Annotated in this window: 47 protein-coding genes and 1 rRNA gene; 31 read left to right on the forward strand and 17 right to left on the reverse strand. The window is 58.6% G+C overall.

The window, feature by feature from the left end; all coding sequences use genetic code 11:
- Window positions 1-134: 134 nt before the first annotated feature.
- The 4 genes from rrf (at window position 135) to QNM96_RS20995 (ending at window position 2,690) form a co-directional block, all read left to right on the forward strand.
- Window positions 135-256 (forward strand): 5S ribosomal RNA (gene rrf, locus QNM96_RS20980).
- A gap of 282 nt (window positions 257-538) precedes the next feature.
- Window positions 539-985, forward strand: a complete 447-nt coding sequence (locus QNM96_RS20985) for a PH domain-containing protein (RefSeq protein ID WP_283838761.1) — start codon at window positions 539-541, stop codon at window positions 983-985.
- A 143-nt stretch (window positions 986-1,128) separates the two neighbouring features.
- Window positions 1,129-1,689 carry a PH domain-containing protein gene (locus tag QNM96_RS20990; protein WP_283838762.1) on the forward strand — a complete coding sequence of 187 codons (561 nt, stop codon included), beginning with the start codon at window positions 1,129-1,131 and terminating at the stop codon, window positions 1,687-1,689.
- Between the two features lie 623 nt (window positions 1,690-2,312).
- On the forward strand, window positions 2,313-2,690 hold the full coding sequence (locus QNM96_RS20995) for a hypothetical protein (RefSeq protein ID WP_283838763.1): 378 nt from the start codon (window positions 2,313-2,315) through the stop codon (window positions 2,688-2,690).
- A gap of 162 nt (window positions 2,691-2,852) precedes the next feature.
- Here QNM96_RS20995 and QNM96_RS21000 read toward each other — a convergent pair whose 3' ends face one another.
- Window positions 2,853-4,820 carry a DEAD/DEAH box helicase gene (locus tag QNM96_RS21000; RefSeq protein WP_283838764.1) on the reverse strand — a complete coding sequence of 656 codons (1,968 nt, stop codon included), beginning with the start codon at window positions 4,818-4,820 and terminating at the stop codon, window positions 2,853-2,855.
- A gap of 248 nt (window positions 4,821-5,068) precedes the next feature.
- Here QNM96_RS21000 and QNM96_RS21005 point away from each other — a divergent pair, with 248 nt between their 5' ends.
- Window positions 5,069-5,245 (forward strand): hypothetical protein, encoded by a 177-nt coding sequence (locus QNM96_RS21005; protein WP_283838765.1) that lies wholly within the window; start codon window positions 5,069-5,071, stop codon window positions 5,243-5,245.
- Here QNM96_RS21005 and QNM96_RS21010 read toward each other — a convergent pair.
- Entirely contained in the window at window positions 5,238-6,203 is a 966-nt protein-coding gene (locus tag QNM96_RS21010) for a transcription initiation factor IIB (protein ID WP_283838766.1), read from the reverse strand. The genes QNM96_RS21005 and QNM96_RS21010 overlap by 8 nt on opposite strands.
- A gap of 759 nt (window positions 6,204-6,962) precedes the next feature.
- On the opposite strand from QNM96_RS21010, the gene QNM96_RS21015 reads away from it, so the two are divergent.
- The 4 genes from QNM96_RS21015 to QNM96_RS21030 all read left to right on the forward strand — a co-directional run bounded on the left by QNM96_RS21015 (window position 6,963) and on the right by QNM96_RS21030 (window position 13,143).
- Window positions 6,963-7,559 (forward strand): ArsR family transcriptional regulator, encoded by a 597-nt coding sequence (locus tag QNM96_RS21015; RefSeq protein WP_283838767.1) that lies wholly within the window; start codon window positions 6,963-6,965, stop codon window positions 7,557-7,559.
- Window positions 7,560-7,917: 358 nt separating this feature from the next.
- Window positions 7,918-9,030 (forward strand): Gfo/Idh/MocA family oxidoreductase, encoded by a 1,113-nt coding sequence (locus tag QNM96_RS21020; RefSeq protein WP_283838768.1) that lies wholly within the window; start codon window positions 7,918-7,920, stop codon window positions 9,028-9,030.
- A gap of 126 nt (window positions 9,031-9,156) precedes the next feature.
- Window positions 9,157-10,617, forward strand: coding sequence for a flippase (locus tag QNM96_RS21025; RefSeq protein WP_283838769.1), 1,461 nt, complete (start codon window positions 9,157-9,159; stop codon window positions 10,615-10,617).
- 483 nt (window positions 10,618-11,100) lie between these two features.
- Window positions 11,101-13,143, forward strand: coding sequence for a right-handed parallel beta-helix repeat-containing protein (locus tag QNM96_RS21030; protein ID WP_283838770.1), 2,043 nt, complete (start codon window positions 11,101-11,103; stop codon window positions 13,141-13,143).
- A 623-nt stretch (window positions 13,144-13,766) separates the two neighbouring features.
- Here the strand turns inward: QNM96_RS21030 and QNM96_RS21035 are convergent.
- From QNM96_RS21035 to QNM96_RS21050, 4 genes are all read right to left on the reverse strand, one after another.
- On the reverse strand, window positions 13,767-14,714 hold the full coding sequence (locus QNM96_RS21035; protein ID WP_283838771.1) for a hypothetical protein: 948 nt from the start codon (window positions 14,712-14,714) through the stop codon (window positions 13,767-13,769).
- 464 nt (window positions 14,715-15,178) lie between these two features.
- A complete protein-coding gene (locus QNM96_RS21040; protein ID WP_283838772.1) occupies window positions 15,179-16,471 on the reverse strand; it encodes a GNAT family N-acetyltransferase in 1,293 nt (430 codons plus the stop codon).
- A 6-nt stretch (window positions 16,472-16,477) separates the two neighbouring features.
- Window positions 16,478-17,698 carry a succinyl-CoA:mesaconate CoA-transferase gene (gene mct / locus QNM96_RS21045; protein WP_283838773.1) on the reverse strand — a complete coding sequence of 407 codons (1,221 nt, stop codon included), beginning with the start codon at window positions 17,696-17,698 and terminating at the stop codon, window positions 16,478-16,480.
- A 74-nt stretch (window positions 17,699-17,772) separates the two neighbouring features.
- On the reverse strand, window positions 17,773-19,563 hold the full coding sequence (locus QNM96_RS21050; protein ID WP_283838774.1) for a hypothetical protein: 1,791 nt from the start codon (window positions 19,561-19,563) through the stop codon (window positions 17,773-17,775).
- 593 nt (window positions 19,564-20,156) lie between these two features.
- Between QNM96_RS21050 and QNM96_RS21055 the strand changes: the two genes are divergently transcribed.
- A complete protein-coding gene (locus tag QNM96_RS21055; RefSeq protein ID WP_283838775.1) occupies window positions 20,157-21,470 on the forward strand; it encodes a hypothetical protein in 1,314 nt (437 codons plus the stop codon).
- Window positions 21,471-21,748: 278 nt separating this feature from the next.
- Here QNM96_RS21055 and QNM96_RS21060 read toward each other — a convergent pair whose 3' ends face one another.
- Window positions 21,749-22,195 (reverse strand): helix-turn-helix domain-containing protein, encoded by a 447-nt coding sequence (locus tag QNM96_RS21060; protein ID WP_283838776.1) that lies wholly within the window; start codon window positions 22,193-22,195, stop codon window positions 21,749-21,751.
- Between the two features lie 128 nt (window positions 22,196-22,323).
- Here QNM96_RS21060 and QNM96_RS21065 point away from each other — a divergent pair, with 128 nt between their 5' ends.
- A complete protein-coding gene (locus QNM96_RS21065) occupies window positions 22,324-22,926 on the forward strand; it encodes a hypothetical protein (RefSeq protein ID WP_283838777.1) in 603 nt (200 codons plus the stop codon).
- Window positions 22,927-23,028: 102 nt separating this feature from the next.
- Here QNM96_RS21065 and QNM96_RS21070 read toward each other — a convergent pair whose 3' ends face one another.
- Window positions 23,029-24,618: an alkaline phosphatase family protein gene (locus QNM96_RS21070; protein WP_283838778.1), complete on the reverse strand. Its 1,590-nt coding sequence runs from the start codon at window positions 24,616-24,618 to the stop codon at window positions 23,029-23,031.
- A 283-nt stretch (window positions 24,619-24,901) separates the two neighbouring features.
- Between QNM96_RS21070 and QNM96_RS21075 the strand changes: the two genes are divergently transcribed.
- The 9 genes from QNM96_RS21075 (at window position 24,902) to QNM96_RS21115 (ending at window position 34,296) form a co-directional block, all read left to right on the forward strand.
- Entirely contained in the window at window positions 24,902-25,837 is a 936-nt protein-coding gene (locus QNM96_RS21075) for a polysaccharide deacetylase family protein (protein WP_283838779.1), read from the forward strand.
- Window positions 25,838-26,127: 290 nt separating this feature from the next.
- Window positions 26,128-27,228 (forward strand): Gfo/Idh/MocA family oxidoreductase, encoded by a 1,101-nt coding sequence (locus QNM96_RS21080; RefSeq protein WP_283838780.1) that lies wholly within the window; start codon window positions 26,128-26,130, stop codon window positions 27,226-27,228.
- Window positions 27,225-28,247 (forward strand): DUF362 domain-containing protein, encoded by a 1,023-nt coding sequence (locus tag QNM96_RS21085; protein WP_283838781.1) that lies wholly within the window; start codon window positions 27,225-27,227, stop codon window positions 28,245-28,247. The genes QNM96_RS21080 and QNM96_RS21085 overlap by 4 nt, the downstream gene beginning before the upstream one ends.
- Entirely contained in the window at window positions 28,244-29,212 is a 969-nt protein-coding gene (locus QNM96_RS21090; protein WP_283838782.1) for an NAD-dependent epimerase/dehydratase family protein, read from the forward strand. Before QNM96_RS21085 ends, QNM96_RS21090 begins: the two co-directional genes overlap by 4 nt.
- 221 nt (window positions 29,213-29,433) lie before the next feature.
- The gene (locus tag QNM96_RS21095; protein WP_283838783.1) at window positions 29,434-30,759 is read left to right on the forward strand and encodes a citrate:proton symporter; all 1,326 of its coding nucleotides are present in this window, start codon (window positions 29,434-29,436) and stop codon (window positions 30,757-30,759) included.
- Between the two features lie 341 nt (window positions 30,760-31,100).
- Window positions 31,101-32,003 (forward strand): carboxyltransferase domain-containing protein, encoded by a 903-nt coding sequence (locus tag QNM96_RS21100; RefSeq protein WP_283838784.1) that lies wholly within the window; start codon window positions 31,101-31,103, stop codon window positions 32,001-32,003.
- On the forward strand, window positions 32,000-33,004 hold the full coding sequence (locus tag QNM96_RS21105) for a biotin-dependent carboxyltransferase family protein (protein WP_283838785.1): 1,005 nt from the start codon (window positions 32,000-32,002) through the stop codon (window positions 33,002-33,004). Before QNM96_RS21100 ends, QNM96_RS21105 begins: the two co-directional genes overlap by 4 nt.
- Window positions 33,005-33,085: 81 nt before the next feature.
- Window positions 33,086-33,328 (forward strand): acetyl-CoA carboxylase, encoded by a 243-nt coding sequence (locus QNM96_RS21110; protein ID WP_283838786.1) that lies wholly within the window; start codon window positions 33,086-33,088, stop codon window positions 33,326-33,328.
- Window positions 33,329-33,534: 206 nt separating this feature from the next.
- Window positions 33,535-34,296, forward strand: a complete 762-nt coding sequence (locus QNM96_RS21115; protein ID WP_283838787.1) for a 5-oxoprolinase subunit PxpA — start codon at window positions 33,535-33,537, stop codon at window positions 34,294-34,296.
- Between the two features lie 68 nt (window positions 34,297-34,364).
- Here the strand turns inward: QNM96_RS21115 and QNM96_RS21120 are convergent, their stop codons facing one another.
- From QNM96_RS21120 to QNM96_RS21135, 4 genes are all read right to left on the reverse strand, one after another.
- On the reverse strand, window positions 34,365-35,708 hold the full coding sequence (locus tag QNM96_RS21120) for an acetyl-CoA carboxylase biotin carboxylase subunit (protein ID WP_283838788.1): 1,344 nt from the start codon (window positions 35,706-35,708) through the stop codon (window positions 34,365-34,367).
- Between the two features lie 240 nt (window positions 35,709-35,948).
- Window positions 35,949-37,214: a sulfite oxidase gene (locus QNM96_RS21125; RefSeq protein WP_283838789.1), complete on the reverse strand. Its 1,266-nt coding sequence runs from the start codon at window positions 37,212-37,214 to the stop codon at window positions 35,949-35,951.
- Between the two features lie 166 nt (window positions 37,215-37,380).
- The gene (locus QNM96_RS21130) at window positions 37,381-38,772 is read right to left on the reverse strand and encodes an FAD-binding oxidoreductase (RefSeq protein ID WP_283838790.1); all 1,392 of its coding nucleotides are present in this window, start codon (window positions 38,770-38,772) and stop codon (window positions 37,381-37,383) included.
- Window positions 38,773-39,056: 284 nt separating this feature from the next.
- The gene (locus tag QNM96_RS21135) at window positions 39,057-40,373 is read right to left on the reverse strand and encodes an aspartate aminotransferase family protein (protein WP_283838791.1); all 1,317 of its coding nucleotides are present in this window, start codon (window positions 40,371-40,373) and stop codon (window positions 39,057-39,059) included.
- A 193-nt stretch (window positions 40,374-40,566) separates the two neighbouring features.
- Between QNM96_RS21135 and QNM96_RS21140 the strand changes: the two genes are divergently transcribed.
- A complete protein-coding gene (locus QNM96_RS21140) occupies window positions 40,567-41,058 on the forward strand; it encodes an Lrp/AsnC family transcriptional regulator (protein WP_283838792.1) in 492 nt (163 codons plus the stop codon).
- Between the two features lie 4 nt (window positions 41,059-41,062).
- Here QNM96_RS21140 and QNM96_RS21145 read toward each other — a convergent pair whose 3' ends face one another.
- Complete coding sequence (locus QNM96_RS21145) at window positions 41,063-41,479, reverse strand: universal stress protein (protein ID WP_283838793.1); 417 nt, start codon at window positions 41,477-41,479, stop codon at window positions 41,063-41,065.
- A 145-nt stretch (window positions 41,480-41,624) separates the two neighbouring features.
- Here QNM96_RS21145 and QNM96_RS21150 point away from each other — a divergent pair, with 145 nt between their 5' ends.
- From QNM96_RS21150 to QNM96_RS21175, 6 genes are all read left to right on the forward strand, one after another.
- Window positions 41,625-41,870: a hypothetical protein gene (locus tag QNM96_RS21150; protein ID WP_283838794.1), complete on the forward strand. Its 246-nt coding sequence runs from the start codon at window positions 41,625-41,627 to the stop codon at window positions 41,868-41,870.
- Window positions 41,871-42,243: 373 nt separating this feature from the next.
- On the forward strand, window positions 42,244-42,666 hold the full coding sequence (locus QNM96_RS21155; protein ID WP_283838795.1) for a high-potential iron-sulfur protein: 423 nt from the start codon (window positions 42,244-42,246) through the stop codon (window positions 42,664-42,666).
- A gap of 125 nt (window positions 42,667-42,791) precedes the next feature.
- Window positions 42,792-43,121 (forward strand): hypothetical protein, encoded by a 330-nt coding sequence (locus QNM96_RS21160; protein WP_283838796.1) that lies wholly within the window; start codon window positions 42,792-42,794, stop codon window positions 43,119-43,121.
- The gene (locus tag QNM96_RS21165) at window positions 43,118-44,524 is read left to right on the forward strand and encodes a 4Fe-4S ferredoxin N-terminal domain-containing protein (protein WP_283838797.1); all 1,407 of its coding nucleotides are present in this window, start codon (window positions 43,118-43,120) and stop codon (window positions 44,522-44,524) included. Before QNM96_RS21160 ends, QNM96_RS21165 begins: the two co-directional genes overlap by 4 nt.
- Window positions 44,521-45,882: an NrfD/PsrC family molybdoenzyme membrane anchor subunit gene (gene nrfD, locus QNM96_RS21170; RefSeq protein ID WP_283838798.1), complete on the forward strand. Its 1,362-nt coding sequence runs from the start codon at window positions 44,521-44,523 to the stop codon at window positions 45,880-45,882. Before QNM96_RS21165 ends, nrfD begins: the two co-directional genes overlap by 4 nt.
- Entirely contained in the window at window positions 45,882-46,166 is a 285-nt protein-coding gene (locus QNM96_RS21175) for a hypothetical protein (RefSeq protein ID WP_283838799.1), read from the forward strand. The genes nrfD and QNM96_RS21175 overlap by 1 nt, the downstream gene beginning before the upstream one ends.
- Window positions 46,167-46,220: 54 nt before the next feature.
- On the opposite strand, the gene QNM96_RS21180 is transcribed toward QNM96_RS21175, so the two are convergent.
- Window positions 46,221-47,138 carry a glycosyltransferase gene (locus tag QNM96_RS21180; RefSeq protein WP_283838800.1) on the reverse strand — a complete coding sequence of 306 codons (918 nt, stop codon included), beginning with the start codon at window positions 47,136-47,138 and terminating at the stop codon, window positions 46,221-46,223.
- 723 nt (window positions 47,139-47,861) lie between these two features.
- On the opposite strand from QNM96_RS21180, the gene QNM96_RS21185 reads away from it, so the two are divergent.
- From QNM96_RS21185 to QNM96_RS21200, 4 genes are all read left to right on the forward strand, one after another.
- A complete protein-coding gene (locus QNM96_RS21185; RefSeq protein WP_283838801.1) occupies window positions 47,862-49,181 on the forward strand; it encodes a hypothetical protein in 1,320 nt (439 codons plus the stop codon).
- Window positions 49,182-49,274: 93 nt separating this feature from the next.
- Complete coding sequence (locus QNM96_RS21190; RefSeq protein ID WP_283838802.1) at window positions 49,275-50,561, forward strand: antibiotic ABC transporter permease; 1,287 nt, start codon at window positions 49,275-49,277, stop codon at window positions 50,559-50,561.
- On the forward strand, window positions 50,558-51,754 hold the full coding sequence (locus QNM96_RS21195; protein WP_283838803.1) for a glycosyltransferase family 4 protein: 1,197 nt from the start codon (window positions 50,558-50,560) through the stop codon (window positions 51,752-51,754). The genes QNM96_RS21190 and QNM96_RS21195 overlap by 4 nt, the downstream gene beginning before the upstream one ends.
- A 316-nt stretch (window positions 51,755-52,070) precedes the next feature.
- Entirely contained in the window at window positions 52,071-53,090 is a 1,020-nt protein-coding gene (locus tag QNM96_RS21200) for a GNAT family N-acetyltransferase (RefSeq protein WP_283838804.1), read from the forward strand.
- A gap of 98 nt (window positions 53,091-53,188) precedes the next feature.
- On the opposite strand, the gene QNM96_RS21205 is transcribed toward QNM96_RS21200, so the two are convergent.
- The 3 genes from QNM96_RS21205 to QNM96_RS21215 form a co-directional block, all read right to left on the reverse strand.
- Window positions 53,189-54,550, reverse strand: coding sequence for a hypothetical protein (locus tag QNM96_RS21205; protein ID WP_283838805.1), 1,362 nt, complete (start codon window positions 54,548-54,550; stop codon window positions 53,189-53,191).
- A gap of 371 nt (window positions 54,551-54,921) precedes the next feature.
- A complete protein-coding gene (locus tag QNM96_RS21210) occupies window positions 54,922-56,385 on the reverse strand; it encodes a flippase (protein ID WP_283838806.1) in 1,464 nt (487 codons plus the stop codon).
- A 125-nt stretch (window positions 56,386-56,510) separates the two neighbouring features.
- Window positions 56,511-57,602: a Gfo/Idh/MocA family oxidoreductase gene (locus QNM96_RS21215; protein ID WP_283838807.1), complete on the reverse strand. Its 1,092-nt coding sequence runs from the start codon at window positions 57,600-57,602 to the stop codon at window positions 56,511-56,513.
- Window positions 57,603-57,671: the final 69 nt, after the last annotated feature.

Raw genomic sequence — 57,671 nt, forward strand, 5'->3', positions numbered from 1 at the left:
CGCCTGCGTTTCGGTCAGTACTGGAGTGGGAGACCCTCTGGGAAATCTGATTCGCCGCCTCCACTCATACACAATCATCGAAATCGAAGCGATCGACATTGGCATTGCGGCGGTTCGATTCCGCCGGTCGACATTACAGCGGCCACAGCGGCGGGGTTCCTCCCGTACCCATCCCGAACACGGAAGATAAGCCCGCCTGCGTTTCGGTCAGTACTGGAGTGGGAGACCCTCTGGGAAATCTGATTCGCCGCTTCCATTCATACTTTATCATCCGTAGCAACTGCTGTCTGGGTTTACTCCCACGTTTCAACGAAACCAGCTTGTACTAGTATGGGTTTTCTTCAGGCATTTCACCATTCCAAGATAATCAAAGAAATATCATTTATAACTAATAGGATGTCCGCGTGCCCGACTATCGCTCGAGAACGGGAGCGATGCGGAAGAACGAGAACGACACCGGAGGACAAACGGTGTGGTCGTTGGTTTCGTAACGGAGTCAATGCCAACAATAATTTATCATGGAAGCTGACATCCAGTCATGTCTGAATCGTTTTCGTGGTTGTCACTCGATTCGGACGAGGAGGTCGTCTGGTCCGGCCGCCCTCGTCTGCACGTGTTACTCTGGGTCGTCGCCTCCGGACTCGCCGTCCCAGCTTTGTTGTTGATAGTCTGGCCGACGCCGCTGAGTGCGGCCCTCGGCGTGCTCGTTCTGGTCGCTATCACTGCGATAGGATATTTTTATGTGACGAACATCGACTACGTCGTTTCGACGAAGTACGTCTACTCGAAGTGGGGAGTACTCGGACGTTCGGTTACGCAAATCGCTCTCCAGAACATTCAGGATACAACGCTCAGCCAGGGGATATTCGGGACACAGTCTGACTATGGGACTGTCTCCTTCAGCACGGCCGGTGGAGAAGGATCAACGCTCGCGTTCTATCTGGTCGATGAACCGTCGACGGTGAAATCGGCGGTGGATCGGTAGGTTGCATCAGCACGTAGGGAGAAGAAAACCGAAAAAGACCCATCGAAGTCCAGCGGTATCGACGAGTTGCTTTCGGAGGTTCGTGCGTCACGAAAAGCCGCCCAGCGCATCGATCAGGGTCTCGAGCAGGGAGGGAACCAATCGTGAGCGCAACTGAGTACGACTGGCTGTCGCTCGAGCCGGACGAAGAGGTGGTCTGGTCTGGGCAACCGGAACTCCTCGGGTATGTCTGGGTGTTTGTTACCGGAATCGTCCTGATCCCGCTATTCGGTGTGGGATTGGTGATCATCGCGTCGACGTACTTCCACGCACAAAACACCGCATACGTGATCACGACCGACAGCGTGTTCAAGAAGACCGGTATATTCTCGCGAAAAATAACCGATATCGGTCACGAGAACATTCAGGACACCGGGTATAATCAGGGTATCGTCGGCCGCCGATACGGATTCGGGACCGTTCAGATCAGCACCGCTGGCGGCAGCGGTGTCGAGATGTCTCTCTCGTACGTGCAAGATCCGTTGGCAGTCCAGTCACGGCTTGACAGAGCGGTAACTAAGCGTCCGCAGACGGACGATAGCGCCGAGAGCGACGGTCTGGGATCAGTCCGGATTGACGCCGCTGTGCTCGAGGAACTTACCGAGGAGATGCGTGCGACGCGAAAGGCGCTCGAGTCGATCGAAGAGCGATTGGACGAGCAGTAGTCCTCGATCGGACAGCGCCATTCCGACGGATCGTCTCAGATGCTCGAGGGTGGCCTTCAGTGGCCAAGTCCGACTTCGTGCGTCGCAGGTCGAAAGTGGGAACAGGCCTACAATGCTGGTTGCTAACACACCTGGGAAATAATTATGTATGTGTACCAACACTGATTGAGTAGCTGATCACGGTTCGGTTTCGACGTCCAGTCGAAGTCGCCGGAATCGTGTTCACCGAATCCATGATCTCGCACACGACCAATCCGTCGCCACTCGTCGTCCATCTTCGTCCGACGAGTGGAGGCTATGGACCGGGGCCGGCGATCGGCCTCGAGTCGAACGGTCGTGGGTGGGTTGGGATGCCGTCGCTGTCGATTGGACTCGGCAGCACCTCCATCCGCGCCGCGTAGGTTCGATTTCTGGCCGGATGGATGGTGTCACTCGAAGGACCTCTCGGTATTTTACGTCACACAATTCCGGGGTTCCGTCGGTCCCGTGGCTCGTTCGTCCGGTCAGTCTGACCTCCGCGGGGCGTTCCCCCGTTGTGTGCCCCAGTGAGCATCCGACTCTCTGGCACTGGTCAACGCGCGGACGTCCACTCGAGCGCCGAGTTCGATCCTCGGCGGGGGAGTATGGAACGCACTAGCCACTCGTTCGCAGTGGGATTGGTCGTTCGAGTTCCGATCAACGCAACCGGCAGTCTCGTCGACGGCGCGAGAAGAGTCCTCGAGCGCGTCGAAGTCGTCGAAGTCGTCGATGACCCACAGGTTCGTGGGCTCGAACCGGGCCTGAACGATATCACCGTCGAACTGGACGTTCGACTCGAGCTCTCGATCGATGAGCGCGGCGAAGACACTGCGCTGGCCAGACGGCGACTCGAGAGCGGCGTCGGCGTCCTGACCGTCGAACGTGTCGACGCGCTCGCGAGTACCCCTGATAACGCCGTCACGGTTTGTGGAAACCCGCCGACGAGCCCCGATGAACTTGAGCCGGAATCGATCGAGCGGTAAAGGCCACCGCGAACCCTAGTGGCGAACCAAGCCTGAACTGATGGGTGAATCTGATAGCGGTCGACTGGCTTTACACATCAGTCGACGCCTGGGGCGGTACTAGTTGGTGAACGGTCTGTTGAGGGTGCTTCGTGTTGACCTGTTAGACAAGTCGACCCAGGATTACTCTCCGATGTCGACGTTCTGCTCGCGAACCGTCATCCCCTTGCGCCCGAGATGCTGGAGCTGCTTTCGGGCGAAGTCTTCCTCTCGAGTTCCTCTCGTCGCCAACACGTAGACGAGCGCGCCACCCGCGGGACGCATCGTTCGACCCGCGCGTTGAGTTCCCTGACGTCGGGAACCGCCGAGCCCGGAGGCGATGATTGCGAGGTCGGCAGTCGGCAGGTCGATCCCTTCGTCGCCGACTCGAGAGACGACGAGCAGCTCGCGTTCGTTCCGTCGGAACTCCGCTAAGAGCCGTCGGCGTTCGTGGTGAGGTGTTTCGCCGCTCAGGAACGGCACGCCGACCGCGTCGGCGATTGCCCTCCCCTGCTCTAGGTAGTCCACGAAGACGAGCGCCTTCGAGTCGGGGTGGGCCGAGAGCAAGTACCGAACGTCGTTGATCTTTCCCCGATTTCTCGCGGCGATACGGTACTTCTCTTGGCCGTCGGCCGAGCCGTAGGCGTTTTGTTGCTCGTCGTCGCCCCACGGAACGTACCGGATCTCGAGTTCCGGTTCGGCGACGAAGCCGTCCTCGAACAGCGCCTCCCAGTCGGTCCCGATCGGCGGGCCGACGAGGGTAAAGATCTCGGTTTGGCGGTCGTCTTCCCGGATCGGGCTCGCGGAGAGGCCGAGGCGGTGGCGAGACTGGAGGTGGGTGCTCCGCCGGTAGACGTCGCTGGGAACGTGCTGGCACTCGTCGAAGACGACGAGCCCCCACTCTCGGTCGTCGAACAGCGAGCGGTGTCTGTCCATCCCAGCGATCTGGTAGGTCGCAATCGTCACCGGACGGATGTCCTTCTGGCCGCCGTGGTACTGGCCGACCTGGTTGGGCTCGAGGGAGGTCTGTACGAGAAGTTCCTCGTTCCACTGTCTCGCCAGGTCGCGACTGGGGACGAGCACGAGCGTTTCGCCGCCGACGTGGGCCATCGCTCCCATCGCCGCGACCGTCTTTCCGCTCCCCGGCGGGCCGACGAAGACCCCTTCGCCCGCCTCCGCGAACCGATCGACCCAGGTCCGCTGGTAGTCTCGGAGCTGGACCTGCAACTCGATCGGAAGCTTTTCGCCGCTCGCGAGTTCTCGCTGATCCTGCACCGGATACCCCGCCTCGTAGAGCACTCGCTTAATCGCGGCCTCCGCACCCTCCCTGACCCAGTCCTCCGTTTCGGAGATGGGCGCGTGGACGTGTTCCTCGTCGAGTTTCTGTCGGGCGACGTTGCCCATGATTTCCGCGCTTTGGGCCTCGAGCACGGTGTAGCCGTCGTCGTGGGTCACGAGTCGGAACTGTCGGGCGCGGTCCCACTGGCTTTCGACCCAGTCCTCGAGATCGTCAGAGCGTTGGCTGAGCGCCTGTCGCATTGTTCGCGCGAGTCCCTCGAAGGAATCGTGGGGGGCCTGCCAGACGTCCTCTGGACGGACCTCGTATCGGTAGCCGTTCTCGCCGTTCGTGTCGGCGAGGTGGGCGAACTGCGAGAGTTGGGCGCGCGTAAACTGGTCGGGCCGGTCGACGATTATCTCCCGACGTTTCGGAAAAACAACGACTCGTTCCCTGTCGGTCAGATCCTCGAGTTCGCTGGGATACCAGACGACAGGATCCGTCGAGACGGACAGCGATTCGATCTCGCCAGCGTCCTCGAGTTTCTCGAGCTGTTCGGAGACGGCCTCGTGTGGTTCCTCGAGCGCGCGTGCGACCCCGCCGGCTGTGAGCACAGGTCGCCCTTCGTGCTGGCAGGCGTCGTGGAACGCTGCGAGCGTGAGCGTGTGCTCGTCGTCTTCAACGGCGTCGGTGGATTCGTTCTCGGATCCCCCACTGCTATCGCGTTCTGCATCTCCCGCCCGGTCCAACCCGACGCCGTCGTCGGTCGTCCGATTCGATTCGTCGGAACTCGCTCGATCTTCAGAACGGCGGTTGGAAGAACGGTCGTCGGTCACTGGGAGGTGCTAGTGCCGGTACGACTAAACAGATTTCGTTCGCCGTTGTGGTTTCATTGAACGTGTTCTCACACTTCCTGTTCTTCAGCTTCGGATTTCCCGTTGTCGCTCCCCGTTTTAGTCCGCTCTTGCTCGCTATATCGTCTCCCAGTGATCCCTCGGTTTTCCCATTCGACAGACTGGTAGCACATTCATCGTATATGATGTTTCCCGTACAGTATTTCTCCGTGGACATCGTACAACCGAGCATGTACAGAGCAATACTCCCCGAAGGCCAGATCGTCTGTGAACGCTACGACGAGATGGAAAAGGGACTCGAGTTGTACGACGAGGACGACGAGTTCATCGCGTTCGTTCCCTATACAACCCTTCACGCGCTGATAAACGAAGAGGTCTACGGCGAGGACGAGCGCTCGATCATGTAGCTACTTCGGGCTCTTGATCGATCGCTTCGAGTTGCTCGCGATATCGGTTTCTGACGGTGACTACGGTTGTCTGGGCAGTCTCGGCGACGGCCCGCTGCGGGATCGTTTCGTCACAGAGGAGCCCGGCGGCGTAGATCGCCGCAGCGGCGAACCCCGTCGGTGACTTTCCGGAGTGAAGTCCCTGTGCGGTCGTTTCCTCGATGATTTCGATCGCTTTCGATTCGACGGTCGTTCCGACGTCGAGCTCCGAGCAAAATCGCGGAACGAACTGGCTCGGGTTCGTCGGCTCCAGATTGATGTCGAGTTCGTCGGCGATGTACCGATAGGTGCGACCGATCTCGCGCTGATCGACGCGTGCGACGGCGGTGACCTCCTCGAGACTCCGGGGAATATCTTCCTTTCGGCAGGCCGTATAGAGCGCGCTCGTCGCGACGCCTTCGATCGATCGGCCACGAATGAGGTCTCGCTCGAGTGCCTGCCTGTAGATGACGGAAGCCGTTTCTTTGACTGGCTTTGGAACGCCGAGCGCGCTCGCCATGCGATCGATTTCGGAAAGTGCGTACTTGAGGTTTCGTTCGCCGGCGTTTTTCGTTCGGATTCGCTCCTGCCAGACGCGCAGTCGATGGAGCTGACCGTGCTTGTCTGCCGACATCGAACGGCCCTTCGCGTCCCGGTTACGCCAATCGATAGTTGTTGTTAATCCTCTGTCGTGCATCGATTGCGTGAGGGGTGCGCCGACTCGTGACAGCTGATCGTGTTCCTGGGCGTTAAACGCTCGCCACTCTGGTCCGTAGTCGATCGGATCTTCACTCAGGACGAGACCGCAGTCCTGACAGACTCGTTCACCTCGATCCGGGTCCTGGATGATCGTTGCGGTCTCACAGTCAGGACACAGGTCCGCTTCGGTTTCTGTCTCCTGTGTCTCGTCTCTAATGCGGTGGATGGTAGACCGGCTCATCAGTAATTGAAAAACCGATGGCAAGACTGTAAGGGGGTCACATGGTTTCGACGGAAATACAGACTTACCGGGAGCCGCTAATCGCCCCGTACTTTTCGTCGTTCTGACCTCGCCTCTCCATCGTTGTTTCGCCGGCGTGTATCGGAGACGGCTACCCTTTTGGAAATCGACTCCCGGCACCTGATTCAGTCCTTCTTCACACGCTATCCGAACTGCTGTCCGGTGACTTGGCAAAGCTCTCCCGAGGTTCTCGTGTCGTTTTGTACCCGGGTTAGAAATGGGGGATTCACCTCGTAAAGAGAGATTTTAGTACCGAACTGTCGAGTTAGTTTATGTCGATGGCATCGAACGTCTCGTCCCAGTGACTCCATTACGATGCTCCTCTCGTTACCGATCTGTTCCTCGAAATTTGGTATCGAACCCGAATTCTTCGCCTACAGTGTGGATAGCGGTTTCCAACCGGGACGAGATGCTTGGCGATACGCTCGACGAATTGTTTCGTGTGGTTGTCTGGGTTTCAGCAGTGGCGGGCCGATACGACAGTCGGGGAAGTGACTCCGTACCAGCTTTGCAATGGATGCGAAACGTGGCCGTGTTTAAGAGTATCACCGTTGGTCTACAAATTGGTGTGTTAATCGTGATTGCGACCTGCCGTTCATCGGTACAGTGGGTGGTGACGAAGGGCCCGTCTAGTGGTTATTTCGAGGACTGGATGAGTCGATTTGAAACGGGTCGAACCGCTCGTGGAGGCGTACGGTAATGTCCTCAGTAGATACGTCATTACCCGAAGAAATCACGGCGGTAACTGACCCGGAGCAGAACGCTCGCCTTTCGAAGGACGTCATTTTCGAACTGTTGAAAAACCGCCGTCGTCGAGAAGTACTCTCGTATTTGCTCGAGACTGAGGGAACCGTAACCCTCGGTGAACTCGCCGAACAAATCGCGGCCTGGGAGAACGACACGGATATCAATGCATTAAGTTCGGACCAACGAAAACGGGTGTACGTCGCGTTGTATCAGACTCATCTCCCGAAGATGGACGATGCTGGCATCGTCGAGTACGATCAGGATCGGGGCCTAATCGACCTCTCCGATAACGCCGACTTGCTAATGATGTACCTCGATACGGACACCCATCAACAGGATCGCTGGGATCGGTTTTACGCTGTGTTGAGCGTCGTTGGTGTTGCCGTACTAACGGGTGCATTTCTCGGCGTTCCGCCCCTGACTGCAGTTCCGACCATGGCCCTCGCTGGCGCAGTCGTCGTTGCCTTCTGTCTCCTCTCGATCGTTCACGTGGTTGCCAATCGACGAGAACAACAGACAGTCGACGGCAAACTCTCGCGGATTGAGTAACCAGTTGAGTGAACACTGCAAGGGTTTTTGTCGCAGAATCTCTTACGATGAGGTGGCTCCCGATTCGTCTTTCACTGCCGGAACAGTTCGCGTGCCAGCAATGTGTTCCTGGTGGGGGAGCCACTTTTTCATCGAGTCGGTACACTGCGACCGAAACATTCGTCACGAGTGTTTACAACGGACTTACTACAGTTCGAAACGACCGACTAGCGAATCGACGCGGCGCTAACTAAGTGCTACTGACGACAGTATTGCTCGACAGTATGTCCGCTATACCACGTTTCAGTTTCTCGTTTTCGACAGTGTTCAAAACGGTAACCGGTCCAAAACTAATACTGTTTGTCGACACCCGTTCGATATGGCAGTTCGAACTGCAGTCGTTGGCGGCGGAACGATTTCACGCGTGCACTTGCGCGGCGCTCGAGAGAACCCCCAAACTGAACTCGTCGGTATCTGTGATCTCGACGAATCGGTCGCGAGAGAACGCGCCCGCGAGTTCGGAACGATGGCGTTTACGGATTTCTCGGAACTATTGGCGGCGGGAATCGACTGTTTGCATATCTGTACGCCGGTTCAGAGCCACTTCGAAATCGCGAGTCAGGCGATCGAAGCGGGCGTCGGCGTCATCATCGAAAAGCCGGCCACGGTCACCGTCGAAGAAATCGAGAAACTCGAGGAGCTCTCCGAAGAATACGACGTTCCCGCGACCGTTATTCACAATCACCTGTTTTACCCGGTCGTTCGACAGGCTTGCGAGATGATCGAGTCCGGCGAGCTCGGCAAGCTCCAGAGCGTCGACGTGATCTATACTGGTCTCACACCACCCGACCAGGTTAACCGCGGGTCCTGGGTGTTCGACCTTCCGGGCGGCGAATTCGAAGAGGGGATCCCACACCCCATCTACACCGTTCTGGGCGTCGGCGGGTTCCCCGAGAGCATCGACGGTATCTCCGCACAGACGGCGCTCCTCGAGGAGTACGAGGACGGATTTAGCTACGACCAGGCGCAGGTCAACTACGTCTCGGAGTCGGGCGTGCTCTGTAGTGTGAAGATGCTCTCGGGCGGGCAGCCACAGCGCATGCACGTGATCAACGGCTCCGAGAAGTCGCTCATTCTCGACGAAATCAATCAATCGCTGTACACCGTCGATGAAGATTACACGAACTCGGCTGTCTCCCGGACGAAAAAAGCGGTCGACGTCTCAATGGCACAGCTATCGAGCACCGCTCAGAACGTCAAACTCGTCGCGTCGAACCGATTCGACGATAGCTGGGAGAACGAGGCCGAATCCAACTCGCACTTCGCCATCTTCGACGAATTCGTCGAGTGCCTTGAGGGTCACGGAGACGTTCCCGCGTCGCTCGAGCAGTCAAAGTGGACGATTCGAACCATGGAAGCGATTCGAGCCGCCGCAGAGCCGTCGACCGAGAAATCTCAACCGGCCGAGGAAACGGTCTCGATCACGCAGTAACGCAGATCGCCTCGACCAGGCGGTAACGCGAGTCGTTTCGATCACGCACAACGTGAGTCGACTCGATCGCATTGGGACGCGAATCGTCGATTATCACCGCGGTAGGCTTCCCTCACTTCGATAGCAATGTCTCTCTCACAACGTATCGCTCGCGGAGTCAAAGCGACCTTCGGGGCGGAACTCGTTCATCTTGGTGCACAGGCCGGAATTATTTTGTTGCTTACCCGGATGCTCGGGCCCGACGGATACGGGACAGTGTATCTCGCCATCTCTATCTTTTCGGTCGCGTCGTTGTTCGGCACGGTCGGCATTCCGAAATCGACGGCGAAATTCGTCACCGAGTACGCGCAGAAAGATCGCACGCAGGTTCGTCACGTCGTTCGCCGGTCGACGGTGGCACTCGTTTTCACGACGGGAATCGTCTGTCTCGTCTATTTTGCTCTCATCGAACCGATCGTTGTCGTCTACGACGAGCCGGCATTGGGTCCACTGCTCGTGGTTGGTACGGCATACATCGCGATCAACGTCGCGTACGGATACGTGACGATCCTGTTTCAGGGGTTCGGAAAGGTCCCCCTGACCGGTGTGACGAGGGCGGTCGCCAACGCGAGTCAGTTCGGGACGATCGTGCTCTTTCTCGTCCTGGGATTCGGAACGGTCGGAGTGATCGGGGGATTCGTCATCGGCTACGCGATTGCGGTCCTTCTCGCCAGTCTCTACATCGCAAAAATCGTTCGAACGTACCCGCGGACGGAATCGGCCGAACCGGGTCTCACTCGACGTGTGCTCGAGTACAGCGTTCCGTTGACCGCCTCGCAGGGCGGCAACGTGTTGTACAAACGAGTCGACACACTCATGGTCGGGTTTTTCTTGACACCCGTCGCTGTCGGATTCTACGAACTCGCAAAGCAAGTGTCGACGTTCGTTATCGCCCCTGCGGGTTCGCTCGGGTTTACCGTGGCTCCGACGTTCGGTGAACACAAATCCTCGGCACAACTCGAGCGAGCAGCGCGAGTGTACGAGCAATCGCTCGAGTACATTCTCTTGCTCTACCTTCCCGCGGTCGTGGGAATCGTTTTGCTCGCCGAACCGGGTATTCGGTTCGTTTTCGGTTCAGAGTACCTCGGCGCTGTCCCCGTATTACAGCTATTTAGCGTCTTCATCCTCTTTCAGGCAATCGATAAGATCACGAACGACAGTCTCGACTATCTCGGGCGAGCCACCGAGCGGGCGATCGGGAAGGGAGTCACCGGAACTGCGAACTTCGGCCTGAACATCGCGTTGATTCCGCTCATTGGCGTCGAGGGAGCCGCGCTCTCGACGGGAGTGTGTTTTGCGCTGATGGTCTTCTATAACCTGTATTTGATCGACAGCGAACTCGACCTTCGCTGGGAGACGATCGCCAGATCGTTCGGTGTGACGGGCGGTATTACCGTCGCGATGACTGTAGCCGTCTACGCGCTGGCACCGTTTATCAGCGGGCTGTTTACGCTCTTGGGCGTCGTCGCCTCCGGTATCCTCGTCTGGGCGCTGTGTTCGGTTGCGAGTGGTGTCGTCGACGTTGGCGAGGTCAAAGCGCATCTCTGAGCGGACGTGCCGTTTTCGGGGACACCGTTCTCGCCGGCGACAGTCCGTCCGTTCGGGATAACGGTTGTCAGCGCGCGGTTTCGGACAACTGGTTTTCACCGCTGTACCGGAGACGATCGAAGAACACACACGCGTTAGTAAAATTTGACCGGACTGATAGTGATCGAACAGTGAACCGGGTCGATAGCACTCGTTCGAGTTTCCGTCTCTATGACGTATTGCCATTGGACAAACTTTCCATTTCTAGTGAATCCTGTGGATAAGCCGATTGCCTGGCGAGTAATACTCAATTATTGCAACTTGATCCGGGAGGTTCCTCGGTAATATAGTATTGGAAACTCAATGTTTTAACCGATATATAATAATTCGTGAGTAAAAATCCATGAATAACTGAACGAACATTCTCAATACAAGGATAATCTATTAATTTTATAAAAAATACAAGGGAAGGTTTATACCGGTATGATGGAATTACCCGAATGCATGGCACGCGAACCTCCGGTATTGGACGAAGACGTAGTCCATACTGACGCTGAGACGGACGAATTGAGCGGTAATAACGGATTACTCCATAGACGATCGTATCTCAAACTCGCTGGGACCTCCGCGGCGACTGCTGCGGTTGCGAGTGCGAACCCGGTTTCGGCTGACGAAGACGAGTACGACGTCATCGGTGGTGCTGGTCAAATCAGGCTCGGCGACGGCGAAACGCTCGAGAACGTGATCATCGATTTCGATCAGGGATGGACGATGCTTCACTGCACCGGTGATAACGTAACGATTCGAAACGTCGGTTTCCGAGGCACTCACACCGCAGATCAGCACGCAATCGTCGTTAGCGGGGGCGACACGGTAATCGACAACGTGTACATGGGCGACGGATGCGTTCGACCCGCACAGTACTCCAGTCACGGTCAGTGCGGTATCTTCGCTCACCGAGACTTTTATGGACACCTCGAGATCCGAAACTGTAACATTCAGGATTGGCCGAACAACGGCATTTACGCCTCCGCTCCGGAGTACGACGGCGGCGGAACGATCGAAATCGATAGCTGTTATGCGGCCAACAATTACGTTTCCTGTTACCGGCTCGCAACGGACGGCTCCTCGGTGTCGAACTCCGTCGCGTACAACGATGGCAACGGGCGATACACCGGCCGAGCGTTTTGGGGATGGTCGCCGGGAACGCTAACGATCGAGAACTGCGACTTCCAGGAAGGATCGTACAATCAAGCGATCCACCTTCGGGACAGCGGCTCGATCCAGATACGCGATACGAATCACACCGGCATTCACGGTGCTGGGTCGTGGGACATCTCCGAGTCCAACGTGGGCTCGAACCCCGACCTTTCGATGCCCGACGGCGTTCCGACGTCGGCCGAAGAGGCGGCCACCGGCAGTTCCGACGGCGACTCGGGCGAAGCGCCGCCCGAAGACGACGAGGACGACGACGAGGTCCCCTCGCTCACGAACACCATCGTCTTCGACGGCAACGGAACTCCGGATACGACGAGCTACGAGTTCGTCGTCAGCGAGGTGGTCGAACCGAGCGAACACGAGGATGCCTCTATCGACGACGCGGCATCGGTCGATGAAACCGAGGCGAGCGGCGACGTTGCTGACTACCTCGATGCGTGGGAGTTCGACGGGGAAATCGAACGCCTTTCGGTCGACGGCGACGCCACGGTCCGCGTCAACGGTGATGAGATCGACCCGGACGATTACGACGACGTCTTCGAGAACGTTATTCTACTCGACGGTTCCGAAGAAGACGTCACCCGCTACGAGTTCGTCGTCGACGGCGACGTTATCCCGTCGAATTACGAGGGAGCCTCGATTGACGACGAAGACGAAATCGACGACGGAACGGTTCACGGCGTCGTCGCCGACTGGAAGGACGCCTTCCGCTTCAACGGGGATCTCGAGCAGTTCACGGCGGACGGTCCGGCGTCAGTTTATCTGAACGACGAGGAAATCGATCCGGCGGAGTACGGCGAGGACCGTCCACACCAACTCCTCGTGGAAGGGCGGGGCGTTCCGACGAGCTTCGGAATCACGGTTGACGGAACGATCGAACTGGATTCGGAGGCCGATCCGGAAGACGAGGCGACGACGGTCTCGGGATCGACCGCACAGAGTTCCGTCACTGACGGCACGCAGGAGTTTTGCTTCTCCGGTACGCTCTCTGATATCACCTTTTCGGACGGCGAGGCGGCCGTCTTCCTCGACGGCGAGGAAATCGACGTCTCAGAGTACGGTGATCAGGAACTGTTCGCCAACGCGCTGATTATCGACGGAACCGAAGCAGATGGGCCCAGCACGTATTCCTTCAAAGCATCCGGCGGTGTCGTTAAATCCGATTACGAAGCGGCCTCGATCGACGATGAAGACGTGATCGAAGGCAAACGCGTCAGTGGAGCCGTTGCGGATTGGCTCGACGCCTACTGGTTCGACGGCGATATCGAGGAACTCCAGGTACTCGGTAACGCGAAAGCCGAAATCCAGTACAACGCCCGCGATCAGTAATCTACCAGCCTCTGGGTAGCCGCTTCGGTCTTTTTTGCGGTGATCGTGTTCGTCGAGTCGCGACGAACCGCCACCGTGTACCGGTCAGCGCGAAGCCACGGATCGATCAGTTCGCGACGCGACCGTAAACGAATCGGAAAGCCATTCCTCGAGTCGGGCTCACGGTTTCTGCGAACCGGGATGCGTTGTTCGAACCGAGGTCGAGTTTTCTCGAGCGACTCGGCTTTCCTCGACTCGCCTCCAATCGGATCCTCCTCTCGGTACGCGTACTGTTTCCCGTTCCGTCGATCCGTTTCACTCGCCAGTTTCGAACCGTTTCGATAGTAATACACTATTGTTCCGCGTGCCGAGCCGCGGCGATCCGTTCGCGAGAATCTCACGGAATCACACGAACGCCGTCCGGGTACGGCATACTATCGAGACGCAGATCCCAAAAAGAGCCGTCGACCACCCGTCACGTCTCATCCGCCACGTCTCGAGGAGATCGACGTACTGTTCGTTCCGGAGTACACTACATTGGGGCGCGACTGGACGTCGGTTCGAAAAAACGGAGATGAAGCGTAAAGCGGCCGCGGACGAATAACGAAAACTAATTATCGTGCTGTCAACAGCGATTACTTCGCCTATTCTCCGCCGGTCGCTGCTTCTTCGGGTGAGGTTGGCACACCCTCCGGAACGAAGGCTTCCGGGTTGGTGTCGACGTTATCTCCGAACTGAACGTCCGATCCACCTTCCTCGCCGATTCCGCCGTCCATACCGGTGTCGTAATCGGTATCGGAAACGACGACGCTCGTTCCCTGCCCGTTTGCGCCGGCGACGATCGATTGGTTCGCGCCGTTCATCTCGAGTTGGCAGTTTTCGACTTCGATAGTACCGGGCGACCACGCCCAGATGCCACGGCCGCTGAAGCCGCTGCCGTCGACGTAGACGCTCGAGTTTCTGATGCTACTCCCTTCGGTTGCAACGCGATAGTGTGAGACTTCACAGTCGGCCGCGAAACAGCTATCGATGTGGACCGTTCCGCCACCTGCACCGCCGGGGGCGGAGCCGTAGATAGCGTTGTCCGCGAAGCCTTGAATGTTGACGTGCTCGAACTCGAGCTGTCCGGAGTGTTCGGGGTTGACCCAGAACGCCGTCTGTCCGTGGCCAGTACTACTTCCGTTGCGCGCGTCGGATCCGTCGCCCAGATAGACGTTTTCGATGGTACTCGTGTCGCCGCCGGTGTCGGCAACGCCGAAGGTCGCGGAGCCGGCTCCGGAGGTGTTCTCTCCTTCGAAACCGACGTTTCGTATCGACCACCCGGATCCCTCGGCGGTGATAATAATATCCTGGCCTGTCGTCATGTCGACGAGTTTGTTCTCCCAGGTTTCACCTGACCCGATCTGGATCGTCTGTCCGGACGCTTCGATGAGTTCGTACTCTTCGTCGGCGGTGGCCGATCCTGCAACGCCGATGGAAGCGGTTGCGGTCGCGACCGCTGCGACCGAACGCACGTACGAACGGCGCGTTAAGTTCGAATTACTGTCTGAAGTTGGAGGGGCTGTCTCGTTAGTGCGGGAATTCTCTGGCATGCATTATGGAAACACGACCTTGTGGCCATAAACCTTTCCTTAGAGATGGGTATTAAATTTATAGATATTATTTTGTTCGTACTGGATTACTCAAGATATAGTGAATTTAATTCGTCAATCAGGGCACTCCTTTTCATCGAAACCGATGTGGGGCGTCGAGGGAAATTGAATATTGACGCGGAAACACCGATCGGTCCGCCCTTTTTCGAGCGTGACTCGAGACGATGTGACTGCTTACTCCCCTTCCACTCCGTTGGCCACTCTAACTTTCTGACGCGATTGACACTGCAACTTCCTCACAGGATTGACATCCTCCCCGCGCTGAAGCACGAGGCTTTCTCCTTGTGCCTCGGTAACCGTTTCGACGCTTGCTCGAGTCATGCTCGAGGACGGACTCGATTCGATTCGAGTGGCGGCCACGAGCCGCCGCTACTCTTGAATTCGGTCTCGGGGCAGATTCGATTTCAGCGGGTATCCTGTTCGGCGAACGTTATCGTCCAGTTTGCGGCGTCTGCGATGGCGCGGCCCGCGATCGTCCAGTCGTGGCCGCCTTCGGAACTGATGGGGTACGTAACCTGAGTCGTCGGCTGCGATACGCGTGAGAGCGGCGCTGAAAGATCCGAGTGAAACCCGAAGTTCGAAAGCATCGAGTCGGGGATTCCGTCGCCACTGAAAGCAAGCAACGAGTCATCGCGCCGATCCTCGATGATTCGCGCCAGCAGTGTCTGGAGGCCGTCTCGGCGATCCCTCGTCGTCGCCAACGGTACGACATCGGTGAGATTGGTAATCTGTGACCCGCCTTCGCTCGTCGTTCCGGTGATTATTCCTGCTATCGGCGTTCCGTCCCGTCTCGCGACGTAGGCGTCGTAGGACAACTTCGGATTGTCGAACCGCCAGTCGTAGAACGTTTCGGTCCGGTTTGCGTGGAGTGTTCCGGGAACTGCTTGACGATATAGCTCGGCGAACGTGCCGGCGGGAACCTCCTCGAATCGTTCGACAGAAACGCCTTCGACGCCGCGTTCGCGTGACTCGCGTGCACGAAGATAGCGTTTTAAAACCGGGGTTGCGGCGCTCGTCAGCGACGAGAGGCGTTCGGATTCGTCCGTCTCGAGCATCGAATCTGGTTGCTGAATGCGGTAGTACGTCGGCACCTCCTCGACGATTTCCCAGCCGTGTTTGAGACTCCCTGAGAGTGTCGCCGGATTCGGGAAGTTGAAAAACAGTTCCGGATCCCGCTCCCGGTAGTGTTCTTTCATTCGTTCGGTTGTTCGAGAGTAGAGCCCACGACGGCGGTGGTCCGGATGAACCATGACATCCGCCGGCTGATAGCCCCTGAACGTCCGGTCTTCGACGCGCAACTCGAGGACGAAACTGGGCTTCGTCCCGACGATCTCTCCCTCGTGGGTCGCAAGAATAATCGGAACGTGATCGACGTAGGGATTGTCCTCGTACTTCCACTGAAACCACGCTTCGTCGACGTCCCCGAAAACGAGGTCGTACAGCTCGAGGAACCCATCCCGGTCCGCCGGTTCGTAACGTCTGATCTCGTATGGGTCCGACTCGTCTTCCTCGCTACTGGCTCCTGCCCGTTCGGCTTCTTCCGCCCGGTCAGCGCTTTCGGCCGTGCGATCGTCGGCGGCGGGTACCGAACTGTCGTCGGACTCCGTCTGCCCGGACCCGTCTCGATCGATATCCATCTCATCCGTCTCCTTTCCGCTCGTTTCCTTCTCGTCAGTTCTGGGGTTGTTTGACGCCATTGCTCGTTACTTGTTCTGGCCGCTGCTATCGGATATCCCGATGCGTTCGGGGGAAATTTCCTCGAGCTCCGCTTTGGACAACGATTCCGTCTCGAGTAACTCCGACCGGTGTTCGTCGAGCAACGGTGCGCGATTACCCGGCTCCGGCGGCGTTTTGGTCATCTTGATCGGCGTTCCGGCGATCGTGACGGTTTCGTCGATGTGGGGCAGATCGGCTTCGACGAGCATCTCTCTCCGTTCGGCGTGCTCGCAATCGTAGACGTCGGCGATATCCTGAACGGGGCCACACGGCACGTCTCCCTCGAGCGAAGAGAGGACCTCGTCGGTGGTCCGCGTCGAAACCCAGTCCGTGATTTTCTCCCGAAGCTCGTCACGGTTCTTTAGTCGATCGTTTGCGTGCGGGTAGTCGACGACCCACTCGGGCTTGCCCATCGTCTCACAGAGTCCGCGCCAGTGGTTGTCGCCGAGTGCGGCGATGACGATGTAACCGTCTTTGGCTTCGAACGCGTTGTATGGAAAGAGCGTTGGATGAGCGTTTCCCTGGCGTTTCGGAACCTCGCCCGTGTAGGAGTGCTGGTAGACCGCTCGCTCCGCGAGACTCACCATCGCGTCGTACATCGCGGTATCGACGAACTGGCCGACGCCCGTGCGGTCTCTGTAGTGGAGCGCGGCGAGAATGTTGACGGTGTGTAACACGCCCGTAAAGATGTCACCGACGCCGAAGCCGACTTTCGTCGGCGGCCCGTCTTCGTCGCCCGTCTGGTGCATCACGCCGCCGAGCGCCTGGGCGACCAGATCGAAGGCCGGTTCGGCCTGTTTCGGGCTCGCACCGGTTCGCGGATCGCCAAACCCGCGCATCGACGCGTAAACGAGCTGTGGATTGATTTCCGCGAGCCGTTCGTACTCGAGGCCGAACTTCTCCATCGTTCCAACGCGGAAGTTCTCGACGACCACGTCGGCTTTTTCGACGAGAAACCGGAAGTGCTCCCGATCCTGCTCGTCGGTAAAGTCCAACTCGAGACTCCGCTTTCCGCGGTTGATACTTTGAAAGTAGCCGCCGAACTGGTCCTCGTCGGAGTAAAACGGTGGCGTCTCTCTGACGAAATCGCCGCCCGGCGGTTCGATCTTAATGACATCGGCACCGAGATCAGCCAACAACATTGTACCGTAGGGACCACCGAGGACCCTCGTCAAATCCAACACACGTACGTCCTCAAGGGCAGACATTGTCGTATCAACCGTGGAGGGTGGATTCGGGCTTTGTTATGCACGCGTTTCGTGAACCGTCGCCGAGTACGGTATCATTCCTCGTCTGCAGTGATAGCATACATCCTGAACTCGTCGTTGGAAATGACCTTGTTCGCGTTCGGTTCCTCGTCGACTCCTTCGAGTGCCGCCTCGCTGTGATGAAGCTCTTGGTACACCTCGAGCTCCCGCGTCGTGTCGTACTCGGACACGACGAAGTAGTAGTCGTGGCCGTCGTAGGCCCCGCTGTAGTTCCCGCTTTCGAACTCGGTCGCGTTGACAGCCCCGCTTTCGTACGGCGTCGTGGCGACGCTTTCCACTTCGATACCGTTGATTCCGTGATCGAACCGGAACGGGTCCGCTCCGTAGCCGACGTGGGGTCGTTCCTCGACTGCGTGTTCGTAACTCGACTCGTACCCGTTCAGGTGTTGATCGGTCACGTGCTGGTTCGGCTGATAGATGATCGGCGAGGCGTAGACCGTCATCAACCCGAGGATCAGAAACGCCGCGAGCATCGTCGCGACGATCGCGTTCGCGCCCGGTGTCGTGATCACCTTCGAGAGCCCCGCCGTCGCGTGTGCGATCGCGATCCCCGACAATATCGTAAGGACGACGAAAATAAATCCAACCTGTCTGAACGCCATCGTCGGCGTTCCGACGAAGTAGACCAGGAACATCCCGCCGAGCGGGATCAACGCGAGCCCAAAGTACGTACAGAACGCCTTCGTTTCGAGGTCGATGTTCGACCATCCGAGCCAGATAACCACCAGGAAAACCGCGACGATCAGGCCGATGATTGCCGCCTCGAGGAACATTTTGACGAACAGTTCGGCGAGACTTCCCCCGAGCTCCGTCAGGGAAGACCCTCGTTGGTCGACTTCAGCGCTCGCGCCGATGTCGTCGGCGAAAATCCCATAAACCAACGAGGAAAACGAGTCCCGAAATCGCTCGTTACTGATCGCCCAGATACCGACGAGCGCCCCCAGTACGGTCGAGTGGACGTACGTCGTCGAATGATGGACCATCGGATGTTCTTCGAACCGCCACCGCGCGAGATACTGGACCGCACTGATCGACCCGAGCAGGACGACGACGGCGACCATCTGTTGTGGGTGAACGAACAACAGCGCGAGACTGGTGAACACGATGAGCACGCTGAACGGTGAGAGTCCGAGCGGGAGCCGCTCGATGTCGCTTCCTCGTTTGAGATAGGCGACGAACGCGAAGATCACGACCGGAACGAGAAACAACGCGTTCGAGTTCGTGTGTGCGCCCATGTGCGTCGCGACGTTGTTGATCGGGAGGATCATCCACGAGATGATGGCAGCGATACCGACCGCAAGCGCGCTTCCGGAGAGCTCGCGGACTGTAAGCGGAATAAAAATCACGAACGGAACGAAGAAAACGATGATCATCAAGAGCACGGATCGCTCGAGGGGGACGCCGCCGACGAAGTGGATGGCAGACGCGATCGAGTGCAATCCGGGATAGAACAGTTCGTGGGGGAGGAGATCCCCGCGGACGATGTCTCGAGTCCAGCCGAGGTGAGAGAGCGCGTCACCCACGCCCGCGAATCGGTAGTTTCTGATGAACGGGAGGCTGACGATCGTCGTGACCGCACACGCTCCGAGACCGATCGCGATCGCCTGGTACCGGCCCCGGCACGTCAGCGTCGTACTCACCGCGATCGCGAGGCCGATCGCCACGCCGATCCAGGTCGCTGTCGGCGATGCCATATACACGGACGATTCGTAGCCCGTGGCGGGATTTGCCCGCGCGATGAGGATAGCGGCGGCAACGGCAAAATAGCCGACTGCGAGGACGACGTCGAGTGCGACCCGTTTCATTGCCGATCGCCCGGTTCAAATCGATGTCTCCGTACCATTTCGATAGCCATTCTTGAAGACTCGAGTACGGATGACTGGTTTGTTATAGGGTTCATACCCGGTGATCATCCGACCGAGCGAACTGTCTCAGTTCACGAACGATCCGCCGAGAACACGAGTATCGCGTTTCAAACCGCTCTCGATCGGTGCCAGACTCGTGTCGATTTCTCTCCCACATCGTGAGGGTTTCTGCCCCACGTCGTGAGAGGTTTCTCCCCCACGCAAGCCCAGTTATACCAAATATTAGAACTCAACCGGAGGCTCAATCAGGTTTGTTCGACTGGGAAGCGCCTGCTCACGTTCCGAATCCGAACCGTTTTTTCACCGAAACTCCCATTTTCCCATCGGTCGAGTTCGGGTACCAACGATCGTTCTTTCAGCACCCGAAGACTGTAGTATTCCGTTGAATCAGTTGTACGCCGCCCCATCGATTACTACGATCGGACTTCAAGTTTTGCGATCAATCAACGATTCTCTCGGTTTTTGTATCGGTTCGTGGTTGATCCGCTCGAATCGAACTGCGATCGTCCGTACACACCACGCTCCCTCAACACATGTCATCCATCATCATCGACTCGGTTACCGCAGACGACAGCACGCTCGAGTCCGAGATCCGCCCGTCGTCCGATCTCGAGCGCTTTTTTACCGGAGACCCGTTTCGAACGACCTACGACGTTCCTGTCGGGAACGTCCCCGAGGGCGTTCTCGCGATTCCCGTTCTCGCACACGTCTGTCCCGTTGCGTGGGCACAGGGGGCCGACGTCTACGTCGACGAGGTCGACGCCTCTTTCGCCCGCGCGCTAGAGGACGTCAAAGCCTCGTTGCTCTCGATGTACGACTTTCTCGAGGGCGGAACGCTCTACGCGCGCAACACGGTCGACATCGCTCCACAGGCGGGCGGCGAGTCCGGATTGCTGTTTACGGGCGGCGTCGATTCGACGTCCTCGTACGTCCGCCACCGAACGGAGGAACCGACGTTGATCAGCGTCAGGGGCTGGACAATTACGCCCGACGAAAGCGACGACGAAGACTGGGATCACCTCCGGTCGCGAGTCAGGAACTTCGCGGACGAACGCGGTCTCGAGACCGCCTTCGTCGAGTCGAACATGCTTTCGGCGCTCGACCATCCGATGTTGTTGGCTCACTACAAACGCCACGTCGACGGCGCGTGGTACAGCTCCGTCGGCCACGGCCTCGGGTTACTCGGACTCTGTGCGCCGATGGCTCACGCGCGCGGGATTGAAGATTTGTATATGGCCGCAACGCACTGGGACGGAATCGACCTCGAGTGGGGCTCTCGGCCGGATATCGACGACTACGTCCGGTGGACGGGAACCCGGTGTCACCACGACTGCTACGATATCACCCGCCAGGAGCGACTCGAGTTGATCGCCTCCTACGTCGAGGACCGTCGTTCCGACCCGGACGCCTCTCGGCTCGAGTTACAGACCTGCAACGTACGGATGGACGGGAACTGCGGGGAATGCGAAAAGTGCTATCGGACTGCGGTCGGACTCCGGCTGGCGGGACTGGAGCCGTCCGCCCACGGCTATCCGTTCGAGCACGACGACTACCACGAAATTCGGTCATCGTTCGAAAACGGCGACTGGATACTGGGACTCGACGAACGATACATGTGGGAGGATATCCAGCACACTGTTCGCAAAACCGAGCCCTCGAGCCCCTCTGAACGGGCGTTCTTCGAGTGGCTCTCGAGTGCCGACCTCGACGCGCTGGTCGCGGAGTCGGGGTCCCCGCTCCACCATCGACTGCTTCGGGCCGGCGCTCGCAATGCCCCGAACAGGGTTTATAATACGGTCTATCCCGTTTGGAACGCGGCGAAGGCGGGTGCTCGGCGCGTGCAGTGAGCCGGGCGTCGTCTCTGAACTGTATTTCCCGACCACCACAGGCGGTGATCAGTTGGGCCTTCTTCCGGTAAGTACAGTACGAGGACTCCCCGCTGTCGCATCCGTGCTCGCTCCGCGCGTACGGTTCACCGACGCGAGGCCGAAGGCCGAGCTGTCGGCCTTTTTTCATCGAATTTTTTGCGCCTCGGCGCAAAAAATTCGGTTGGCATCTCTCGCGTCCGGTACTTCTCGAAATGAGCCTTCAGCGCCGCTCGACTCGAGCCGCCCAGATCGCGCTCTTACTCCTCGTACTTGTCGCTGATCGTCGCTTCCTCGGCCGCCAACTTTTCGACTCCGGCTTTGACTCCGTGGGTGAGAACCGTCTCGCCGAGGTCCGTGAGTGCATAATAGGAGTACGGATCTTCGGTTCCCGTGTTCGGGTCCCGGCGATTTCGGATCAGAGCGGTCCGCTTGAGCTTTCGGAGATGGTAGTGAAGCTCGTTGCCGTCGCGATCGAGGGCCTCGGAGAGTTCGCCGGCGCTGAGGCGTTCTTCCTCGCTCAGTGCACAGAGGATGCTAAAGGCCGGTTCGGACGACGCGACATCGTACATCTCGAGGTACTCCTCGAGGGTGAAGAGACTGTCTTCGGGGAGGTCGACGCCGAGGAGTGAGTTCGTCTCGTGGCTCCCGCCGTCTTGGTCCCGAAGGACCCCGCCGTCGGCTCGCGTATCGCGTTGATTGGTCATGGTGGTGATCGAGGTTGTGGTAGTCGTCTATCTGTCGGTACGGTCCCAACCGTATTAAAAATATTTACCCCGGTGGAGGTGGACCGCATACTGAGGTTTATATTCGCCGGATCGAATAATAGGTCAATATGCGTGACCGTCTGCTCGAGGCTCTCGACGAGAGCGAGTACCTCACCCACGAGGCGAGCAAGCGTGGGTTTCTCGTCTACCTGATGGGGCCGTACAAATCCTATCCACCCTACGAAACTCCCAACCCTGAAGAGGCGGCCGTCGCGACGACTCGACCGACGCTCGACGAAATCGACCATCGGATCCGGGAGGGCCGACTCGATTTGGCTGTCGACGAGGCGCTCGCGTTGTTAGTCCAAATCAGGAGAGACCTACGGAAGAATACGGGCGTGAACGCGTTTCTTGCGACCGATCCACAGATCCCGTTGCACGAAATGGACGCGGCGACACAGAGCATCCACTACACCGAGGCCGCAGTCGCGACCGTCTTCGTCGCCCCAGCAATGGGTGATACCCTCGGCGTCGGTATCGAAATCGGATCCGTCTGCGAACATTTCGACGACCCGAAACGCCTCAGTGACGTCGCGTTTTTCGGGGAAGCGAACGTCGAGAGTTCGATGATCGATGCCGTCTCGAGTCGGTGGCACGTGACGACCGACGACTTTCGCAGCTACGACGATCTCTTCCGCGCTGTTCGCGCACACCTCCGCGCCGTCGCATGATACCGCCTGTTGGGCAGTTACCGTCGTTCCGTCGCCGTTCGAGAACTCGAGACGTGATCGCCGCCTTCGTTCGCGTGTAAAGCGCTGGCCCTCCACGCCGTGTTATTCCATGTATCCCAGCCCTTTGAGACGATCTTCGACGTCGGTGAAGTCGTCGTCGACCGCTTCGTCGTCGCTCGAGCGCGTGAGGTCCGTGCGCTGGACCTTGGTTCGAGATGCGGGTGCGTCCTCGCGGAACGCGTCGAAGAGGACCCGGCCGTCCGCGTTCGCCGGAACGGGTTCTCCGATGCCGTGGAGGAGCGTCGGTGCGACATCGACGACGCGCGCGCCTCGGAGCTCGGCTCCCGGGTCGATCGACGGCCCGCGACAGAGTACGATTCCCGTGCTTCGGTGGCTCGCCGCTGTCACGCCGGTGTCGCCGAACGGTTTGTCGGCGATCGAGTTTCGCGATTCGTAGCCGTCTTTTCCGTTGACGATAAAGTTCGGCGACTTCGGATCGTTCGGGAACAGGTCGTCGCCATCGAAGACCCGCAGTATCTGTTCGTCGTCTTCGTTCGTGACCGATTCGAACAGGTCCATCAGCTCTGCTTTCAACGCCGGGACGTCCGCCGGATCGACCGTTCCCTTTTCGAATCGTCTGGTGTCGTTGATGTAGCAGTTTCCGGCGTCGTGAACGAACGCGATCGTTCGTTCGTAATCGACGTCGTACAGCGCGTGTTCTCCCGGAATCTGCTCTGCGACGGAGTCGACCAGGGTTCGCGGAAGGGTCTGGATGAGCATCTCCTCGGAGATGCCGACCCGATTGAGCGCCTGCTTGACGTTGCTTCGCGAGATTCCCAGACTCGCGAGTGCACCTCTGGTCCCCTCGTCCTCCCGCCTGAACAGGTACCCTTCCTGTTCGAGGAAGTGGTTGACGTAGACGAGTTGGTCGATCTTTCCGAACCCGTGATCGGAGACGACATAGAGATCCGCGTCGTGTTCGTCCGTGTAGGTCATCACTTCCCCGAGCATGTCGTCGAGTTTCTTGTAGTGCTCGAGGAGCAGATCCATGTCCCAGACGAGGTGCTGGAACCGATCGGGCGCGGTGTAGACGAAAAAGAACAGCTGCCAGTCCTCGGCGTGTTCCATCTGCAGTCGCATGAGATTCCGCCGTTTGTCGAGGATGTCGTTGACAGCGGCCTCGAACTCGTCGAGGCGGTCGGCGTACTCCGGATAATTGAGGCTGATTTCGTAGCCGGGGATGCGGTTTTTGATCTCTGCCCCTAACTCCGGTGGATGCGTGAAATCGCTCTCCGTCGAGGGAGTCATCATTCCCGTGACCATCGTGCCGTCGATATCGCTTGCGGGGTAGGTCAGGGGAACGTTACCGACGTGGGCCGGCGAGAGTTGCTCCCAGAGGGGCGGCTGTTTGCAGTCTCGACTCGTATACATTTCGTGAGAATACTCCCTGGAGAGGTTCTGAAATCCGTAGATACCGTGTTTATCCGGCCAGACACCCGTTGCGATCGATGGCCAGGCAAGCGGCGTCGTCGGGGGACGCGTGCTCTCGAGCGTTCCCGCTGCACCCTCCTCTCGCATTCTGGCGAAGTTAGGTAGCTCACCGTCGTCTGTCCATCGTTCGATGAGTCTCCACGGTACGCCGTCGAGACCGAGTACGAATGCTCGCTGAGATGTCGGAGTATGTCCGCTCATGATTGATGAATGAGGCGTCACTGACGCCCGCTGTGGATGTGGTGGCGAGACGACCGTTTTGTTATGTGTAGGTTGCACGGAGAAATGCCGACGAACGCGTGATAATTCAGCGACTGAACTGGTCTCACCGTGGCGAGTATCGGCGCGTAATCCGATCGTCACGTTCGTGATGTTCTCCAACTAAACCGTGACGTTCCCCGCTTGAAACAGGTCAACAACAGGATATCCATAACAATACCACTCGGAGGGAACTCACACCTATGAACGTTGGTTGGTGGAGTGAATGGGAAGCGTCGTAATTTCTCTCGATGCCGAACTCGGCTGGGGATTCCACGATCTGGATTCGCCACCGGAACACCGGGTCGAGGCCGGTCGACGAGGCTGGCAAGCGATGCTCGATTTGCTCGAAGAGTACGACGTGCCCGCAACCTGGGCCGTCGTCGGCCATCTGATGCTCGAGTCCTGCGACGGCGAGCATGACGCACATCCTGCGCCATCGGGCTGGTTCGAACGCGAGCGGACGGAGTGGCGTGACCGACCCGATCTTCGGTTCGGACGCGATCTCGTGGAGCGAATCCTCGAGTCGGATGCCGATCACGAGTTTGCGAGCCACTCGTTTTCGCACGTGTTGTTCGGTGACCCCGAGACGTCTCGAACGCTCGCGAAAGCGGAAATTTCCCGGAGCGTCGAGATCGCAAACGAGTGGGGACAGTCAGTCGATTCGTTCATCTTCCCGCGAAACGACGTCGGTCACCGGGACGTACTGGCGGAGTACGGAATCACCGCCTACCGTGGTCGGTCACCGACCCCCGACGGAGCTCGCGGTGTCGTCGACTCGGTGTTCAAGGATGGCTCCCTGCTGGTGTACCCGTCGATCGACGAATACGGCCTCGTCAACGTTCCGGCGTCGATGTTCTGTTTCGGGTTTGAAGGATCGGCCAGAACGATCGCGGAGTCCGTCTGGGCGGACCCGATGGTTGTGGAGGCTCGACAGGGGATCGACGAGGCGGCCAGAGAGGATGGCGTGTTCCACCTGTGGTTGCATCCCAACAATCTCACGCACGAACGAGACGACCGTCGGATGCGTGCCATTCTCGAGTACATAGACCGACGGCGTCGCGAGACCGACCTGTCCGTTGAAACGATGGGTGATGTTGCCCGCCGTTTTCGTGACTCAGCGCCGACCGCAGAGCCCAGTCCTGCCGCGTACTCGCGGTAAGGGATACCAGCGTATCGACCCCAATACTGATTTTCGGACCATTCCCACGCGTACTATACTACCGGCTGTCCGTCGCTCCTACCGGCTGTCCGTCGCTCACAATTCTCGTCGCCCCGGAGGTGCGAGAATCTTCACATCGTTACAGCTGGTAGTATATCCCTGCGTACAGCTCTTCGACGGTTTTCGGAGACTCGGGCTCCCGCTCATCACCTCGAAACCACTCCCTACGGGTTGTCGACGAACGGTAAGCCAGCGATAACAAAGCCTGCAGACGGTCCGGTTTCGAGAAGATGCGCTCTTTCATCCGCCGTCGACTGTCGCGCTCCGATTCGGTACGGATCGGAGTTCTGGGAGTCGGCAACATCGGCAGTGTACACCTCAAATCGGCGCTCGCGATGCCGGGCGTCGACGTCGTCGCCGCGGCTGATACGGTTCCGAAGAATCGCGACCGGGCAGACAGCGCGGGCGTTACCCGCGTGTACGACGACTACGTGACGTTACTCGAGTCGGAAACGCTCGATGTCGCGATCGTCGCGTTGCCCCCGTTTCTCCACTGCGACGCCGTCGAAGTGGCCGCAGAAACCGGCGTTGATGTTTTCGTTGAAAAACCGTTTGCCCGGTCGACGGCCGAAGCCGACGAGATGCTCGAGGCGGCGTCCGAGGCCGGAATCCGCGTCGGCGTCGATCACACGCTTCGCTACCAGCCGGATCTTACCGGGCTCAAAGGGGCCTACGAGGACGGCACGGTGGGCCACGTTCCCCACGCCTCGATGGTTCGGGTGAACGACGGTCCGCTGGGTCGACCGCCGGTCGAGGATGCACCCCCGGCCTGGCCGCTCGACCCCGACGCGACCGGCGGCGGCTCGCTGATGGAACTCGGCGTTCACTGTTTCGACTACCTGGAGTGGACGTTCGGTCCGCTCGAGATTCGGGATGCGATGATCGATACGACCCTCGAGGTGCCGGTCGAGGACGCAGCGACGGTCCTCATGGAAGCCCGAGAGACGGGAACCGCGGTTACGCTCCACTGTGGTTCCTACCAGTGGGAGGAGCTTCCGGAGGTGAACACCAACGTCCGCCTCGAGGGTATTACAGGCACAATCGAGAGCGAGGAGTATCTCCCGACGAATTTCTACGGGAGCGCCGCCCTCTCGGCCCTTTCGAACGTCGCGAGTCGGTTTACCGGCGGCGATCCGGCCGTTTACGGACCGACGTTCTACCTTCAGGCGCACTACGATGCGCTCTTCGATTTCGTGGACTCGATTCGCGCGGACGAGACGCCGCCCGTAACCGGTGAAGACGGTCGACGGACGCTCGAACTGGTCGAGACGGCCTACGAACTCGCGGACGAAGATTGCGCCGAAGCCGACGCCCTCGAGGTGGTTTCATGAATGACGATCGATCGCTGTCGGTTTCCAGCGTCTCCGTTCCGCGCGCGAATTCCAAGGGGCAACTGGCGGCACGCGAATCGGCTCTCGAGGTGACGACCGAACGGTCTCAGGCGGGCGGGAACAACTGGACGCCCGCGATCGACGCGCGAATGGCCCGACTCGAGGGGCCCGTTCGAGAACTGATCGGATCGGTGCCGGATCCGTTCGCCGACGCCGCCGAGATAACTCTCTTGCCCGACGTCCACTATCCATTTCATCCCTCGACGGGGATGGTAACAGATCCGGCGGTCGTCGGCGCGGTCGCGGGCTATCTCGGGAACGAGACGTCGGCTGACCTCGTCGTCGCCGGCTCGAGCACCGAATCGATGGACCTCGATCGGACGACCGACTATCTCGGATATCCGGCGCTCGAGGAACGCTTCGACTGTCGACTTCGGGATCTTTCCTCGGATCGGGATTCTCGAGTCACCGTTTCGCTTTCCGATAGCGAGGCTCCGGTCGAACTCTCGATCCCGGACTTGTTGCTCGAGAACCCTGTCGTCGTCGTTCCGACGCTTCGCCCGACCGAAGCGGGGCCGATTGCGGGGGCGATGCGAACGCTCGGTCGACACGTCGAACCCGGCGTCGAGGGCCGCGGGCTGTCGGATGACCGCCGTGCTCGTGCGGCGACGAACGCGGTCGAACCCGAACTATCGATCCTCGACGCGACGACCGTGTTCGCCGGCGAGGCGTTCGCCGCGGAAACCTTGTTCGCGGGCGACCCACTCGGCGTGGACACAGCCGGAACGACACTGCTCGGACGGGACGTTAACGATGACGCTGTGCTATCGACCGAACTCGGGCCGGGTCAGACATCGATTCAGGTCTCGGGGTGTGACTTCGATGCCCTTCGAGATCGCGTTCCGTCCGGCGATCTGCCGCCGCGGACGACGACCCATCCCGCAGTCTCGATCGCGTACGGGCTGTACGCGAAGGTCAGCGGGGACGCCGTTCCGCCCCAACTCGAGGTGGACCGATGACGAAGACGGCCGCCGTCACCGGTGCGACGGGCTTTCTCGGGTCACACCTCTGCGAACGATTGCTCGCCGACGGGTGGACGGTTCGCGGGCTCTCTCGCCCGACGTCGGATCGGGGCGACCTCGAGGGTCCCGTCGAGTGGTACGTCGGCGATCTGTTCGACGACGCGACGCTTCGATCGCTCGTCGACGAAACGGACGCGGTCTTCCACCTGGCCGGCATCGGCCTCTGGAGCGGCGACGCGGAGACAGTCGAGCGCGTCAACGCGGACGGAACGAAACGGCTCATCGATGCGTGTCAGCATTCGGAGACGGATGCCGGCAAACTCGTGTTTACGAGCACGGCGGGAACAAGGCGACCGCCCGTCGAGGGTGAGGTCGCGGACGAAACCGACTACGCCGCGCCGGTGGGTGCCTACCAGTCCTCGAAAGCCGAGGCGGAGGTGCTCGTCGACAACTACGCGAGCACCGCGGGAGAGGCCGTCACCGTCCACCCGACATCGATTTTCGGCCCCGGAGACGAGACGTTCACCGCCCAGTTACTCGCGATGGCGACCGATCCCACGATGTTCGTCTATCTCCCCGGCGGATTGAGCATCGTCGGCGTGGCGGACGTCGTCGACGGCATACTGGCCGCCTACGAACGCGGCGAAAACGGCGGGCACTACATCCTCGGCGGCGAAAACCTCACGCTCGAGCAGGCTATCTCTCGAATCGCTCACTGTACGGGCGGTCATCGTGCACCCATCGAGGTCCCCTCGACGGCGATTCATGCCGCCGGACCCGTCGCCGAAACAGTCGGGGCCGTCTCCGGATTTCGAGTGTTCCCGTTCGACCGGGATATGGCCAAGTTGGCGACCAAGCGGCTCTACTACACCTCGAGAAAGGCACACGACGAACTCGGGTATACCTACGATCCGCTCGAGGAGCACGTCCCCGACGCGATGGCGTGGTACCGTTCGCTGTAAGTGAGTCATTTATAAACCGAACGTGAGTTGTCCGAAGTTTGTTCTAAGAACCATGGGCACCGTTCTTTAAATCACAAGTCTTGTTCACTCGCGAGTCCGTTCTCTCCGGAATTCATTCGACACTCGACGAATTTCGATTCGGCAAACGTTTCCGAAACCAATTTGGGCATATGCTTGATTGAATCCTGCGTTTTTTATACTGATAATTGGAATCCGAGCATATGCTAGGATCTGGCTTACCGCTGGGTATTATCGGGTACGGAGCAATCTTTCTCATCCTGTTTCTTGTCATACGAAAAAGACTATACGTCATTCCGACACTAATTATCGTTCCGGTCGTTGCCGCGATAGTTGCCGGCTTTTCGTTTAACGAGATCGCGGAGTTCGCCGAAGAGGGGCTCCAGGGGATCGTCGGCATCACCGCGATGTTCGCGTTCGCCGTCTGGTACTTTAGCATCATGCGCGACAGCGGCCTGTTCGATCCGTTCGTTTCCAGAATCGTGAGCAGTATTATCAGTAAACCAGCGTTGCTCACGGTCGGTACCGTCGCCCTTGCGATGGTCACGCACTTAGACGGTGCCGGCGCGACGACGATGCTCGTGACGATTCCGGCGATGTTGCCGCTGTACGACGCGCTCGACGTCGATCGAAAAATACTCGCCGCACTGGTCGCGCTTACGGCTGGGACGATGAACATGGTGCCCTGGGGCGGACAGGTTGTCCGCGGCGTCGCTGCGATTGACCCGGCGACGATTTCAAACGTGTTCAACCCGATGATTCCCGCACAGGCCGCCGGACTGTTATCCGTTTTCGCGATCAGCGCCTTCTACGGTCGAAAGATTCGACAGGACATAGACGCCGTCACCGCCTTCGAGGGCGTTGACGAACAGTCGCTCATCGACGAAGCGATCGACGACCGCAAAGTCGAGATGGATCGAACGTGGATCTTCAACTTCCTCCTCACAGTGGTCGTTCTCGGTGCGCTGATCAGAGGGATTACGTCGCCGGAAGTCGCGTTCATGATCGGCGTCGTCCTTGCGCTCATCGTCAACGTGCCCGATTACGAGAAACAAAAAGAGGTCCTCGAGTCCTACGCACCCGACGTGATGACGTACGTCGGCATTCTGTTCTCTGCCGGTGTTCTCATTGGCGTTCTCGAGGAGAGCGGTATGGTCGACGAGATGGCGAACATCATGGTGTACCTGATTCCGGACATGCTCGGCTCGCAACTCCCGGTCGTCATCGCAGTGTTGTCGCTTCCCGCCCGACTCCTGTTCAGTCCGGATGCGTTCTACTTCGGCGTCTTGCCGGTCCTCTCGGAAACGGCCGCCGCGTACGGACATGATCCCGTTTCGGTCGTCCGCGCGTCGCTAGTCGGCCAGACCGTCGGCTTTCCTGTTTCGCCGTTCACCGGTGCCACGTATCTCCTCATCGGGTTAGCAGGCGTCGAACTCGGCGAGCACATCAAGTTTACGTTGCCGCTCATGGTGATTCCATCAGGCGTCATCCTCATCGTCGCGGTCCTCACAGGTGCGATTCCGATATAGGCTCCGCTAGTTTCGTTCTCGAGCCAACACGTCGGTTCTTGACGCATCCGTTCCGTAGCGGAGCAGACACCTTTGCCCCCGTTTGCGACATACCGTTGCCATACTGTCGTACGGTCCGCTGTTCCGATTTACCGGTGCAACCGCGACTGTCTTGGGTTGCACCGGAAACGATTGACAGCAATCCGTCTCAACCAATCCTCGCTTCTTTTCTCCCGTCGAGTAGCTGCTCCCAGGAATGTAACTCCAACGGGCGAAATTGTACTGGATTCGAAACAATATCCAAATCTTGATTTTAGACCAATATTTATTAATCAGTGTACGGTGAATTGTCATCCCACAGCATGGCAACCGAACAAATCACCCCTGTCGATCTTCCCGATCCCCGGTACGAGTACGGAGCCGATGATTTCGTGTTCGTCGAACTCGCGGAAGCGATGAGTTTCACCGCCAATTTCAAGGCGATGGCGATCACCCAGCAGGTCGCCGAGCGGGACATCGAGGGCGTCATCGAGAACTGCCCCGGCAACGCCTCGTACATGCTTCGGATCGATCCCGAAGTCATCCATCCGGACGGGTTGATCGAGCGGCTCAAATCGATCGAATCAGAGATCGATATCTCCGAGTACGAGTGGGAAACGCGCGTTATCGACGTCCCGGTGTTGTTCGAAGATCCGTGGACTCACGAGACGCTCATGGAGTTTCGGGACCGCCACCAGGATCCAGACGGAACCGACCTCGAGTACTCCGCGGAACTGAACGGCTTCGATTCCGTCGACGCGTTCCTCGAGGCGTTCGTCGGCGCACCGCACATGGTTACGATGGTCGGGTTCGTTCCCGGTCTTCCGTGGTGTTTCCAGATGGTGCCCCGGAGCGAGCAACTCGAGGTGCCGAAGTACGTCGAACCGCGAACCGACACGCCGAGTCGGGCGGTCGGGTTCGGCGGGGCCTTCTCGGTCATCTATCCCGTCCAGGGAGCCGGCGGCTACCAGCTGTACGGCCGGACGCCGGTCGAAGTCCTGGACGTCGATCAGGAGCTTCCGGATTTCGAAGAGTCGATCGTTTTCCCGAACCCCGGCGACATCCTGAACTACCGAGCCATCGACCGCGAGGAGTACGACGCGATCCGCGAGGAAGTCGAGACCGGAACGTACGAGTACACCTACGAACGGGTCGAGTTCTCCCCCGACGAGTTCTTCGACGCGCCCCACGAATACAATGACCGTCTCGTGGAGGTGATCGAATGATCGAGATCCACGAGGGCGGTATTTCGAGTACCGTCCAGGACCTCGGTCGATCCGGGAACTATCACATCGGGATGCCGCCGTCGGGGGCGATGGACTCCTACGCACACACCGTCGCCAACTACCTCGTCGGGAACGAGGCCGACGCGGCGACGATCGAGATGACCTATCAGGGAATCACGGCAACGGTTCGGGAGGACGCCGTCATCGCAGTTACGGGCGCGGATATGTCGCCGAGCGTCAACGGCGATCCGATCGGCATGTGGGAAACCGTCGCCGTCGAGGCGGGTGACGAACTCGCGATTTCCTTTGCGACCGACGGTGCTCGAGCCTACCTCGCTGTCGCGGGCGGGATCGATGTCCCGAACGTGATGGGCAGTCAGTCGACGTACACGCTCGTCGGAATCGGCGGCCACGAGGGACGGGGACTCGAGGACGGCGATCGGCTCGCGATCGGGAACGGTGACGGGGTCTCGAGCGCCGGCGGCGAAACCGCTTCACCCGAGGAACTGGTCGGCACTGAACTTGCTGAGGAGTACGTCCCCGATTACGCCGAGGAAGATTCCGTCCGAATCGTCCTCGGATTGACCGATTACCGGCTCACGGACGACGCGAAGGAAACCCTTTGTGACACCGAGTGGAAGGTGTCCCCGGAAGCCGACCGGACCGGCTACCGGCTCGAGGGGCCGGATATCGAGTTCAAAGAGCGCGAACAGCCTTTCGGTGCTGGCCCGAATCCGTCGAACGTAGTGGATCTGGGGTACCCGGTCGGCTCGATTCAGGTCCCCCAGAAGCCGATCGTTCTCATGCAGGATGCGGTGACGGGAGGCGGATACGCGACCGTCGGAACCGTCATCAGCGTCGACCGCGGACTGCTCGCACAGCGCCAAACGCATAAAACGGTCGCGTTCGATGCTGTCGACGTCGAAGCGGCTATTTCGGCGCGCGAACAACAGACTGAGCGACTCGAGGCGATCGAAGCCGAGATCGCGGGTGAACGGTGAACTGCACCGCACGACTCCGTTTGGACGATAACCGAAACGAAGAGCATAATTGGGACTAAATTCAATACGATACCAACGACAATGTCAGAGACCACCACTATCAACTCACCAATGCCGGGCGTCTTTTACCGACGGCCGGACCCGGACGAAGAACGGTTCGTCGAAGTAGGCGACCAGGTCGAGGAGGGCGAGAGGATCGGCCTCGTCGAAGTAATGAAGAACTTTCACGATATTGAGGCCCCCGAAGCGGGGACCGTCGTCGAGTTTCTCGTCGAGAACGAAGGCGAGATAGAGGCCGATCAGGCCATCGCCCGACTCGAGTAGTTATTGATTACTCGGCTCGAGCTCCCGTTGCTTGTCGAAGCGTTTTGTTCGAGGTCCAGAGCTGAGTTGCGTGATTTCCAACCCCAACCCGATTAATTATATATTGTGCAGACTTTTCGTCTGAGGGTAGATATGGTTCGAACTCTCCTCCTTTCGTTAGATAGATTGACGCAAGTTATATGGCCGTTTGCGTACGTGTAACGCGCATGGACTCGATCGACATCAACTGCGATATTGGCGAGAGCTTCGGAAATTGGCAGATGGGCAACGACGAACAGGTCATGCCCTACATCACGTCGGCGAATATCGCAGGCGGTTACCACGCGGGCGATCCCCACGTCATGCGAGAGACGGTCGAACTCGCCGCCGAGCACAACGTCGGGATCGGCGTCCATCCCGGACTGCCCGACAAGATGGGGTTCGGTCGACGGACGATGGACGCCAGCCCCGAGGAAGTCCGGGACTACGTCGTCTACCAACTCGGCGCGCTCACGGCGTTCGCACGCCGCCACGGCGCGACCGTCCAACACGTCAAACCCCACGGCGCGATGTATTCGATGCTCTCCGACAGCGAGGACCACGCCCGCGCCGTCATGGAGGGAATGCTCGAGGTCGACCCTGATCTCATCTACCTCGCGACCGATATGAACATCTACGAGGTCGCACAGGACGTAGACGGATTACGGGCAGTTTTCGAGGGCTACGTCGATATCGATTACCGCGAAGATCGATCCCTGATCGTCGAGAAGGAGGTCGGCGATCGGGATCCCGAACTCGTCGCCGAGCGGTTCGTCTCGATCGCAACTGAGGGGGTCGTCGAAGCTGTTACCGGCGAGGAGATATCCGTTCCAGCCGATAGCATCTGTATTCACGGTGACAACCCCAACGCCGTCGAAATCCTCGAGGAGATTCACGATCGAATCGACGAGCACGATATCGGACTCGCCTCGCTTCCCGACATTGTCTGAGGGGTTTTCGGACGGCAGTGAGCCGCTGGCGACGAATCTGTCGTCTGAGAATTCGTTCTCTCCCCGGTCTACTCTTTGATCAACTCTTTTTCGACGTACGTCGTCGAGTGCTCGTTCTCGAGAAAGCCCTCGTCCTCGAGTAGTTGCTGATGGAAGGGAATCGTCGTCGGAATACCCTCGATATCGGTCTCTGTGAGCGCCCGCTTGCCGCGAGCGATCACTTCGTCCCTGTCTTCGCCGGTGACGATCACCTTGCCGAACATCGAATCGTAGAACGGCGTGATCGAATCACCTACGTCGACGCCGTCGTCCACTCGAACCCCGATTCCGCGGGGCGGGTTGTACGTCGAAAGCGTTCCGGGAATGGGCGTGAAATCATTGTCCGGATCCTCGGCGTTGAGGCGAAACTCCATCGCGACACCGTGTCGTTCGACGTCGTCCTGGTCGAAGGAGAGCTCTTCACCGGCTGCGACGCGGAGCTGCCACTTGACGAGGTCGATCCCTGTCAGTTCCTCGCTGACGCCGTGTTCGACCTGGATTCGCGCGTTAACTTCGATGAAATAGAACTCGCCGTCGTCGTACAGAAACTCGACCGTCCCGGCGTTGACGTATCCCGCACTCGAGACCCCTCGACGGGCGGCTTCGCAGAGGTCTTCGCGAGTTTGGTCGTTGAGTACCGGTGCTGGGGCCTCCTCGACGAGTTTCTGCTGGCGTCGCTGGATGCTACAGTCGCGCTCGCCGAGGTGGCGAACGTTCCCGTGCTCGTCGGCGATGATCTGCACCTCGATGTGGCGCGGATTCTCGAGGAAACGCTCGAGGTAGACGTTCGGATTGTCGAAGTAGGCGTCCCCCTCGCGAACCGCCTCCTGCAGTTTGGATTCGATCTGGCCGGGTTCGTAGACGACCTTGAGACCGCGTCCGCCGCCGCCGCCGTCGGCTTTGATCGCGAGCGGGTAGCCGTGTTCTTCCCCGAACGCCTCGACCGCCGCCGGCTCGGTGACGGGCTCGGCCGTTCCCGGAACGACCGGCACGTTCGCCTGCTCCATGATCTTCCGCGCTTTCGTCTTCTCCCCGAAGTCGGCCATTGCCTCGCTTGGCGGGCCGATCCACTCGAAGTCGCTCGCTTCGACGTTCGCGGCGAACGATTCGTTTTCGGCCAGGAAACCGTAGCCGGGGTGGATCGCGTCGGCGTCGGCCTCGCGGGCAGCCTCGAGGAGCGATTCCTGATCGAGATAGCTGTCTTTCGCCTTCGACCCGCCGATATGATAGGCCTCATCCGCTACTCGAACGTGTTTTGCATCTTCGTCTGCGTCACTGTAAACGGCAACGGCCTCGACATCAAGCTCTTTGCAAGCGTGAATGATACGAACCGCGATCTCCTCGCGGTTCGCGATTAGAACCTTCTCGAACACAGTGTGATACAATGCGAACTATTGGAAGATAAAGCTAACTTATATTTCTCAATTGAATACGATCCATAAATTCAGGCATACTCTAGATAGTAAGCGTCACTGACTCGGTTTTTTTACTATCGGTTCTCCGGACGGGTTCGCCTCTACTAGCGTTTCGAGGTCGTTTCCGCTCCGATCCCGGTTCCCGTTGAACCCGACCGGGTCGTGACCTCGAGATGCCGGTGGTTGTCTCGAGGCGATTCATCCGGGTGACGATATTCCGTCCGCACGACGGATTTCAACCTCCACGGCGTTCGGCTCGTAGGCGTTCGCGGCGTACCCACCCTCGTTCCAGGGGAAATCGTCGTTCTCGAGCGCGTCGCGCCACGCGTCCGGTTCGGAAATCTTGGCCGGTTGTCGGCGGCCAAGTTCGTCCGTCGCACGCGACACCACCACATGAGTTCCCGGTTCGGCGTCCCAATCGAATCGGAATAACCGCCACGCGCGGGGGTAGTCGGGACCGAACAGTTCCGCGTCGTCCCACGACTCGCCGCCATCGGTCGAAATTTCGACGCCGCTAACCGCATCGTCGCCGGCCCAGGCGACGCCGCGAACGTCGACGGTGCCGTCGGCTGGCACCGTCACGGGTGCTTTCCCGTCGGGGATGCCAACTACCGACATGACGTTCGCGTCGAACGTGTACGGATGGTCGACCGCACCCTCAAGTTGCTCCCACGTATCGACGGTTTCGACGGTCTCGTTCGTCTCGGGCTCGACCCCCTCGGGATGGATGCGGTAGGACTCCTGTTGCCAGAACGCGTGTTCACCCGGTCGCTCGAGTGACCCTTCGGTCACCATCGAGTTCGTGATTCGAAGTTCTTCGACCCACTTTACGCTGTTGACGCCGTACCATCCCGGAACGATCAGGCGGATCGGGTAGCCGTGTTCCCGCGGGAGTTGCTCGCCGTTCATCTCGTACGCCAGGAGACAGTCCTCGAGCGCCTTCGCGAGCGGAATCGAACGCGCGAACACGTCGTCTCCGTCCGCCGGGTCTCCGCCGATAGCAGTCATCCACTTTTCGTCGGCTGATTCGACGCCGTGTTTGCGGAGAATCGAACTGATCGGGGTGCCGGTCCAGAAGGCGGTGGCCGCGGCTTCGAAGCCCCACTGAACGCTTCCAGTCTCGGGTCGATGCTGGCCGCGGCCGTTGCCTGCACATTCCATCGTATGCGCGACCGCGACCGTTGGAAACTCGTCTTCGATGTCGGACATCGAGATATCTCCCCCGATCTGACCGGTGAGAGAGACGATCCACGCGTCGCGGTCGATATCTGGGATGTCGTTCCGGTGACAAACGAAGTGCTCTTCGATCGGCGTCAACCAGTTCACGAAGGTGCGTCGCTCGGCTGCGCCGACGACAGTGTACTTGTCGGCCTCGTCGCGCGTCTCCCTCACGCCACCCGCTTTCGTCTCGACTATTGCGTCGATTTCGTCGCGCCGGCTTTCTCGAGGGCGTTCGATACCCATAGGATGTCCTCCACTCACACGGTCAAATAACGATCCCCCTGGGACGTCTCCCACCTCTGTTGGCGACGCGAGTGGCGGGGTCCTCTCGACAGAACCGCCTTCACGGCGAGAGGTCCGCCTCGTTTTTCCGGGTCCCCGAACCTGACGAACTGTTCTTCCAACCCGTTTACGTCGCTGGCTCGATGTTCTGGTTTACGTGGAAGAAGTTGTCCGGATCGTACTTCGCTTTGACTTTCTGTAGTCGTTCGTAATTGTCGCCGTAGGTAGCACGGATCCGATCCTGTCCTTCCTCCATCATGAAGTTGACGTACGAACCGCCTGCCGAGTGCTCGTGGAGCGCCTGCCAGTAGTTCCGAGCCCAGTCTTTCATCTCCTCGAAATTTGCCGGATCTGGGTCGACGCCCGCGATGACCATCGACCAGTTGGCGTCTCGGTAGTTCCAGGCGGTCTCGTCCTCGCCGACGCTGTGGACGGCACCGTCGACGGGATAGAGGTGCATCGTCGACTTTGCGGTTGGCACCTCGGCGAAGCGCTGATGTTCGACAATGGCCTCGTCGGTGAGTTCGTCTACGAAGTCCCCCTTCCAGTACCACTGGTCACCCGGTGGGTAGAGACCGTCGAACATGCTTTGGAGTGCCGGATAGGGCATCGGATCGACATGCTCGAACAGCGGCTCAGCGATGTCTCGTGCCGGTTGTAACACGTCCTCGATTTCGTCTCTCGGGCCCGTGTAACACCACATCAGGCCACAGACCTTCTCGCCGTGGATCTCTTCGGGGAAGGGATCACCCGGAACCTCGGCGGTGAGGTAGAACGCGTAGATATCTGCTGTCACTTCCGGGAGCCATTCGCGATACCAGCCCATTGTGGTCTCGAGTTCCTCGATCGGCCAGAACATCGGTCCGGCGACCACCGTCTCCACCGGATGTAACTGGAACTCGAACGAGGTCACCACGCCGAAGTTGCCGCCGCCGCCGCGGAGCGCCCAGAACAGGTCTTCGTTTTCGTCTTCGCTCGCACGAACCAGCCGTCCGTCGGCCAGCACCACGTCCGCGCTCAGCAGATTATCGATAGCTAAGCCGTATTGTCGTGATAGATAGCCGTGACCGCCGCCGAGGGTCAGGCCGCCGACGCCTGTCGTGGAGATGATTCCGCTGACGGTCGCCAGCCCGAAGGCGTGGGTTGCGTGGTCGACGTTACCCCACGTACATCCGGGTTCGACGCGGACGGTTTTCGCTTCGGGATCGACACGGATGCCCGTCATCTCGGACAGGTCGATGACGAGCCCGTCGTCGACGAGAGACAGTCCGGGACCGTTGTGACCACCGCTCCGGATCGACGTTTCGAGATCGTGTTCGCGCCCGAAATTCACCGCTTTGATCACGTCCGCGATGTCGCGACACTGCGCGATCAGCAGCGGGTGTTTGTCGATCATCGCGTTATAAATAGCACGCGTATCGTCGAACTCCTCGTCGTCCGGTTGTATCAGTTCTCCTCTATATGTTTGTTGTAATTGTTCGATCGCTTCGCTGACGTCGTCTTTTGCTGTCGTTGCCATGCTGTCTCCTCCGTTCCCGCGCTCTCGACACATCACAGACTGCTCTCCGTGTCACTGAGCGCTAGTCCGTCTACAACGCATGCAATGTTAATTGTTACCATATAACAAGGGGCCTGTGAGTCGCTCGGCGAACGGTTCGAGCGCGTGAAAATAGGTCACTCTCTGCTGGCTCCGGATACTCACGTTCGCTCGGGAGTCGTTTCGGATGTCTGTTTCGTACAACACAGCAAGTCAGGTACCGGTTGCGTAGATCGGGCAGAATTTCTAGATTTGGCTGATCTCGATTATGCCTCTTGGACGGTTTCTACCGCACGATGCAGTTCTGAAAGGCCGTGTTCGAGCTGTTCGCGGCTGATTATCAGCGGCGGCTGGAATCGCAGGACGTTCTTGTAGTAGCCGCCGACGCCCATCACGACGTTTGATTCCTCGCGAAGGTGGTCGCTCACAGCCGTCGCTAACTCGGCATCCGGTTGCGGGGCGACGCCGTGTGGGCCGGTTTCTGTCGGCTCTACGAGTTCGATACCGTGCATCAAGCCGATTCCGCGGGTTTGCCCGACGACGTCGAACTCCTCCTCGAGCGCTCCGAGTTCGCCCTCGAGCCACTCGCCGTGCTCGCGCGTTTCCTCGACGATTCCATCCTGAAGTGCTTCGATCGTTGCGAGTGCAGCCGCGCAGGCGACGGGGTTTCCGCCGAACGTCGAAAGGTGATCTCCGGCTTCGAACGCGTCTGCCACCTCGGCCGAGGCCGTGAACGCACCGAGTGGGAGCCCGTTGGCGATTCCCTTCGCTTGCGTGAGGATGTCGGGTTCCGCGCCGAAGTGACTGCTGGCGAACAGTTCGCCGGTCCGACCGTACCCCGTCTGGACTTCGTCCGCAATCAAGAGCGCGTCGTGGTCGTGTGCGATCTCCTGGACCCGCTCGAGCCACCCTTCAGGTGGAACGATGATCCCGGCTTCCCCCATTACGGGTTCGACGACGACGGCCGCGAGGTCACCGCTGGTGTGGGTACCGATGACGTGCTCGAGGTCGTCGGCACACGACTCGTCGCAACTGTCTCCTTCGCAGGTCGAACAGCGATAGCCGTACGGAGCGGCGGCGTGGGAAACGTCGTTTAACGTCGGTGCCATTCCCTTCTTGTAGGCGTTGTTTCCCGTCAGCGACAGGCTCCCGAGCGTTCTCCCGTGAAAGCCCATCTCGAGGGCGACGATTTCCTTCGATCCGGTGTACTTCCGGGCAAGTTTGACCGCCCCTTCGACGGCTTCGGTCCCCGAATTACAGAAGAAGCTCTTCTGGAGATTTCCCGGGGTCACGTCGGCGATCGTCTCCGCGAGCGTCGCGACCGGCTCGTTCGGGTGGACGTACGAGCAGCCGTGGACGAACTCGTCGAGTTGGTCTTTCGCCGCGTCGACGACAGCCTCGTTTCCGTGACCGACGTTCGTTACCGAAATCCCAGAGAAGAGATCGAGGTATTCGTTTCCGTCGAAATCCTCGAGCGTACACCCGGTCGCTTGTTTGATGGGCACGTTCAGTGACTTCCAGATCGGCATGACGTGTTCGTCGTAGGTCGCTTTGACCGACGAGTTCGTCTGATGTTCGGACATATTGTAGATAGTTGCATATGGTCCTAATAAAGAGTTACGTATGAAACTGTGTTCTGGAACAGCACACCAGACAGTCGCGCGATCTCGCTTCGTTTCCCCCCTTCAAACTAGATCGAGGATCGAATCCGGTTCTCGTTCAACTCCTACGACAGTTTTCGAATGTTGTTTATTGGACTTGGTCGTTGAATGGGGTATGGATCAACGTGACATTCGTATCCTTCAGGCGATTGCACAACTCGGGTCGGGAAGCCCGGACGAGATCGCAGATCACACCGACATCCCCAAATCGACAGTACACTATCGGTTGACCAAACTCAAAGAGGCGGACGTCGTGACCAACGACCTGTTCGATATCGACCTCGAGAAGCTGGGACTGGATATTACGGTCGTCACGGAGGTCATCGCAGAGTACGACGAGCAGTACCACAAACAGGTCGGCAATAAACTCGCCGACATCGAGGGCGTTAATCAGGTCTATTTCACGATGGGTGATACTGATTTCGTCGTTATTTCACACCTCTCGGATCGGGAGATGGTCAACCGGCTCATCAGCGACTACGAACGAATCGACGAGGTCGTCAGAACCAGTTCGCAGTTCGTCGTCGAAACCGTCAAAGACGAACCGAATCCGCTCAACGATTTCGAACTGGAGACGCTTCTGGAACAGACACACGAAATCGACTGACCGATCACCGAACGACAGTCACTGGGACGGGTGCGCGCCGAACGATTTTCTCGGCGACGCTCCCGAGTAAGACACGAGAGACGCCCGACCGACCGTGGCTCCCGACGAGGATGTGATCGATGTCGTTTTCCTCCGCGAACGCGACGGTTTCTCGAGCGGGATTCCCGACGACCGTCTCCATTTGCAATTTAATATCGTCGTCGTCGAGCAGGTCCGTTACTTCGTCCGAGAGCTCCGTTTCGGTCTCGTTTTGTAACTCCATCAGCTTCTCCTTGGCGAGATTGACGCCCGCCGACGTCGAGCCATCCGCGGCCTCGATGACGCGGAGGAGGACGATTTCCTCTTCGGGGTGCTCATCGATAGCCCACTGGAGCGCTTTCTGTGCAGGACCCGAACTATCGTACGCGACGAGTATCGTCATGCGTCGAACTAGCGCCCGAGCGGTCATAAGTCCAACCGATCCTATTGACCTGGAGGGAACAATCGCGGTACAACGGTAATTCCATCCGCGAGTACAGGCAGGTTCGTGCAGTGTACTTACGAACAGTGCTCGCCAGCACTCGAGTATGGAAACGCCCCCTGAACTGCAATCAACAGCCGAGGAGCAAACGGACATCACGATCAGCAACCGCGAGTACGATGACAAGAGCATCATCGCAGTCGATTTCGGCCCAGCCGCTGGCAAACTGACGGTCGATGTCGTCGAAGAGACAGCTATCGTCGTGGTCGGTAACCAGCAGTTCGAATTCGCCGTTCCGGAGGGCGCTGACGACGTGACGGTTAACGACGGTATCTTAACGATCAGCGGATAGCGGTCGACGACTCGAGCGGGTTCCCGTCGTTCGTTTCCCATAGTTCTCGGAACTGAAGTGACACTCTCGGAAACAAACTTTCACGGAGGATCCTTCGACCCCCCACGAGATAACCGATAGTTCATAACCACAAAAGAGTGTCATAGAAGAGTTCTCCGACACCTCAAGCACAAACTAATCGAGACGAGTACGGGAACAATCTGGACGGATGTCGAGCGGTGATATGAGTCGCCCTTCGACCGTCACGATAGTCCGCGTACTGAGGAGTGCTGACGTCCTCATCGCGGCGAGTAACCGAGAATTTTCGCTGAAACAGTGAGCGTATTGATGCGGCTCGCAATCGAATCCTTGAGCAGAGGCAACTGATTACTGCATGGACGACCCCGAACATCGAGAAACGCGGCGTCGACTCCTCGAACTCGCTGGCACCGGCTCGGTTATCGCGCTCGCCGGCTGTCTCGATATGGGAGCAAACGGTACTCCCGGCGCCCCGCTAGACGACCGCCCGGTGGATTGGTGTCTCGATATGTTAGACGATGAGGTTCCGGAAGAGGAGGCCACCGCCCCGAGCATCGACGGCATCGAGCGACGAGATGAGGACGAACTGGACTCGAAGAGCGACGCGATTTACGAGTGTGGAGCCAGAGCCGGGGATCAATGTGGGAACTGTACCTATTACATCGACGACCGAACTGGCGACGGGTTCGGTGCCTGTACTGAGGTAGCGGGACAGATTCGGTCGGTCGACTGGTGTGCACTCTGGCAACCCAGAGAAAAGCTGGGCGAGGGCGATTGATTCGAGCTGATGAGTATCAAAGTGGCTGAACAGTCAGTATATATCCATATAACTACTCTAATATCGAATTAACGACCGTATCTCCCCGCAGTTCTTTTGTGAATGCTAGCGTAGGTTATGTTCCCATGGCTCACACATATCGAACCGAACCGGATCCGCCGGAAGAACCGACCGAGTGCGATTCTCGAGACGCCACAGAGACTGCGGAGGCGTTCTACGACGGGATATGGGTCGCCGTTTCGTCGATGTTCGGCGTCCTCTTTCTCGTCGTCGCCATGATTCAGGTGACGCGTCTGTTTCCCGAGTCGGGCGCGTATGGGACCGCGACGGCGACGAGTTGGATCGCCTTTTTGCTCTCCGCGCTGTTGCTCCTCGGTATCATCTCGTGGGGTCTGAAAAACCGTCAAACAGCTAGTTCGACGAGTACAACCGATTCCAGGGGTTCGACTGAATGAACGCGGACGACGATTCAACCGGATCTCCCGATTCGTTCCACCCGCTCGGAGACGAGTGGGAACGGGAACTCGAGGAACTTCTCGAGGAAAGCGACTACGATGCCGATCTCGGAATGGAGATGGCTCGGGACGCAATGGAGGTCACGAAGGGCGAGCTCTCCGAGGCCGAGTTTCACGAACGGTATCACGACGACGTCATGGAGGAGTTCGGCCAGGACGATCGGCCGACCGAAGCGGCACTCGAGGAGCTGGAATCGGACGCGGGCCTCGACGGGAGCGTTTCCGAGGCGCTCGCGGCGTTCGGTGACGACGGTGCGGTCGACCGCCGGGAAGTGATGAAGAAAATGGGTGCAGGTGCCGCGTTCCTCGGACTCGGTGCCTGGGCGACGATGGACGAGACCGACCCGAGCGTTGACGCCGCCGCGGCTCAGGACGACGAAAGCGAGGATGGAACGCAGTGGGGGATGGTTCTTGACCTCGAGCGTTGCGACGGCTGTCTCTCTTGCGTGCAAGCCTGTGCGGACGAGAACCAGCTCGATTCCGGGGTTAACTGGATGTACGTCCTCGACTGGGAAGATCCGGACGAACAGCTTGACACCGGCCGACAGCGGCTCATTCGGCCGTGTCAGCACTGTACCGACGCCCCCTGTGAAAAGGTTTGTCCGACAACGGCACGGCACACGCGGGCGAGCGACGGACTCGTTCTCACCGACTACGACATCTGCATCGGGTGTCGGTACTGTCAGGTCGCCTGTCCGTACGGCGTTAACTACTTTCAGTGGAACGAACCGGGTGTCTCGGCCGACGCGCTCGACGAGGACCACATCTACAGCGACCGAGGACGGCCGGTCGACAGTCGTGCGCCCCGCGGCGTGATGAGCAAGTGTACGTTCTGTCCGTCCCGTCAGGACGGAAACATGGGCGAAGAGATGGTCGGTAGCACGGCCTGCGAGGACGCTTGCCCACCGAACGCGATCCAGTTCGGCGACATGAACGACCCCGAAAGTGCGCCCCAGCAGTACCGCGAAGATCCGCCGCTACAACGGGCGAGGTCGATGGCGTCCGACGATGACGACGAACTTCAGGAGGCTATCGATATTATTGACGGCGAGGAAGAACCGGCCGAAGACGCCGAGGATGGAATGACAGAAGCGGAGGCTCGAGCGATGATCGACGATCTCGGCGGGACGGCCGATTCGACGTTCAAGTTACTCGAGGAGATCGGTACGAACCCGAACATCGTCTACGTCGGCAACGAACCCGGTCCGAACGCAGAGCAGGTTGGTGGCCCCATCCAATACGACGAGTTGAGTTACGAGAACGTAGAAGAAGAGATGGTCCAACTGGCGGACGAGCGAAAGGACGTTACTGACGAAGGAACGGTCGGTGAGTATCCGCTATGAGCACCGAGCGACCGAGCAAGGAGGATATTCTGCGTCCGATCCAGCGCACCTCGAGGGGGTATTACATTCTCCTGGGGATTGCTACCCTCGCCTTCGGACTCTTTCTCGTCGGCTGGATGTACCAGTTGTCCGAAGGGATGATCGTCACCGGACTCTCGGATTGGGGAAGCGGCGGCGGCGTCACTTGGGGCCTCTATATCGGCGCGTTCATCTGGTGGGTCGGAATCGCCCACGGCGGCATTATCCTCTCCGCGGCGGTGCGGTTACTGGGTATGGAACGATACATGCCGGTCGCTCGCCTCGCTGAACTACTGACGATCGCGGGACTCTCCGCGGCCGGCTTTTTCATCGTCGTACACCTGGGTCGGCCCGACCGAATGGTGACGAGCATTATCGGCCACTATCACATCACGGTCCACAGCTCGCCGCTGGTCTGGGACGTGACCGTCATCACGCTCTATCTGGTGTTGACGGCGACGTATCTGGCGCTGACGCTTCGTTACGATATCACCCGCCTCCGCGATGATCTCCCGAATCACTTCGAACCGATTTACAAGGTCATGACGATCGGATACTCGGAAAAAGAAGACCTGATCGTCCAGCGGATGGTCTGGTGGCTGGCACTCGCGATCATTATTCTCGCGCCGTTGCTTCTTCACGGCGGTGTGATTCCGTGGCTGTTCGCACTGATCCCCTCGATGCCGGGCTGGTTCGGTGCCGTACAGGGCCCGCAGTTTCTCACTATCGCACTGACGTCGGCAATCAGCGGCGTCATCCTTCTCTCGTACGGATTCCGGTACTCCTACGACTGGCAACACATCATCGCCGACGACGTCTTCCGGGGACTCACCCTCTGGCTGGGTTTCTTCTCGCTTCTGTTCCTGTGGCTCCAGCTTCAACAGGTGGTTGGCGGGACCTACGCAGCACCACTCGATCAGAGCACGGTCGTCAGCGCGATGATCTCCGCCCCGATCTACATCACCTCGATGACGCTCGTCTTTCTGGTTCTCGTGTACACGTTCGTTCAGGCGGTTCGTCCGTCACTCTTCTCGAAGAAGCGATCGGTCGTCGCGGCGGTCGCCGTCCTTACCGCGACCCTCCTCGAGAAGATACTGTTCGTCGTCGAGGGGCTGATGTATCCGACGTTTAGCATCTACGGCGCGGTTCCGGGAAGTTACTGGCCGAGCTTGATCGAATTCGCGTCCATCACCGGGACGATCGGCATGGTGACGATGTTCTTCCTGTTGGTCTCGAAGGTCGTTCCGGTTGTCGAACTCCACGCCGTCGAGCATTTACAGGAGGATCACGGCCACGAACGCTCCGGCGACGGCGGTGCCGAAACTGAGGTGGAAGCATAATGTCAGCGACAATCGACCCAATCCTGTTAACGACCGCCGAAATAGTATTGACTCACGGATACGGCGGCGAGGTTCCCACAGCCGGCTATCCGGATACGGGAACCTGGCTGATCTTCGGCATCATCCTGATGCCCGTCTACGTGATGGTCGCTGCGTGGTTCCTCGGCGCGCCGCGAGACACGAAATCGGCGCTGATGGGTGTCGGCTACCTCGTCTCGATTACGACCGGGCTCTGGCTATCGATGTTTATCGGGATGGAAATCGTCGGGCTGGTGTTCTACTAGCGAACGCTGGGCGTCCCGTTTGCAGGGACCTATCTTGGACTCGAGTCGAACCGTTCACGCCACGCGTTCGTACACCTCGAGCATTTGGGCGGCCGTTCGCTCCACGCTGATCTCGGTGGCCGCCTCACGCCCGTTCGAGCGTTCACCGCGCTCGAGTATTTCCCGTAGCCCCTCGACGAGTTCTCGGTCGTTTGTCCCGACCACGGACGGGTTCACTCCCTCGAGTTGCTCGGGCACGTCGCCGACGTCGACGGAAACGACGGGAACGTTGCAGGCCATCGCTTCTTTGACGGAGTTCGGCGACCCCTCGCTTTTCGAGGTCAACAGAAGCGCGTCCGCGGCGTTCATGTAGTTTACCACCTCGTCGTGATCGAGACCGTGGACCGTCCGCAACCGCACCGGCTCCTCGAGCAAGCCGTCGATGGTCCTGACGATTCGCTCGGCCCGGGGGTAATCTTTGACCTCGCGGTCGGGCGAGTACGGAAAGAGTACGTCGTATCCGACTTCGTCCCACTCGACAGTCTCGCGGGCCTGTTCCTGTGGAATCGGGTAGAACTGCTCGAGATTGACGCCGTCGGGGATCACGGTGCACTCTCGTCCGAGCGTTCGCCGCATCTCCTCGGACATCACCACCACTTCGTCGCACAACGGTGCGCAAACCCGGCTGACCGGCTCCCCCGGACCGAAGATATCCGTGCCCCACAGGGAGAGCACGGTCGGTTGGTGGAACTGCGCGACCGCCATCGGCGCGGTGAGACCGTAGTGGGCGTGAATCAGATCGTAGCCGTTCGTCGACTCCCGAAACACCGTTGGAAAGAACTTGAAATACTCGAGGATACTCCGTGATTGTGCGGGTCCCGTTTCTCCGCCGACAGATTGGATCGTAAACGAGACACCGAGGCGCTCGAGCGCGGCGATCTGCTGGTTCATAAACGGCGCGTCCTCGTTGGTCGTCAGAATCAGGACGTGCATTCAGGTGCTGAACTAGGGGATTTTACGGGGCTTTGTTAAGCATTGCATTCAGTTCAGGTTGCGTTTCGAGCGATAGAGTCTTCTGTGGCGAATTGTTGTATTCCGCCACTGCTGGCCGAGATCAGGGCTTACAGTGGTAAAACTCTCATCTACTGGAGATTATACGAGACCGTTGCCGAATTCGAAGCCGGACGGACGTGGCCTTTGAGAGACCGCGGAACTCTCCGACGGCATACTGTTTTTTGAGAAGTTGAACCGACCATATAATAGTATGGATCCCCTAACAGCGGAACGCTTATTCGGTCCTTTCAGGTAGTGGCGGTTGTTCACCTGTATGTGTCTCTCTGAACTCATCTCTGGGTTGTTCACCGGCCCCGAGCCCGATTCAGTAGATCATCCAAAGCAGACTGCAGAGAGCGGGGGACCGATATTCGTTCACGAGTGTCGCACATGTGGGACGATAGAGTAACTCGAACTCGAATTGTCCGCTCTCATCAGCACCCCCTCAGTTACGGCAGTAAATTATACTGCCGGCTGTAACCTGTTCTTGCGGTTACACCGTGCTCTCCGTATCGTCATCTCGCTACCCGATTTCTGCCAAGACGGTATTCATCCGTTCGATAGGCCGACCCGTTCGAGTTAGGCACGGTACAGCCACCTATAATGACTCCATTACTATCGTATCAGATCTGGTGATAGTGAACACGTAATGAGTGAGACGCCATGAAGACAACGTCGCTGACCGTCGTCGCAATCGCGTTCCTGCTGGTGATCGGTGGAATCGCCGGCGTCGCACAGCCGTCCGGTGCAAATACCGATACGACGAGTCCGCCACCGGCGGATAGCTACGTCGTCGAGCAGGGAGATCTCTGTCAGCCGATCGAACCGGTCTCGACCAGCGGTACCGTCGAGTCGTTCTACGACTATCGGAACCACGAAACCCACCCCGAGGATGTCGATCGAAATTACAGCTCCTACGGGACCTCACACCTCCAAGAAGACAATACGAGCATCCTCTTTCTCCACGAGGGAACCGACGGGATGAGTCTCGTTATGGTTCACGATCGGATCGACGGTGAAACCGAGGGCGGGGTCGCGACGTTCGATATCGTCGGCCTGCCGACCGAGGCGGAGTGGGTCGTCCAGGACGACCTCTACGACGGTGAATCGAACATGGTCGAGTGGGGAAGCGGCGATAACTGGGCCTCCGCGTCCTGGATCTGGGAAGAAGCCAGAACCGACGGCGGTGCGATTCGCGGCGGACTCAACGACGAGTTCGCTGTGACGATTCATCCTGCCTTCAACGAGGACGCGGAGTTTTACGATGACGATGACCTGTACGATCCGGAGTTCTTCGGGGACGGTGAAATAGAGGATTGGGAGGTCCTCTCCGGGGACTCGGAGGACCCGGACCGTACGACGCTTTCGTCGCTCGAGGAGCCAGTCACACTCCGTACGGGGACGTGTGACGACCCATCGGTTACGTACACTCAAACTGACGACGGTGTCGCCGTCGACTTCAACGGCACGACGACCGACGACCGGATCTCGCTCGAACCGTCGGCTGGAACGACCGATGGCGTCACGTTCGAAGGGATCGAAATACACGAAATCGGTGATACCGATTCGATCACCTTCGAAAATCGACAGCCTGCAGATCTGCCGGAGTCCCCCGCAGATGTCGAGTCGCTATCGCACTTGACGACGACGGGAGACGCGGTTCAGGATCTCTCCGCAACCGTGACGTTCAGCGTCGAGGCGGAGACTCTCGAGGATTTCGGCATCGATCCCGAGCACGTAGCGCTCTACGAAGCGGATGGTGATGACTGGGCCGAGTCTACCACGACGGTGAGTGACGACTCATCGACGGCGTATCAGTTCACCGCGGAGGTCTCCTCGCTCGAGGGTCTGACCGTTGCACAACAACAGGACGTTCCTGAATCTGAATCCGAGTCTTCGATACCCGGCTTCGAAGCGGGAGCGGCTATCGCGGCGATCATGCTGTTGGCCGTCCTGTGGGCGATCAGGACCCGGAACCGGTAACGGGCGACCGAAACGGAACAGTCGCCCCCTGCTTCGAGGGAGGACCGAGTAGTGATCGTATACTAATGTGTGTATGTTCGGAAATCGTGGTAGATGAAGACGCAAGGCTCTCCCGAACCAGACGGACGCATCGAGATGGCGAGACGGATTCACGAGTTCGACCGGTACTTTTCAGTTCTCGATTCGACCCTCGAATATGCGCGTCGGCGCGAGTATACCGGGCCTGATTACGGCGACGGAATGAGTAGCCAACTTCTTCAGGCGCTGCCAGTAGAGAACAGGGTTCTCAATCTGGTCGTTCAGGAAGTCATCAAGCGCGCCCCGATCGATGTCAGGCCCCAGTTGCGCGTCGAACACCGACGAAATTACAAGGGGGCGGCGCTGTTTACGATGGCTAATCTCAATTACAGCGAACTCGCGAGCCGGCACGGCGAGGGAGGGGCGCTCGGATTTGATCCGATCGCCGAAGCAAATCAGCTCGCCGAGTGGCTCCTCGAGGAGCGGGTGACCGGCTACAGCGGATTCTGTGGCGGCCACCGTCACGAGATCCAGCATCTGCACTCGAAAGGGGTCCCCAGCGACCCCGATATCGTCTCGACAGCGTACGCGGTCAAGGCGCTCTTGCGCGCCGCAGAACTGGACGAGGAGTACGCCAAAGTCGCACGAACGGCGACATCGTTCCTGGTCGAGGATTTGAACTATCGGGAGGTACCCGAGGGTGCGAAGATCGACTATCACATGAACCATCCCGAGGATTCTTACACCATCAACGCGGCCGCCCTCGGTGCCGGAATGCTCGTCGACCTCTACGAGTACTTCGGCGACGAGGAGCTGCGGGAGCGAGCGACGAAAATCCTCGATCATGTCGCGGCCGTCCAGACCGAGAGAGGCGGGTGGCCGTATCGGCTTCCAGCATCCGCGTCGCACCTCTCGATGGACAGCCACCACAACGGATTCGTGATCGAATCGTTCCAGCGCTATCGTGCTGTGGTCGACGAGGACCGATACGCGGAGACGATCACCGACGCCCTCGAGTTCTACCGGACGGAACTGTTCGAACTAGATGGGACGCCGAACTTCGACGAGAAGAACGCCTATCCACGCGATATCCACGCTAGCACGCAGGGAATGTTGGTTTTCACGCGCGAAGGTGATCTGGAGTTCGCCGACCGGATCCTCCGGTGGGTGCTTGCAAATATGCAAGTCGAGGAGGGACAGTTCTACTTCCGAAAGCACCGCCATCACACGAAGCAGGTGACACTGATGCGGTGGTGTCAGGGGTGGATGTCGTATGCGCTGTCCGAGTTCTTGGTGGCGAGTCAGGACCGTCCGCTGCTGGAATCGGAAACTGAGCGCGACCGGACGCCGTTACAATCGTGAGCCGACCATCAACACGAAGTACATCGACGGAACCGTCGGGTAGTCACGACTCACCGTCGGTCGGGGAGGCCCCTCGAGACGGGGAGTCAGCGAACCGGAACCAGCGTCAACGGACGACGAGAGGAAGTGAGACAACCCCGGACGATACGCGCGTTCTCGTCATAACGGGATTGTCCCACAAAAACGAGTGTCACTACGGTCCGCTCGTAAATGTTGCCGGCGAGACGACGCTCGTTTGTCTCGATCCGACCTACGACATAGACGACGCGAACTACGTTCGAGTTCCGGGAGTCGGCCCTCGAATCCTTCGAATCGCGCTCTTGTTTGTTATCGCCCTGTACGAGGGGCACAGGAACGACTACGACGCGGTTGCATCGATCTCTCTCGTTCCGTACGGAATCTACGCTCTCGCGCTGAAAGCGCTCTACGGGTATCCGGCTCACCTGGGAATTATCGGCATCGATCTCGACTACCACGCCCGCCAGTGGTACGGTGCAGGTCCCCGGTGGGCGTTCAGACGGTTCGATGCGGTCTCCGTTCCCGGCCCCTCTCACGCCGAGGCGCTTTCCCGCACCGGCGTTTCGGATGATCGAATTGAGATTCTCACGAACGCTATCGATACCGAAACCTACCGACCGGTCGAAGATGGTGCGGATGCTGATTGCGAATTTGTTTGGGTGGGCCGGTTCAGCGAGGAGAAGGATCCGGTTCGGTTCGTCCGGGCGCTTGCGGAGCTCGACGCACCCGGACGAGAGTTTCAGGCGGTCATGGTCGGTGACGGACCGCTTCGATCGGCCGTCGCCGCCGAGATTCGTGCAAACGACCTGGAAAATCGCGTCGACCTCACCGGCTGGGTCGACGATCCAGTTGCGTATTATCGACGCTCGGAGGTGTTCGTGCTCACCTCGAGTCGTGATGCGTTGCCGCTGGTGATGATCGAAGCGATGGCGACCGGTCTCGCTCCCGTGGTCCCATCGGTCGGTTCGATTCCGGATATCGTCACCGACGGACATAACGGCATCGTCGTTTCCAACCGGGATCCGACTACCTTCGCCGAGGCGATGAAGCGCTGTCTGGATGATTCCGCCTATCGGTGCACGATTGGGGCGAACGCGACGTCGATCAGACTGTCGTTTTCGTTGAGTCAGGCGAGCGATGACTGGTGTCGGATCCTTTCGACGCTCGAGGAGTGAGATAACTATCGTGCCGGTTTCGAACGGATTGCCGGTCGCTTCCAACTCGGTTTGACCGCTCTCTCGGACTACAGGCGGAACAGGTCGAGTGTCTCGGGGCTTTCCCCGAGGTACTTCACCGGTCTTGTTCCGGTTCGGTACCGACCCTCCCGTGTAGATCAACCGGTACAAGGCGTATAAATCGTCTATGTCTCCAAGACACTCAGGATATCGTTATATTTCCTTCCGGACAATACTGCTAACCCGACTTTCCTCGGTCGTTACTTGACGGTAACAACACGATAACAAAACGGATACTCATTGTCTGAAGAACCCCATGGAAATTGAGCAACTGACGCTCGAGGAATGGGGGGATGCGCTCCCCCAGTCCGGGTTCGAGGTATTCCACGACCCGGATGCGCTGGCCGTACTCGACAGCCACATCGACGCCGAACTGCAACTCTACGGAGCGTACAAGGGTCAGCAAGTGGTCGGACTCCTTCCCGTTTTCGTCGATGAAAAGTCGATCGGTCGGACGGTCTTTTCACCGGCCGTCTCGTTCGGCGTTCCTCGGCTCGGGCCGATCATCAACCCAAATAGTCCCAAGCGTCGGAAGTGGGAGCGAATCAATAGCGGGTTGGCCGAGGCGGTTATCGAGCGGCTCGAAATCGACAAACGGTCGACGCTGTTTCGAATGACCTGTCCGCTCGGGTATACGGATCCGCGGCCGTACGGCTGGAACGAGTTTACGATGGAACCGGAGTTCACGTACGTCGTCGATCTCGAGGGCTGTGACGACGTCGAGGATGCTATGATGGGGTTCAGCAAGAGCCTCCGGAACGAGATGCGGCGATACGATGAGCTAGATCTGACGATCAAAACGGAGGGTATCGACGCCGCACTCAGGATTTACGACGACGTCGTCGAACAGTACCAGGAGTACGACGATACCGCGCCCATGTCTCGGCTGTTTCTCCGCGATCTTCTCTCCCGTCTAGACGATGATCGGTGGCGCGTGTACGTCGCAAGAACTCCGGATGGGACGTACAAGAGCGGTATCATTACGCTGTTTTCTAACGACCTCGCCTATTACTGGCAAGGCGGCGTCACGGCGTCCTACGAACGGGTCAGCGTCAATAACTTGCTCCAGTACGTCATCCTGGAGGATATCGTTACCGATCCCGAACTCGAGTCGGTGACCGGATACGATCTCGTCGGTGCAAACACCGAACGCCTCTGTGAGTACAAGGGCAAGTTCAACGGCGAACTCCGACCGTACTACGTCGTCGAGTCGTCCGGCTTGGAGATGACGGTGGCGAAGTCAGTCTACCGCGCCGTAAGCGGCCCGCTGAAGTGAGACAACCCGTCGAGTTCGTCCCGAAGTTTCTCGAGAGAGTCCAAAATCGAATCGGGCACTTTGATTTCGTCGCCGTCGGCTTTGCTCGAGAGACCGTTTCACTCCCCGTCTCCGCCGGTTTCCTCGATCACTTCTTCGATCGCCATCTCCTCGCCGTCGAGTTCGATCCACATCGCGTCGGGTTGCTCGATGTCGATCGAGGTGATCGATCCGTCGACGGAGAAGGTATCGCCGTGTCCGCCGCCCGTGACTCCGCCGGCGTGGTATTCGCCGTCGCTTTCTTCGATGAAGTCCTCGCCGGAGTAGGTGCCGCCCTCGATGCTGTCGCCGGACGGGCTGTCGGATGGTGCGTCGGCGAATTCGACGGGCCCGTCGGCCGTGAACACGTAGCTAGCTAAGTGGGCCTCCCGTTCAGTGACGAACGAGAGGAGGTATTCATTTCCCTCGACGTGATCCTCCTCATCTCCTTCGTTAGGTCGCTCGCTTGATTCCGCTGGTCCAGACGCGGCGTCCTCTGCGCTCAGCGGGACACCGTCGACCTCCGCAGGCTCGGTCCGTCGCGGCGTTCCGCCCGACGAACCGGAAATTGTCGCACCGCTATTGTCTTCTGTCCCGTAGTGGGTGTTTGTGACGGTCATTTTGGCTTGTTGTCCCTTTGACCAATCCGGTGCCCCACATCTAACGTCCGCGTGAGGGGAATCGGATATATCGCAGTCTTTGACCTCGGTGTGTTCGTAATAGCCCCAAACACCTTTATCGCAGTTTACCACGACGCAGTTCTCGATAAGCGAGCCATCGGTGCCGACGCGGAAGCCAGCGGCTCTGGAGTTGCGGGCGTACGAGTCTTTGATGGTAACTGGACCGCCACCTCCGGCACCGCTAGGGTGGTTCGAGGAGTCTCCGGGGTTACTCGCGTATATCGAATTGTCCGGACAGTTCTGGATATTGACGTTCCGAATCTCGATGTCCCCTGCGTGTCCGTTTGCAACGTTGATACCGGTGATTCCGGGATACGTATTATCGTTCTCGCTCCCCATGAAGTAGACGTTCTCTATCAAGCCAGTAGCGTTCGAGCTGTTGACCTGACAGATGATGGCGTCCTCCTTTGTAGTACTATCCCAGTTGCCACGGAAGCCAACGTTCCGAATTTCCCAATTGTCTGCGATCGCTCGAATGTGAAACGTGGCGTTGGTTGCTGTGATATCGACGAGGACGTTCGAGAAGGTTTCACCGTCGTCCAGGCGGACCGTCTCAGAGCTACCGGCTGAGACTTCGATTACCTCGTAGTCTTCGTCCGCCGCCCCGACGCCGGTCATCGCGGCGGTAGCGGCCGCAGCAGTTCCAGCAAATCGTAGAAATCCTCGTCGCTGGAGCGTCCTACTGTTGGTGGAGTCAGTACCTGCTGGATCTGTATCGCGAGTATCATCTCTATCAGCTATCGTGTTATTATCGCGTGCCATACAGTCAGCTAATTTGAAGTCGGACATATAAATCTTCTGCTTATCTTACTTCAAATTAAACAGACATTCATTTCTTCGGTGAATAGTGTATAGAACACTATGAATATCTCAATATTATTTTTATGACGGAAGCAAGGCTTTGAACTAGAAAACGCGGTACGCGATCGGTGACCGTCCATTTGTGTCGGTCAATATCTACAAAACCGACTTTCTTCTCGTCGGCAATCGCGTTCGAGATCAGCGGGGACGCCAACGCGATTGGGAGGGCGGATCTCCCGTCATCACGAAACAGCGGTATAGGCTTGTCCTGCTCTGTAGGGTGTCTTCCCGTCGCCGGGTGGCCAATCGCCGGGTACGCAGCACGAGGCGGTTCACAGATGAGAGAGCGCCCGCCGAACGTCTACTAGCCCGCTCATGGCGGCGAACAATAACCAGATGACGGTCCCGAGGAGGACAACGGCGAGCAGCGAGGTGATATCGGTCGCAAGCGGCAACGTCAACAGAACCACTGTAGCCATCCCGAGTGTTATGCCACAAACGAGCAGGAACGATTTGAAGAGGGAGCCAAGGGAAAGCGTGAGTTCGGTGTGAATTAAATACATGTTAACGGCAACCATGATACCGTAGCTCATGACGGTCGAAATAGCAGCCCCGACGATACCGATGGTGGGGATAAGCAGGAGATTCAATCCGAAATTCATGATTCCGGTTACCCCCTTCGAAATCGCTCGATGCTTGGCCCGGCCGAGGTAGTCCAGCGCATCGTTTGTTATCTTATCTATCGACTGGAAAACGATAAAAACGGAAAAAATCTGGATAACGGCCACCGCACCGAGATACTCCGCGCCGAATACGAACCGGATTAGCGGCTCCGCGACGAGAACGAGTCCGACTGCGGCCGGAACGTAGAACAGAACGTTATATTTGAAGGTTGTCTCGTAAATTTCAGCAGCCCGATCAAGCTCGCTGTTGGATTTGTATTCTCCGTAAGAGGGGGAAACTGCGAACCCGAGCGAGCTCGCGGGTGCGATGATGAAATCGGAGAGCTGCTTGGCGAGCGTGTAGTATCCTACGGCTGCTGGCGTGAGAAAAATTCCGATGAGTATCGTGTCGACTCTCTTGTAGAGAACGTTTGATCCGCTCGATACCGAAAGAGGAATGCTGTACTCGAGCAGCCGCTTCGTAATTCCCTGCTCCTTCGCGGGTGCCCGGTCGAACGTCCCGAGAAATATCCACAATACAACGAGACCACAAAGCGCACCAAGTGCGTATCCCACAATATACCCGAATAGCGCCCCGACTGCGCCGAATCCCAGTAATAGCAGCGTTAAAACAGCGATGAAAATTCCACAGTTCGAAACGATCGCCACTTTGGCACTCCAGGCCACGCGATTGAATCCCTGAAATACTGTATAGATATACGAGTTCGCGGTTTTGGCGATAATGTACAAAAACCCGAGAAGCAAAAACGGAGCGAGTTCGGGTTCTCCGAACACGTTCGATAACGGCCGATGAAACGCTCCAATTACAGCGGCGACAAGCAGTGTGGTGACAGCGATATACTTCAGCGATTCACGCACGATATATGGGACCTGGCCGGGATCGTTTTCGCGATAGTCGGTTACGTATCTCGCCGCCGAACGTGGAATCCCCAATCTGCTAAAGAGTAATGCAACTCCGAAAACAGAAATGGCGAGAAAGAGCAACCCGTACTCGTCGGGAGTCAGGAAGGTGCGAGCGAGCAGTACAATGAGAACTCCCTTCGCGACGGTCCGAACGGCCTCTGCGACCAGCGTCGCCTTGAACCCCGAGAGTATCTTCCGCTCATCCACCATTGACTTGCCTGCTGGTTCTGGATCGCATCACGGACATTCGTTATACCATCGCTCAGTGTCGAAGCGGGTTCGTACGGAGAGTTCTCGATGTCGCTCCCGAGAACGGATGACTGCCGGACGACAACTCATATCGTTGTGATGGGCGGGGCTTCGGCGGTCGCTGAGTTACGGATCTGTTCCATGATCCGCAGTGTCCACATCGACGATTCGAGGGGGACTGGCATCTCGGTGCCGTTCTCGAGTGCACGCGCCGTTCGATCGAACTGGTCGTAGTGGGGATTCATTCGTTTGGCCGTCTCCCAATCGTCCTTGTACTGCGCCTCGGCCACGAGTTTGAGATTGGAGAAAAGGCTCGAGAGATGGTTTGCCGAGCGACTAATCGACTGCTTGCCTTTCTCTATCGAAGAGAGGTGATAGTCGCTCTCGATCGTCTGCACGGATTGCAGAATCATGTCTATTTTCACGGACATGTTCTCACCGTGGATCTGGATCTCGTGTTTTGGTCTCGATCCGGATATCATCTTGAGGTTGCACAGGATGTCGTCGCTAGTCACGTACTGCACCTGAACGGTATCGTAGGTGAATTGTTCGTCGTAATCGCCGACAAGACAGGTTGTCGCCGATACGCTCTCTTCGGAGCGAGGATACCCGCTCACCCCGAGACCGGAGTAGATCGGGTGTGGTAGTCCCTCTTCGAACTCTCCGCCGGGGAGATCGAATACCCAGGAGCCACGGTTCACGTCGTCCGGTGCCGAGAGACCCGTGTAAATGAGGTCGACTCCCCGAACCGTTCCGATTTTCCCCGATCGAAATAGCTGGCGTGCTTTGCGCATCACCGGGTCAAACATGTGCTGATTTACCGGTGAGACCGGCACGTCGTGGCGGTCGGCTAGCCGTTCGAGTTCCTCGAGCTCCTCGACCGTTTCCGTGATCGGTTTTTCGATCAAGAGCGGAATCCCCGCTTCGATCGCCTGTTTACTGATCTCCAGGTGGCTTTGGACGGGGGTGCAGACGTGGAGCCAGTCGAGCGATTCCTGTGCGAGGAGTTCGGTTAGGTCCGAATACGGCGTGATACTGTATCGCTTTGCAGCGTCGCTCGCCTGCTCAAAATCGATATCGCAGATCGCAACGAGATCCGTTCGCGGATTTTTTTCCAACCCAGACAGGTGGACTTCCGAAACCGTTCCCGCGCCAACTACTGCGGTGCTGACTGTCATTCTCTCTTAGACGGCGGACTGATAGCTGTATTGTTATATCTCTACTTACGGTATTAACAGCGCGTTTAC

Source organism: Halostagnicola sp. A-GB9-2 (genome assembly GCF_030068615.1).
GTDB lineage: Archaea > Halobacteriota > Halobacteria > Halobacteriales > Natrialbaceae > Halostagnicola.

What these genes read in the sequence shown, in the direction of transcription:
- QNM96_RS20995 (WP_283838763.1), top strand. Translation starts at nt 2,313, where the DNA reads ATGGAACGCACTAGCCACTCGTTCGCAGTGGGATTGGTCGTTCGAGTT.
- QNM96_RS21215 (WP_283838807.1), bottom strand. Translation starts at nt 57,602, where the DNA reads ATGACAGTCAGCACCGCAGTAGTTGGCGCGGGAACGGTTTCGGAAGTC.
- QNM96_RS21050 (WP_283838774.1), bottom strand. Translation starts at nt 19,563, where the DNA reads ATGAAACGGGTCGCACTCGACGTCGTCCTCGCAGTCGGCTATTTTGCC.
- QNM96_RS21155 (WP_283838795.1), top strand. Translation starts at nt 42,244, where the DNA reads ATGGACGACCCCGAACATCGAGAAACGCGGCGTCGACTCCTCGAACTC.
- QNM96_RS21160 (WP_283838796.1), top strand. Translation starts at nt 42,792, where the DNA reads ATGGCTCACACATATCGAACCGAACCGGATCCGCCGGAAGAACCGACC.
- QNM96_RS21175 (WP_283838799.1), top strand. Translation starts at nt 45,882, where the DNA reads ATGTCAGCGACAATCGACCCAATCCTGTTAACGACCGCCGAAATAGTA.
- QNM96_RS21190 (WP_283838802.1), top strand. Translation starts at nt 49,275, where the DNA reads ATGAAGACGCAAGGCTCTCCCGAACCAGACGGACGCATCGAGATGGCG.
- QNM96_RS21200 (WP_283838804.1), top strand. Translation starts at nt 52,071, where the DNA reads ATGGAAATTGAGCAACTGACGCTCGAGGAATGGGGGGATGCGCTCCCC.
- QNM96_RS21125 (WP_283838789.1), bottom strand. Translation starts at nt 37,214, where the DNA reads ATGGGTATCGAACGCCCTCGAGAAAGCCGGCGCGACGAAATCGACGCA.
- QNM96_RS21180 (WP_283838800.1), bottom strand. Translation starts at nt 47,138, where the DNA reads ATGCACGTCCTGATTCTGACGACCAACGAGGACGCGCCGTTTATGAAC.
- QNM96_RS21065 (WP_283838777.1), top strand. Translation starts at nt 22,324, where the DNA reads ATGCGTGACCGTCTGCTCGAGGCTCTCGACGAGAGCGAGTACCTCACC.
- QNM96_RS21060 (WP_283838776.1), bottom strand. Translation starts at nt 22,195, where the DNA reads ATGACCAATCAACGCGATACGCGAGCCGACGGCGGGGTCCTTCGGGAC.
- QNM96_RS21085 (WP_283838781.1), top strand. Translation starts at nt 27,225, where the DNA reads ATGAATGACGATCGATCGCTGTCGGTTTCCAGCGTCTCCGTTCCGCGC.
- QNM96_RS21110 (WP_283838786.1), top strand. Translation starts at nt 33,086, where the DNA reads ATGTCAGAGACCACCACTATCAACTCACCAATGCCGGGCGTCTTTTAC.
- QNM96_RS20985 (WP_283838761.1), top strand. Translation starts at nt 539, where the DNA reads ATGTCTGAATCGTTTTCGTGGTTGTCACTCGATTCGGACGAGGAGGTC.
- mct (WP_283838773.1), bottom strand. Translation starts at nt 17,698, where the DNA reads ATGTCTGCCCTTGAGGACGTACGTGTGTTGGATTTGACGAGGGTCCTC.
- QNM96_RS21165 (WP_283838797.1), top strand. Translation starts at nt 43,118, where the DNA reads ATGAACGCGGACGACGATTCAACCGGATCTCCCGATTCGTTCCACCCG.
- QNM96_RS21090 (WP_283838782.1), top strand. Translation starts at nt 28,244, where the DNA reads ATGACGAAGACGGCCGCCGTCACCGGTGCGACGGGCTTTCTCGGGTCA.
- QNM96_RS21210 (WP_283838806.1), bottom strand. Translation starts at nt 56,385, where the DNA reads ATGGTGGATGAGCGGAAGATACTCTCGGGGTTCAAGGCGACGCTGGTC.
- QNM96_RS21150 (WP_283838794.1), top strand. Translation starts at nt 41,625, where the DNA reads ATGGAAACGCCCCCTGAACTGCAATCAACAGCCGAGGAGCAAACGGAC.
- QNM96_RS21030 (WP_283838770.1), top strand. Translation starts at nt 11,101, where the DNA reads ATGGCACGCGAACCTCCGGTATTGGACGAAGACGTAGTCCATACTGAC.
- QNM96_RS21025 (WP_283838769.1), top strand. Translation starts at nt 9,157, where the DNA reads ATGTCTCTCTCACAACGTATCGCTCGCGGAGTCAAAGCGACCTTCGGG.
- QNM96_RS21205 (WP_283838805.1), bottom strand. Translation starts at nt 54,550, where the DNA reads ATGGCACGCGATAATAACACGATAGCTGATAGAGATGATACTCGCGAT.
- QNM96_RS21040 (WP_283838772.1), bottom strand. Translation starts at nt 16,471, where the DNA reads ATGGCGTCAAACAACCCCAGAACTGACGAGAAGGAAACGAGCGGAAAG.
- QNM96_RS21080 (WP_283838780.1), top strand. Translation starts at nt 26,128, where the DNA reads ATGCGCTCTTTCATCCGCCGTCGACTGTCGCGCTCCGATTCGGTACGG.
- QNM96_RS21145 (WP_283838793.1), bottom strand. Translation starts at nt 41,479, where the DNA reads ATGACGATACTCGTCGCGTACGATAGTTCGGGTCCTGCACAGAAAGCG.
- nrfD (WP_283838798.1), top strand. Translation starts at nt 44,521, where the DNA reads ATGAGCACCGAGCGACCGAGCAAGGAGGATATTCTGCGTCCGATCCAG.
- QNM96_RS21135 (WP_283838791.1), bottom strand. Translation starts at nt 40,373, where the DNA reads ATGTCCGAACATCAGACGAACTCGTCGGTCAAAGCGACCTACGACGAA.
- QNM96_RS21020 (WP_283838768.1), top strand. Translation starts at nt 7,918, where the DNA reads ATGGCAGTTCGAACTGCAGTCGTTGGCGGCGGAACGATTTCACGCGTG.
- QNM96_RS21005 (WP_283838765.1), top strand. Translation starts at nt 5,069, where the DNA reads ATGTACAGAGCAATACTCCCCGAAGGCCAGATCGTCTGTGAACGCTAC.
- QNM96_RS21185 (WP_283838801.1), top strand. Translation starts at nt 47,862, where the DNA reads ATGAAGACAACGTCGCTGACCGTCGTCGCAATCGCGTTCCTGCTGGTG.
- QNM96_RS21075 (WP_283838779.1), top strand. Translation starts at nt 24,902, where the DNA reads ATGGGAAGCGTCGTAATTTCTCTCGATGCCGAACTCGGCTGGGGATTC.
- QNM96_RS21015 (WP_283838767.1), top strand. Translation starts at nt 6,963, where the DNA reads ATGTCCTCAGTAGATACGTCATTACCCGAAGAAATCACGGCGGTAACT.
- QNM96_RS21095 (WP_283838783.1), top strand. Translation starts at nt 29,434, where the DNA reads ATGCTAGGATCTGGCTTACCGCTGGGTATTATCGGGTACGGAGCAATC.
- QNM96_RS21130 (WP_283838790.1), bottom strand. Translation starts at nt 38,772, where the DNA reads ATGGCAACGACAGCAAAAGACGACGTCAGCGAAGCGATCGAACAATTA.
- QNM96_RS21055 (WP_283838775.1), top strand. Translation starts at nt 20,157, where the DNA reads ATGTCATCCATCATCATCGACTCGGTTACCGCAGACGACAGCACGCTC.
- QNM96_RS21035 (WP_283838771.1), bottom strand. Translation starts at nt 14,714, where the DNA reads ATGCCAGAGAATTCCCGCACTAACGAGACAGCCCCTCCAACTTCAGAC.
- QNM96_RS21115 (WP_283838787.1), top strand. Translation starts at nt 33,535, where the DNA reads ATGGACTCGATCGACATCAACTGCGATATTGGCGAGAGCTTCGGAAAT.
- QNM96_RS21010 (WP_283838766.1), bottom strand. Translation starts at nt 6,203, where the DNA reads ATGAGCCGGTCTACCATCCACCGCATTAGAGACGAGACACAGGAGACA.
- QNM96_RS21100 (WP_283838784.1), top strand. Translation starts at nt 31,101, where the DNA reads ATGGCAACCGAACAAATCACCCCTGTCGATCTTCCCGATCCCCGGTAC.
- QNM96_RS21105 (WP_283838785.1), top strand. Translation starts at nt 32,000, where the DNA reads ATGATCGAGATCCACGAGGGCGGTATTTCGAGTACCGTCCAGGACCTC.
- QNM96_RS21140 (WP_283838792.1), top strand. Translation starts at nt 40,567, where the DNA reads ATGGATCAACGTGACATTCGTATCCTTCAGGCGATTGCACAACTCGGG.
- QNM96_RS21070 (WP_283838778.1), bottom strand. Translation starts at nt 24,618, where the DNA reads ATGAGCGGACATACTCCGACATCTCAGCGAGCATTCGTACTCGGTCTC.